At 37.8% G+C, this 57,671-nt stretch carries 56 protein-coding genes and 1 pseudogene (1 of these 57 running past the window's edge); 14 read left to right on the top strand and 43 right to left on the bottom strand.

Features of this window, described 5'->3' with window-relative positions:
- Positions 1-46: 46 nt before the first annotated feature.
- The 5 genes from BK582_RS17945 to BK582_RS17965 form a co-directional block, all read right to left on the bottom strand.
- Positions 47-1,456, bottom strand: a complete 1,410-nt coding sequence (locus tag BK582_RS17945) for an IS110 family RNA-guided transposase (protein WP_078596359.1) — start codon at positions 1,454-1,456, stop codon at positions 47-49.
- Positions 1,457-1,610: 154 nt separating this feature from the next.
- A complete protein-coding gene (locus BK582_RS17950) occupies positions 1,611-2,648 on the bottom strand; it encodes a YheC/YheD family protein (protein ID WP_078596360.1) in 1,038 nt (345 codons plus the stop codon).
- Between the two features lie 78 nt (positions 2,649-2,726).
- Positions 2,727-3,470, bottom strand: a complete 744-nt coding sequence (locus BK582_RS17955) for a YheC/YheD family protein (RefSeq protein WP_078596361.1) — start codon at positions 3,468-3,470, stop codon at positions 2,727-2,729.
- Between the two features lie 19 nt (positions 3,471-3,489).
- Positions 3,490-4,674 carry a YheC/YheD family endospore coat-associated protein gene (locus BK582_RS17960; protein WP_078596362.1) on the bottom strand — a complete coding sequence of 395 codons (1,185 nt, stop codon included), beginning with the start codon at positions 4,672-4,674 and terminating at the stop codon, positions 3,490-3,492.
- Positions 4,675-4,835: 161 nt separating this feature from the next.
- Positions 4,836-6,053: a YheC/YheD family protein gene (locus BK582_RS17965; protein WP_169911116.1), complete on the bottom strand. Its 1,218-nt coding sequence runs from the start codon at positions 6,051-6,053 to the stop codon at positions 4,836-4,838.
- Positions 6,054-6,577: 524 nt separating this feature from the next.
- Between BK582_RS17965 and ectB the strand changes: the two genes are divergently transcribed.
- Together ectB and BK582_RS17975 are read left to right on the top strand one after the other, a co-directional pair.
- On the top strand, positions 6,578-7,843 hold the full coding sequence (gene ectB / locus BK582_RS17970; RefSeq protein ID WP_078598098.1) for a diaminobutyrate--2-oxoglutarate transaminase: 1,266 nt from the start codon (positions 6,578-6,580) through the stop codon (positions 7,841-7,843).
- A gap of 146 nt (positions 7,844-7,989) precedes the next feature.
- Positions 7,990-9,105 (top strand): NAD(P)/FAD-dependent oxidoreductase, encoded by a 1,116-nt coding sequence (locus tag BK582_RS17975; RefSeq protein ID WP_078596364.1) that lies wholly within the window; start codon positions 7,990-7,992, stop codon positions 9,103-9,105.
- A gap of 106 nt (positions 9,106-9,211) precedes the next feature.
- On the opposite strand, the gene BK582_RS17980 is transcribed toward BK582_RS17975, so the two are convergent.
- From BK582_RS17980 to BK582_RS18015, 7 genes are all read right to left on the bottom strand, one after another.
- Positions 9,212-10,216, bottom strand: a complete 1,005-nt coding sequence (locus BK582_RS17980; RefSeq protein WP_169911118.1) for a nucleoside hydrolase — start codon at positions 10,214-10,216, stop codon at positions 9,212-9,214.
- 46 nt (positions 10,217-10,262) lie between these two features.
- Positions 10,263-11,147 (bottom strand): ribokinase, encoded by an 885-nt coding sequence (gene rbsK / locus BK582_RS17985; protein WP_078596366.1) that lies wholly within the window; start codon positions 11,145-11,147, stop codon positions 10,263-10,265.
- The gene (locus tag BK582_RS17990) at positions 11,147-12,136 is read right to left on the bottom strand and encodes a LacI family DNA-binding transcriptional regulator (protein ID WP_078596367.1); all 990 of its coding nucleotides are present in this window, start codon (positions 12,134-12,136) and stop codon (positions 11,147-11,149) included. Before BK582_RS17990 ends, rbsK begins: the two co-directional genes overlap by 1 nt.
- A gap of 85 nt (positions 12,137-12,221) precedes the next feature.
- The gene (locus BK582_RS17995) at positions 12,222-13,166 is read right to left on the bottom strand and encodes a nucleoside hydrolase (protein ID WP_078596368.1); all 945 of its coding nucleotides are present in this window, start codon (positions 13,164-13,166) and stop codon (positions 12,222-12,224) included.
- A 30-nt stretch (positions 13,167-13,196) separates the two neighbouring features.
- Positions 13,197-14,429, bottom strand: coding sequence for a NupC/NupG family nucleoside CNT transporter (locus tag BK582_RS18000; protein WP_078596369.1), 1,233 nt, complete (start codon positions 14,427-14,429; stop codon positions 13,197-13,199).
- A 219-nt stretch (positions 14,430-14,648) separates the two neighbouring features.
- Positions 14,649-15,188 carry a dCTP deaminase gene (dcd, locus tag BK582_RS18010; protein WP_078596371.1) on the bottom strand — a complete coding sequence of 180 codons (540 nt, stop codon included), beginning with the start codon at positions 15,186-15,188 and terminating at the stop codon, positions 14,649-14,651.
- Between the two features lie 19 nt (positions 15,189-15,207).
- Positions 15,208-16,407 (bottom strand): GTP-binding protein, encoded by a 1,200-nt coding sequence (locus tag BK582_RS18015; RefSeq protein ID WP_078596372.1) that lies wholly within the window; start codon positions 16,405-16,407, stop codon positions 15,208-15,210.
- A 191-nt stretch (positions 16,408-16,598) separates the two neighbouring features.
- On the opposite strand from BK582_RS18015, the gene rpsN reads away from it, so the two are divergent.
- Positions 16,599-16,868 carry a 30S ribosomal protein S14 gene (rpsN, locus tag BK582_RS18020; RefSeq protein ID WP_078596373.1) on the top strand — a complete coding sequence of 90 codons (270 nt, stop codon included), beginning with the start codon at positions 16,599-16,601 and terminating at the stop codon, positions 16,866-16,868.
- A gap of 91 nt (positions 16,869-16,959) precedes the next feature.
- Positions 16,960-18,003, top strand: a complete 1,044-nt coding sequence (locus BK582_RS18025; protein WP_169911120.1) for a GTP-binding protein — start codon at positions 16,960-16,962, stop codon at positions 18,001-18,003.
- A gap of 342 nt (positions 18,004-18,345) precedes the next feature.
- Here the strand turns inward: BK582_RS18025 and BK582_RS18030 are convergent, their stop codons facing one another.
- The 6 genes from BK582_RS18030 to nikA all read right to left on the bottom strand — a co-directional run bounded on the left by BK582_RS18030 (position 18,346) and on the right by nikA (position 24,756).
- Entirely contained in the window at positions 18,346-19,695 is a 1,350-nt protein-coding gene (locus BK582_RS18030; RefSeq protein WP_078596375.1) for an MATE family efflux transporter, read from the bottom strand.
- A gap of 58 nt (positions 19,696-19,753) precedes the next feature.
- Positions 19,754-20,524 (bottom strand): ABC transporter ATP-binding protein, encoded by a 771-nt coding sequence (locus tag BK582_RS18035; protein WP_078596376.1) that lies wholly within the window; start codon positions 20,522-20,524, stop codon positions 19,754-19,756.
- A complete protein-coding gene (locus BK582_RS18040) occupies positions 20,521-21,339 on the bottom strand; it encodes an ABC transporter ATP-binding protein (RefSeq protein ID WP_078596377.1) in 819 nt (272 codons plus the stop codon). Before BK582_RS18040 ends, BK582_RS18035 begins: the two co-directional genes overlap by 4 nt.
- Complete coding sequence (gene nikC / locus BK582_RS18045; RefSeq protein ID WP_078596378.1) at positions 21,336-22,184, bottom strand: nickel transporter permease; 849 nt, start codon at positions 22,182-22,184, stop codon at positions 21,336-21,338. The genes BK582_RS18040 and nikC overlap by 4 nt, the downstream gene beginning before the upstream one ends.
- Entirely contained in the window at positions 22,184-23,134 is a 951-nt protein-coding gene (gene nikB, locus BK582_RS18050) for a nickel ABC transporter permease (protein WP_078596379.1), read from the bottom strand. The genes nikC and nikB overlap by 1 nt, the downstream gene beginning before the upstream one ends.
- Positions 23,135-23,211: 77 nt before the next feature.
- The gene (gene nikA / locus BK582_RS18055; RefSeq protein WP_420841233.1) at positions 23,212-24,756 is read right to left on the bottom strand and encodes a nickel ABC transporter substrate-binding protein; all 1,545 of its coding nucleotides are present in this window, start codon (positions 24,754-24,756) and stop codon (positions 23,212-23,214) included.
- Positions 24,757-25,153: 397 nt separating this feature from the next.
- Between nikA and BK582_RS18060 the strand changes: the two genes are divergently transcribed.
- Entirely contained in the window at positions 25,154-26,338 is a 1,185-nt protein-coding gene (locus BK582_RS18060; protein WP_078596381.1) for a DUF4317 domain-containing protein, read from the top strand.
- A 109-nt stretch (positions 26,339-26,447) separates the two neighbouring features.
- On the opposite strand, the gene BK582_RS18065 is transcribed toward BK582_RS18060, so the two are convergent.
- The 6 genes from BK582_RS18065 to BK582_RS18100 form a co-directional block, all read right to left on the bottom strand.
- Positions 26,448-27,128: a hypothetical protein gene (locus BK582_RS18065; RefSeq protein WP_078596382.1), complete on the bottom strand. Its 681-nt coding sequence runs from the start codon at positions 27,126-27,128 to the stop codon at positions 26,448-26,450.
- Positions 27,129-28,041: 913 nt separating this feature from the next.
- On the bottom strand, positions 28,042-28,527 hold the full coding sequence (locus BK582_RS18075; protein ID WP_244895426.1) for a GNAT family N-acetyltransferase: 486 nt from the start codon (positions 28,525-28,527) through the stop codon (positions 28,042-28,044).
- Positions 28,528-28,660: 133 nt separating this feature from the next.
- A complete protein-coding gene (locus BK582_RS18080) occupies positions 28,661-28,960 on the bottom strand; it encodes a MazG-like family protein (protein WP_078596384.1) in 300 nt (99 codons plus the stop codon).
- 39 nt (positions 28,961-28,999) lie between these two features.
- The gene (locus BK582_RS18085; RefSeq protein ID WP_078596385.1) at positions 29,000-29,563 is read right to left on the bottom strand and encodes an LOG family protein; all 564 of its coding nucleotides are present in this window, start codon (positions 29,561-29,563) and stop codon (positions 29,000-29,002) included.
- Positions 29,564-29,794: 231 nt separating this feature from the next.
- Complete coding sequence (locus BK582_RS18090) at positions 29,795-30,265, bottom strand: hypothetical protein (RefSeq protein ID WP_078596386.1); 471 nt, start codon at positions 30,263-30,265, stop codon at positions 29,795-29,797.
- A 715-nt stretch (positions 30,266-30,980) separates the two neighbouring features.
- A complete protein-coding gene (locus BK582_RS18100; RefSeq protein ID WP_078596388.1) occupies positions 30,981-31,895 on the bottom strand; it encodes a tetratricopeptide repeat protein in 915 nt (304 codons plus the stop codon).
- Between the two features lie 300 nt (positions 31,896-32,195).
- Between BK582_RS18100 and BK582_RS18105 the strand changes: the two genes are divergently transcribed.
- Positions 32,196-33,461 (top strand): APC family permease, encoded by a 1,266-nt coding sequence (locus BK582_RS18105; RefSeq protein ID WP_078596389.1) that lies wholly within the window; start codon positions 32,196-32,198, stop codon positions 33,459-33,461.
- A gap of 98 nt (positions 33,462-33,559) precedes the next feature.
- The gene (locus BK582_RS18110) at positions 33,560-34,138 is read left to right on the top strand and encodes a bifunctional transcriptional activator/DNA repair enzyme AdaA (RefSeq protein WP_078596390.1); all 579 of its coding nucleotides are present in this window, start codon (positions 33,560-33,562) and stop codon (positions 34,136-34,138) included.
- Positions 34,139-34,372: 234 nt separating this feature from the next.
- Here the strand turns inward: BK582_RS18110 and BK582_RS18115 are convergent, their stop codons facing one another.
- Together BK582_RS18115 and BK582_RS18120 are read right to left on the bottom strand one after the other, a co-directional pair.
- On the bottom strand, positions 34,373-35,131 hold the full coding sequence (locus BK582_RS18115) for a Nif3-like dinuclear metal center hexameric protein (RefSeq protein WP_078596391.1): 759 nt from the start codon (positions 35,129-35,131) through the stop codon (positions 34,373-34,375).
- Positions 35,132-35,257: 126 nt separating this feature from the next.
- On the bottom strand, positions 35,258-35,818 hold the full coding sequence (locus tag BK582_RS18120; RefSeq protein ID WP_078596392.1) for a class I SAM-dependent methyltransferase: 561 nt from the start codon (positions 35,816-35,818) through the stop codon (positions 35,258-35,260).
- 281 nt (positions 35,819-36,099) lie between these two features.
- Between BK582_RS18120 and BK582_RS18125 the strand changes: the two genes are divergently transcribed.
- Both BK582_RS18125 and BK582_RS18130 read left to right on the top strand, forming a co-directional pair.
- Positions 36,100-36,720 carry a TetR/AcrR family transcriptional regulator gene (locus BK582_RS18125; protein WP_078596393.1) on the top strand — a complete coding sequence of 207 codons (621 nt, stop codon included), beginning with the start codon at positions 36,100-36,102 and terminating at the stop codon, positions 36,718-36,720.
- The gene (locus tag BK582_RS18130; protein WP_169911122.1) at positions 36,710-37,966 is read left to right on the top strand and encodes an MFS transporter; all 1,257 of its coding nucleotides are present in this window, start codon (positions 36,710-36,712) and stop codon (positions 37,964-37,966) included. Before BK582_RS18125 ends, BK582_RS18130 begins: the two co-directional genes overlap by 11 nt.
- A gap of 371 nt (positions 37,967-38,337) precedes the next feature.
- Here BK582_RS18130 and BK582_RS18135 read toward each other — a convergent pair whose 3' ends face one another.
- From BK582_RS18135 to BK582_RS18150, 4 genes are all read right to left on the bottom strand, one after another.
- Entirely contained in the window at positions 38,338-38,967 is a 630-nt protein-coding gene (locus BK582_RS18135) for a Type 1 glutamine amidotransferase-like domain-containing protein (RefSeq protein WP_078596395.1), read from the bottom strand.
- 139 nt (positions 38,968-39,106) lie between these two features.
- A complete protein-coding gene (locus tag BK582_RS18140; RefSeq protein WP_078596396.1) occupies positions 39,107-39,661 on the bottom strand; it encodes a GNAT family N-acetyltransferase in 555 nt (184 codons plus the stop codon).
- Positions 39,662-39,798: 137 nt separating this feature from the next.
- Positions 39,799-40,560: a class I SAM-dependent methyltransferase gene (locus BK582_RS18145; protein WP_078596397.1), complete on the bottom strand. Its 762-nt coding sequence runs from the start codon at positions 40,558-40,560 to the stop codon at positions 39,799-39,801.
- 61 nt (positions 40,561-40,621) lie between these two features.
- Complete coding sequence (locus BK582_RS18150) at positions 40,622-41,404, bottom strand: class I SAM-dependent methyltransferase (RefSeq protein ID WP_078596398.1); 783 nt, start codon at positions 41,402-41,404, stop codon at positions 40,622-40,624.
- Positions 41,405-41,621: 217 nt separating this feature from the next.
- Between BK582_RS18150 and BK582_RS18155 the strand changes: the two are divergent.
- Positions 41,622-42,861: pseudogene (locus BK582_RS18155) on the top strand (IS110 family RNA-guided transposase).
- A 167-nt stretch (positions 42,862-43,028) separates the two neighbouring features.
- Here the strand turns inward: BK582_RS18155 and BK582_RS18160 are convergent.
- The 7 genes from BK582_RS18160 to BK582_RS18190 form a co-directional block, all read right to left on the bottom strand.
- Positions 43,029-44,006, bottom strand: a complete 978-nt coding sequence (locus tag BK582_RS18160) for an HD domain-containing protein (RefSeq protein ID WP_078596399.1) — start codon at positions 44,004-44,006, stop codon at positions 43,029-43,031.
- Between the two features lie 120 nt (positions 44,007-44,126).
- A complete protein-coding gene (locus BK582_RS18165) occupies positions 44,127-45,497 on the bottom strand; it encodes a M1 family metallopeptidase (protein ID WP_078596400.1) in 1,371 nt (456 codons plus the stop codon).
- A 269-nt stretch (positions 45,498-45,766) separates the two neighbouring features.
- On the bottom strand, positions 45,767-46,225 hold the full coding sequence (locus tag BK582_RS18170) for an SAM-dependent methyltransferase (protein WP_078596401.1): 459 nt from the start codon (positions 46,223-46,225) through the stop codon (positions 45,767-45,769).
- Between the two features lie 496 nt (positions 46,226-46,721).
- Positions 46,722-47,153 carry a VOC family protein gene (locus BK582_RS18175; RefSeq protein WP_078596402.1) on the bottom strand — a complete coding sequence of 144 codons (432 nt, stop codon included), beginning with the start codon at positions 47,151-47,153 and terminating at the stop codon, positions 46,722-46,724.
- A 267-nt stretch (positions 47,154-47,420) separates the two neighbouring features.
- Positions 47,421-47,855: a PH domain-containing protein gene (locus tag BK582_RS18180; protein WP_078596403.1), complete on the bottom strand. Its 435-nt coding sequence runs from the start codon at positions 47,853-47,855 to the stop codon at positions 47,421-47,423.
- A 44-nt stretch (positions 47,856-47,899) separates the two neighbouring features.
- On the bottom strand, positions 47,900-48,724 hold the full coding sequence (locus tag BK582_RS18185) for a hypothetical protein (RefSeq protein WP_078596404.1): 825 nt from the start codon (positions 48,722-48,724) through the stop codon (positions 47,900-47,902).
- 127 nt (positions 48,725-48,851) lie between these two features.
- Positions 48,852-49,124, bottom strand: a complete 273-nt coding sequence (locus BK582_RS18190) for an amphi-Trp domain-containing protein (protein ID WP_078596405.1) — start codon at positions 49,122-49,124, stop codon at positions 48,852-48,854.
- 209 nt (positions 49,125-49,333) lie between these two features.
- Here BK582_RS18190 and BK582_RS18195 point away from each other — a divergent pair, with 209 nt between their 5' ends.
- The gene (locus BK582_RS18195) at positions 49,334-49,996 is read left to right on the top strand and encodes a DNA alkylation repair protein (RefSeq protein WP_078596406.1); all 663 of its coding nucleotides are present in this window, start codon (positions 49,334-49,336) and stop codon (positions 49,994-49,996) included.
- Positions 49,997-50,044: 48 nt separating this feature from the next.
- Here the strand turns inward: BK582_RS18195 and BK582_RS18200 are convergent, their stop codons facing one another.
- Positions 50,045-51,784: a DEAD/DEAH box helicase gene (locus BK582_RS18200; RefSeq protein ID WP_078596407.1), complete on the bottom strand. Its 1,740-nt coding sequence runs from the start codon at positions 51,782-51,784 to the stop codon at positions 50,045-50,047.
- Between the two features lie 135 nt (positions 51,785-51,919).
- On the opposite strand from BK582_RS18200, the gene BK582_RS27690 reads away from it, so the two are divergent.
- The gene (locus tag BK582_RS27690; protein WP_218190741.1) at positions 51,920-52,123 is read left to right on the top strand and encodes a hypothetical protein; all 204 of its coding nucleotides are present in this window, start codon (positions 51,920-51,922) and stop codon (positions 52,121-52,123) included.
- A 98-nt stretch (positions 52,124-52,221) separates the two neighbouring features.
- Here BK582_RS27690 and BK582_RS18205 read toward each other — a convergent pair whose 3' ends face one another.
- The 4 genes from BK582_RS18205 to BK582_RS18215 form a co-directional block, all read right to left on the bottom strand.
- The gene (locus tag BK582_RS18205; protein ID WP_078596408.1) at positions 52,222-53,526 is read right to left on the bottom strand and encodes a serine hydrolase; all 1,305 of its coding nucleotides are present in this window, start codon (positions 53,524-53,526) and stop codon (positions 52,222-52,224) included.
- Positions 53,527-53,605: 79 nt separating this feature from the next.
- Positions 53,606-53,776, bottom strand: a complete 171-nt coding sequence (locus tag BK582_RS28240) for a DUF3885 domain-containing protein (RefSeq protein ID WP_338066831.1) — start codon at positions 53,774-53,776, stop codon at positions 53,606-53,608.
- 25 nt (positions 53,777-53,801) lie between these two features.
- The gene (locus tag BK582_RS18210) at positions 53,802-54,242 is read right to left on the bottom strand and encodes a DUF3885 domain-containing protein (protein WP_338066832.1); all 441 of its coding nucleotides are present in this window, start codon (positions 54,240-54,242) and stop codon (positions 53,802-53,804) included.
- Between the two features lie 72 nt (positions 54,243-54,314).
- The gene (locus BK582_RS18215; protein ID WP_078596409.1) at positions 54,315-54,986 is read right to left on the bottom strand and encodes a hypothetical protein; all 672 of its coding nucleotides are present in this window, start codon (positions 54,984-54,986) and stop codon (positions 54,315-54,317) included.
- Between the two features lie 187 nt (positions 54,987-55,173).
- On the opposite strand from BK582_RS18215, the gene BK582_RS18220 reads away from it, so the two are divergent.
- On the top strand, positions 55,174-56,712 hold the full coding sequence (locus tag BK582_RS18220; RefSeq protein WP_139368267.1) for a serine hydrolase domain-containing protein: 1,539 nt from the start codon (positions 55,174-55,176) through the stop codon (positions 56,710-56,712).
- 154 nt (positions 56,713-56,866) lie between these two features.
- The gene (locus BK582_RS18225; protein WP_078596411.1) at positions 56,867-57,325 is read left to right on the top strand and encodes a hypothetical protein; all 459 of its coding nucleotides are present in this window, start codon (positions 56,867-56,869) and stop codon (positions 57,323-57,325) included.
- Between the two features lie 86 nt (positions 57,326-57,411).
- On the opposite strand, the gene BK582_RS18230 is transcribed toward BK582_RS18225, so the two are convergent.
- Positions 57,412-57,671 carry the final stretch of a phosphotransferase family protein gene (locus tag BK582_RS18230; RefSeq protein ID WP_078598103.1) on the bottom strand. The gene runs 535 nt beyond the window's last position, so only the last 260 of its 795 coding nucleotides appear in the window; the start codon falls outside the window, past its right edge — the gene reads right to left on this strand; the stop codon is at positions 57,412-57,414.

Here is a 57,671-nt window from a genome sequence, read left to right on the forward strand (position 1 = left end):
AGGAGGAGACTCATATTTTATTAGTAAGAATCAAATTATCATAATTTTATGCTGCACTAATCAATTGATAAAAATCCTTCATTTTTGTATGGCGTAACTTCTCTTTCATCATCTTTAAATACTCATACGACTCATCTTTTGTTTCATAGACTATACGATTCTTAAGCATGGAAAAAGCAATACGAATGAACTTATTTCCTAAAGCTATATAGGCTTTCCTCTGATGTTTGCCACGATCTCGAAGTTTATTGTAATAGGAACGCAGATCCTTATTGTGTTGAGCTAAAGACTTGCCGATTGTATAAACAATAAACCGAAGGTTCTTATTTCCCTGTTTCGAAATTTTTCCGTGAAACCCTTGCAGACCACCTGATTGGATGACAATAGGGTTGGTTCCTGCTTTCTTTATAATTTGCCCAGCGTGCTCAAAGTTTGATAGGTCGCCAACTTCACTATAAAACTCTGCAGCTGTAATTACTCCGATTCCTGGAATGCTAAGCAGAAGCCTTCCGTCTGTCTCCAATAATACTTTCTCAATCTCTTTTTCTAAAACCTTTATATTTTCATTGAGGTACTCTATGTTCTGTAGAGCCATTTTAAGTAATAATAACTCTGGACGTACGGTTTCTTTTGGCTTACATAGGCTCTCTCTGGCCACATATAAAAGATTCCTAATGGTTGAGTCTCTCAATTTCAAATTGTGCTTAACAGAAAGGGCTCGAATACCCTCTTCATCCATAGAGAGTATGTCTTCCGGATGAGGGAAGTGCTTCATGAAAAACAGGGAGGATTTCCCCCAGAAGTCGCTGAATAACTCCACTTTAGTCGGGGTGTTTCCATTTACTAAAACATGACCTTGGAATTCGCGCCATATCTTATCCATCAGCGTTCGTATCTCTACTTTTACCCTCGATCTCTTACGAACTTCATTCCTGCGAGCTCTTGTCAATGTCAATAATTCCTGGTACTTTCCTTGCGGAAGTTTATTTTCTGTCCCCTTATTTTGAATAATGACTTGCGCTATGGCATCCAGATCAAGGTCATCTGTTTTACTCCAATTTAGTGCTCCGGCCCTTTCTTCATAGGTTGTAGCTGCGTTAATAATGGTAACCACATATTTTAAGGCTTCTAATTCCCTTACTATATCCTCGTAGTAATGGCCAGTTGCTTCAATACCAACGAAAATACGCTTTGCCTCTACTTTGGCCTTGATCTTCTGTAGCTTTTCATGAAGGCTACTTATCCCTTTTTTATTGACTCCGAAAAACATAGGTTCTAATAAGACATCTCCAAAGTAATTACAGACCATTACTTTCTGATAAAACTTCGCTGCATCAATCGAAACGATCAATACCTTCTCCAGGTCAATCCCTCTTAATTCAGCTCGGAATTGACTTCCTTTCTTTCCTCTAATATGATTAGAAGTGGATTTAGGTTTTTTATACTTTCGCCCCATGTGACTTCACTCTTTCTTTGTATAGGATGAGGCTTTCTTGTCAGGTAGCCTTATCTTACTACACATAGTCGCTGGGGTCTTTTTTTATCCTCTTTTAACCTCCATTACATCGAAGATGATTCGACATTTATTATTTCATACACCAGGCACCAAATTAACGGTTCTTGTAATACCACACTGCGTGTTCGAAAAGGATGCGGTATTGTCTGCTGTCGACTGTACTTCTGTACGGGCGGAAGTTCGCTTCAATCAGCCAGACATTTTCATTTTGATCTACGGCTATATCAAGTCCAAGATCGATAATTTCCGGGTATTTCTGTTCTACTGCCTTTGCTGCTTTCACGGCAGCCTTTTTAATTTCCTTCTTTGTCAACTTGCTGATCAGCGGCTTCGTATTAACTTTTACATGGCCTCCCTGATCTTTGTTCGTAACAGTTGGACATTTATCCGCAATTCTGGCGTAGAATCCTGTAACCTTCCAATTCCCTGACTTTGTTTTTTGTGTGAATACGCGAAAATCAAATTTCTTTCTTTTATATGTTTTACTGTTTATCGCCTGCTGGACGATATATTTGTGTGCTGGTGAGAATGTGGAAGTGAAACAGCTTTTTAATTCATTTTTCTTAATTGTTTTAACAGTCTCTTTAGCCTTATTAACATGCGTTAATTTATACCCGCCAGCTGTTTTTTCCAAGACACGAATATTCTTTCCTTTTGCGCTTTGTTTAGGTTTTATATAAAGCTTGCCGTAACGTTCCAGCATATTTACCATTTTCGGATACGTCAAGGTCTCTGTATCAGGCAAATAAGGGGCAATCTCTCTCTGCGTTGTTAAGAAATTATGAATCTTTAATTTTCCCCGCTCAGCATTACTTAGAATGTTGAAAAAAACAATGTTTTTCTTTCTTAATTCTTCTATTTTCCGAATAGAAGCTTTATTTACGAGATACGCATAACCTCGGTATAAATTCACCTTCGGAATAGCAACCTGTTTCGTTTCAAGTTTACCACTTCCCCTGGAGTAAACTGCTGCTTTGACCGTTTGACTGGAAGATTTAAGATCTTTCACTGCGTAAAAGCAGATATCTACTTTATTATTAGCAGCTAACTTTTTATAAAACTGTATTACATTATGCTTTTGGCCGGATTTTGCTTTTCTGGCTATACTGGATGATACAATAATCCCAATCAAATTCTATCCTCCTTTCTTTAAGAGGGCCCTGTGACATACAACAAATCATAATGTCTTATCCATAACCTGGAATAAATGTTATCTCTTTTTCTTCCCCTTGATTTTCATTATTAATTCATACTGGCTCTGATCCTTCAGGCTTTTGAATCCTCCTAAAAGCGGCCAGCGGTTCAGTTCAAAAATATGGAGATTCCCTTCCTGGTCCATTCCTATATCTACTCCAAAAATGCGTTGTTTAGGAAAAGATTTACCGAGAGTTTCTGACGCCTCTATGGCTACCTTTTTTATTTCTTCCACCAATGCAGTTTTTGCCTGTCCGGAAATATTGAGTTTCTCCATGGCTACATCCAGATGCAATGCTACCCCTCGGCGGCTTCTGTTAGTAACCTTGTAACCTTTCCCGCCTCTCCTTGCTATAATCCCCGTAACCTGCCATGGCTTTTTCCTCGTTCTCCGTTGGACGATTATTCGGAAATCAAATCGTCTGTTATCTATTGTAGCCAGCTTTATTTCCTTTTGGATAATGAACTTTTTATCTCCTACGATATTTTTCATATAGGAACAAACAGCATCAACGTTTGGATAGACTAATCTTTTTTTATTGACCCTTATTACATAATTAGTTTTCTTTTTATATATAAAATAGACATCTCTGCCAAGACTGCCGCTGTTTGGTTTAACTACAATGGACTTATATTTATTCAGCATATTTAAGAAAGTTTCCTGGCTCCACGTTTTTGTTTCCGGCAGGTAGGGGGCCAGTTTAATGTTTGATTTCATAACCCGGTACATGTCATATTTATTTCTGCCCTTTAAAAGCATTAGTTTATTTCATCCTTTCTTATTGAATCTTTATCCAGCCCTCTTTAAACCAGTTTCTCATCCGCGTTAACCAGCCCTGGTATACTTCAGCACCTTTTAGCTGTTCAAGTTCGGATTTTGCTGACTCCAGGATATTCAGTAAGGCATGGTTAAAAGCTTCTTCTCCGTATGCTTTGAGCAGGGATACTTTAGCACTTTGTGAGTTACACTCGATAAATTTAATTTTGAAATCCTTTGTTAAACCAAAGTCGATTCCGATTTCTGCAAATTTACCGTATTTTTTTTCCGTCTCTTTGTACACAAGTCGTAAGAATCGGTTTATATCCTGCTTTAACTTGATTCTCTCGGTAAAAGGTATTCCGATCGTTTCAAAGAACTCTTCTGATGGATAAGCAACAGAGTTAATTGTAATTGGCGAGTTTTTCTGGCTCACTCTTGCACTAACTCCTGTAATATCAATTTCTCCGCTTTTGTTTCTTTGCAGTTCTGCCCGTAAATCAATTATTCTGTCTTCAACTTCCAGCAGCTCAATAGCTTCCTGAACCATAAATTCTTTATCCTGATAAAAACTAATTACATAAGAAACCAGATCCTCGGTGTTGTCAAATTCATTTATTCTGACCTTGTTTTTTCTGTGGGAATAGTTTTTTGTCTGATAAATTTCATCTGGAAGCAGGGATACCCGCATCACATTCTTACCTTTTCTTCCTGTTACACCCTTTAAATAGACTTTGCCGTGTCTGTTCAGCATGTTAATCAAATCTTCCGGCTCTCTGTACAGAATGGTTTCCAGCAAGTATTCCTGCAGTGATTCAACTTTATTAAAATAGTTGTAGATCTCCCAGTTTCCAAGCTGGGCAGGATTTAATAACAACGTGCCTTGCCTTCTGCACTGCTTCATGAATTTCTTGAATCTTGATTTATCTCTTTTCGTTGCGCCGCCCCGCCTGTATAAAATATCTGGATATGGAAAAATTTCTTTCTTCCATTCCCCTTCAGCAGGGTCATAATAATATGCTTTAATTAGCTTGGTTTTGGGATCAACCTGCCTCATGTTGAAAAAATACATTTCAAAATTAGTGGAAGAATTTACTTTAGCGAGCTGCTGAAGTCGATACGGGGGTTTCTTTTTCGACATATCTTTCCAGGCTTTATTTGAAATCAAAACACCAAAAAGATGAGCTGATTTTTTCTTTTTGCCCATGGATTTTCTACCTCTTTCCTTTCGTATTTCTAATAATATATTAAGATAGTTTTTTAAATTAACGGCCTGTACCCTAGTTCAGGCTTTTTTCTAAAAAATAGGTCTTTTCATGGCAGCCCGTTGCAAAAAAAAATCATAGGCTCTGAACGTAATCTCTACTACTACGGCTTATTCTCAGCCATCTCTGTCGTCTCTGTCATCTCTTTCCGCTTTGCTTTCTTCACTTTCTTCTCTTTCTTCTCTTCTGTATTAAAACCATCGAGACTCATCGCATAAAGAAACGGTGTGCCCTTCACTTTATGTGACAGACTCCGGTCTTCTACTGGATATACGTTTCTCATATTTAATTCCAGAATCCAGACATTCAGATTTTTATCCACTGTAAAATCAATCGCAATATCCCCGAAATGGCCTGTTTTATCAACTGCTTCACAAGCTTTCGTGAAGATGTCAACGAGCTGTTTTTCCTGGCTTGCAGCTTCTTTTTTACTCAGACCGTAAATTTTCCGGAATGCTTTTCGGGCCTTAAGCCAATATTCCTGCTGCCTTAAATTAGTTATAATACTCCCCTGCCGGCCAACTCGGGCGGTAATACCGGAAGAGATCCATTTGTGCAATTTGTTTTTCTGCATATAAATTCTGAAATCCACATTTCTTGAATCATGTTTCATAGAGACATCCTGCTGTACGATATACTCCCTGCCACTTTTAAGCTTTTCCTCAAGATTCGGGTATTCCTCCAGTTTAGTTACATTCGCTTTATTATTTTTATCATCTGTAATTCGATAACCATAACGGCCTTTCTCCACCCTGATGATCTTTGCACCTTCAGATCCATCGACTGGTTTTATATAAATAGACGGATATTTCTTCAGAACCTTTTTGACTGTGGAAATGTCTTTTACCTTTTTTGTAAATGGAAGATGCATACTTACCCCGTTATCACTGGACAGGAGCTTCCACATTTCCCACTTCGTATAAAAGTAGGAATTAAACAAATTTCCATTGGACTGGCTTATAAGATTTTTATTGATTACGCTCGACAAACGCACTCTTTTAAAAACCGCACCAGGATTGGAAAAAACAGCTTTCTTCCACTTCAATCCATTTTCTTTGCTGTCATGACTGTAATAGAAGCCTTTAATTTGATTTGTTTTCGGATCTACTCCTTCTTCCGAACAAATACAAATCATACCTGTTTCAGGTACATGGTTTTCAATCCGTTTCTGCAGATTTGGAAGCCTGTCAATCAGTCTTTTATTTTCATTAGCTGCCACCCACAAAATCATCGGCCCCAGCTGCAGCGTGTTTTTTACTACGTTGATTTGAAAAGTAACATCCTCCGGAATAAAAACCTCTTTTTTAAGTTTTGCAGACAAGCCAATAGTCCTCCTTGAAAGAGTCCTTTTATATTTCACCTTGAGGGGTTTATTCCAGGATCCGAACTTAAAATTAATCTTCTTTTTTCCGGAAAGATTATATAAGTCCTTAAAACTATGCGGCAGGAAGATTTCCGCCCCGGTTATCGAATACATCCACTTTATTCTCAATTTTCTTGCCTCCCTTTCTCCCCATTTTTAATCACTATATGAAACGACCTGACAAATGGACTGGTTGTTCGATTCAAGTAATCCGCCTTTTTCGCACAAATACTTTCAGAAAAACTGCTGATATATGCCGCTCCCTTTGTATGCGGGAGGTTATTAAAGAAACAGAGCAGTCCCAAATTTCATAGCGGCAATCATATAAAGGCCATCTACCGTGCCGGTTCCTGCATGAGCGCATATTATTAAAAGACTATGCAGAATTAACTAGACTTTCTTGCCAGTGCAGACAGGTACAGAAAACTATGATATTTTTTCTGCTTATAAAGGGAGGATCTATGAAAGGAGACGAGAGTGAAATGAAAGATGATCTCAGTATTTTTGGCGAACTTGAGTCGAATGTACGAAGTTATATAAGAGGTTATCCAGCAGTATTTACGAAAGCGAAAGGCAGTAAAATCTGGGATACAAACGGGAAAGAATATATAGACTTCTTTTCAGGTGCAGGAGCTTTAAATTACGGGCATAATGAGCCTGTGATGAAGGACAAACTGGTAAAATACATGTTAAATGACGGCATCACACATTCACTGGATATGGCGACCGCTGCCAAGGCTGACTTTCTGAAGAAATTCAATGAAGTCATTTTAAAACCGAGGAATATGGATTATAAAGTGATGTTTACAGGACCAACAGGAACTAATTCTGTAGAGAGTGCATTGAAAATAGCCCGTAAAGCGACTGGCAGGACAGATATTATTTGTTTTACAAACGGGTTCCATGGCATGACCCTCGGTTCCCTCTCTGTCACAGGAAATATAGAGAAACGAAAAGGCGCAGGGCTCCCATTGACAAATACAGTCACACTGCCTTTTGACAAGGTGGATAATAATGAAGAAAACATTTTGTCGAGCCTCGATTATCTGGAAACGTATTTAGAAATTGCCAGTGGGAAAGATAATGTCCCGGCAGGTATGATCCTTGAGACAGTTCAGGGAGAAGGCGGACTGAATACTGCGAGTTTTGAATGGCTGAAGCGCATAGAAGAGATCTGCCATACTTGGGGAATTATCCTGATTATTGATGATATCCAGGCAGGTGTCGGCCGGACAGGCACGTATTTTTCCTTCGAACCTGCAGGCATAAAACCGGATATTATCTGCCTTTCTAAGTCCCTTGGAGGATACGGCCTTCCCCTTGCCATCACTTTGCTGAAGCCGGAACTGGATTTATGGAAGCCTGGGGAGCATAATGGAACATTCAGAGGCAATAATCATGCCTTTATTACTGCAGCCGCTTCTCTGCTCTATTGGGAAGATGGTGAGTTTGAGAAAAGCGTTCAGCAAAAAGCCGTACGGGTCAGTGAGTTTCTTAACCAACTCGCCGAGCGCTATCCTGAATTAAAAGGAAAGGTCTGCGGCCGGGGTCTAATGCAGGGAATTTCTTTTCAGGACGATGGCTTTGCCTCCAGGGTAATGGCAGAAGCCTTCAAAAGAGGGCTCATAATAGAAACATCAGGCAGCAGCGGCCAGGTGTTAAAACTTCTTCCCCCACTTACTATCGAAGAAGAAGTGCTTGAAAAAGGATTAAATATCGTCGAAGAAAGCATCAAAGGAGTAAAGTAAAGACAGAGGGATTCAAAAGTTCGACAAGTGCCAGGCACTTGTCGAATAATCTTGTTCCGTGAAACAAGATTATTCGGGTAGTGACAGGCACCAGCTAAAAATGTAAAATAGCTGTGGAGATTGAAATATGAAACGTGGAGTTGGATATGATGCATGTAATAATAATTGGCGGAGGTATATTAGGAGCTTCTACAGCCTATCACCTCGCAAAGTCAGGCCATCAAGTCACTGTAGTTGACCGGAGTGATGCTGGCCAGGCAACAGACGCGGCAGCGGGAATTATCTGTCCATGGCTTTCACAAAGAAGAAATAAAGCTTGGTACAGACTTGTTAAAAATGGAGCAAAGTATTACCCGGAATTAATCAAAATGCTTGAAGATGACGGCGAAACGGATACAGGATATACGATGGCAGGTGCTTTAGCATTACATAGAGATGAAGAAATACTCGAGGACAAGGAAAAGAGAGCTTATAAAAAACGGGAGGATGCCCCTGAGATTGGCACGATTACAAAATTGACTCCAGAAGAAACAAAAGCAATGTTCCCCCCTGTCTCCGATGAATTTGGTGCAATCCATGTTACCGGGGGAGCGAGGGTAAACGGCCGGGAACTGCGCAATGCCCTTACAAGCGCGGCGAAAAAGAACGGGGCTGTATTTGTCACTGGCAGCGCAGAGCTGGTTGGGGAAGGAAATAAGATTACAGGAGTAAAAACAAACGGTGAAGTGATTTCAGGTGATAAAGTGATTGTTGCTGCCGGTGCCTGGGCGGGAGAACTATTCGAGCCACTAGGCATAAAGTTTCTCGTTACGCCGCAAAAAGCACAGCTGGTTCATCTGGAAATCGAGGAGAAAAATACGAATCATTGGCCGGTAGTTATGCCCCCGAAAAACCATTATCTAATTCCTTTTGAAAATGGACGGATTATTGCCGGCGCCACACATGAAGATGATGCTGGTTTCGATACGAGGATTACCGCCGGCGGCCTGTATGAGGTGTTTGATAAAGCGTTGGGAAATGCACCGGGCCTTACAGACAGTACCCTGGTGGAAACACGTTCAGGACTGCGCCCTTATACACCTGGCCACCTGCCGGTAATTGGTAAAGTGCCCGGCCTTGAAGGTGTATTTACTGCAAACGGTCTGGGAGCCTCAGGCCTCACCGCCGGTCCCTATTTAGGAGCAGAACTTGCAAAACTTGCCACAGGAGAAGAAATAGAGATTAACCTCTCTGATTATGATATAGGCGGAGCGGTGGAATAAAGATAATTCGACAAGTGCCTGGCACCTGTCGAAACAGCCACCCGCACCTTTGAACAGCAAAAGCCTTCCAGAATATCTGGAAGGCTCCCTATTTTCATTACAATTACTATTTTAAAATATACTTCTTGTACATACTGTATGCTTCCGGGAAGCATAGTTTAAAGAATGCTTTCTTGAAAGCGATATTGTCAATGCCCATATACACGTTGGCATTTTTTGGTCCTTCTTCCTCATAAATGTCTGTTGGAGGAAACTGAACCACTGTCTGCCCCTTGCATATCCCTTCGCAAACCATCGATAAATTAACTCTCTTGAAGACGTCGTCCTCGCTGCTTAAGTCAGGATCAATTGCGAGCATGACTGCGACTAAATCGTGGACTACAACGCCGGTCATCCTCATGTATTTCCAGTAGTTTTCCATGTAATGATTGGACATTTCACTTAACAGACTGCCTATTTCCCCGCACTCCACGCGTAAAAAGAACAAATCCTCCAAACTGAAACGGGTTTTGTGTGTAACGTCCAAGCCCACCATATTGATTTCAACGTCTTCCCCGATCTCATATGTCACTTTCGCAGCTTCCGGATCTGCCCAATAGTTGAATTCCGCTACTGGCGTGCGGTTACCGAATCGTACTCCCCCGCCCATCGACCAGATCTTTTTCACTTTCTTCATTGTTTCTCTGTCTTTTTGAATCGCTAACGCAATATTCGTTAAAGGTCCTAAAGTGATGATTTCGACTTCTCCCGGGTTCTCCCTCACCGTTTCTAAAATAAAGTCTACGGCATGGACATCCGATTTTTTGGAAAGGTCCGGAGTAAGCTGGACAGTACCCAGCCCGCTTTCTCCATGTATCATTTTTGCTAACGCAAAGTTTTCATCTTTACCGAGCTTATTTAATGCCGCCGGTGCTCCTGGATAAACAAGACAATCTGCATCCATCATATTTACGATTCCCAGGGCATTCGTTACACAAGGTTCCAGTCCTACATTCCCTGCAACTACCGTGATCCCCTGCACGTCAAATCCCTCGTATGTTAATGCCGCAACAATGGCATATGTGTCATCAATTCCCGGATCTGTATCAATAATAATTTTTCTTTTATCCATGTTGTCACCCCACATAAAAAAGTTAATGGGACAGTGTACCTGTCTCCTAGTCCCGTTGCAGAAAAGCGTCCACTTCTTCCCGTGTCGGCATGCCTTCCTGTGCGCCAAATTGCTGAATCGATAGTGCTGATGCTGCATTGGCAAACTTGATTGCTGTCTCCAGATCTTTTTTCTCAGAGAGCGCCACACTCAAAGCTCCGTTGAACGTATCCCCTGCACCAGTCGTATCCACAGGGGTAACGGTATAAGCAGGGATTATCGATCGTTTGTTGTTAAAACTATAGGAAACCCCTTTGTCACCTTGAGTAATAATTAATTTTTCATTAAATTCAGGGCTCATCGTATCAAAATCAAATAACTGTGCCGCTTCTCCTTCGTTCGGTGTTATATAAGCGGCTTTCTCCCAGTAGCCAGACGGGATTTCTCTCGCTGGCGCAGGATTGACGATGACAGGCACATTATTTTCAGCACATATATCGAGGCAATATAAAATTGTCTCCAATGGAATTTCAAATTGAAGGAGGACGAGGTCACTCTTCAGAATTTCATCTTTAAATTGCTGCACGTACTCCGGAGTTACTGTATCATTAGCTCCTGACACTATAATGATCCGGTTGTCCTGATCAGAAAGAATAATATTCGCAATACCTGTATTTTTATCAGGAACAGTATTAATCATGCTTGTTGCAATATTCTCCTTCGCTAATGCCTTTAGCATATCCGCACCGTTAAGGTCTTCCCCTACGCTGCCGATCATCTGGACATTCGCTCCAAGGCGGGCAGCTGCCACCGCCTGGTTTGCACCTTTTCCGCCAGGCTTAGTATGGAAGGTCTCTCCCAGGGTTGTTTCGCCCTGACTCGGCAGCCGGCTGGTGACTGTGATCAAATCTGTATTTATGCTTCCAATGACTGTGATTACAGGAGTTGTCATTATACTCCCTCCTCCGGATTCTTCGTTGTATTTCCTTTTATTAATTTCGTTGGAAATTCATTAAAGAGTTGTTCTAACTCTATTTTTTCTATTTGCTGATAAAGCAAGTCTACAGCTAAGGCACCCATATCATAGATCGGTTGTTCGATGGTTGTTAAAGATGGAATGAACATTTTGCCGATCTCAATTCCATCAAAGCCCACAACCTGTACCTGGTCCGGGATAGCCAGGCCAAGGTTATGAGCCGCCCTCATTACCCCAATGGCAATGACATCATTACCTGCAAAAATACCATCTATGTGTGGATGCTTTTTAAAAAGCTCATACGTGATCTCTTCCGCTGCTTTTACATCAAAATTCGATTCGATAACAAGGTGGTCTATATTCGCCTCATGAACAGCCTCTAAAAAGCCTTTTTCCCGTTCATCGGTTGTAGTCAGCCCCATCGGTCCCCGTAAATGGGCGACAGAACGGCAGCCAGCTTCGATTAAATGCTCAGTGGCGGTCCTGGCTCCAGCTTTATTCTCTGAAATAACAGTAGGAATATCATTTTTTATTGTGCGGTCCAATGCAACAACTGGTAAGTTAAATTCTGTATAACTCCCTGCTTCTAACTTGCTCGTTGACACAATAATTCCATCGATCCCTTTTTGCTGTAGCGATCTTATATATTCCGATTCTTTTTCCGAGCTCCCGTCTGTATTGCAAAGAATAACCGTATAGCCGTAAGAATGGGCTTTATCTTCCACCGCCCGTGCGAGAGCTGGGAAAAACGGATTTGTAATATCCGGTACAATGAGGCCGATAAAGCTGGACGTTTTCTTGTATAATGTCCGGGCAACAAGGTTGGGGCGGTATTTCAGCTGTTCTATCGCTTCCCCAACCTTTTTTTTCGTCTCCTCGCTTACCTGTCCGGTATTATTTAACACCCTTGACACTGTTGCGACTGACACGTTTGCAAATTTAGCAACATCTCTTATTGTTACCATTTAGTACCACCTTGAAATCATTATTTTGTAATTACTAAAAATGAAGGATCACAGTATCCCGGGAAAACTTAGCTGCTGATGAATTTTATCTGGAATAAGTATGCAATGCTCTTGTGAATAAATCCCAGAATTTATTGCTATCCAATTGAGAAGCAAAGTGCACATTAGGCTGTTTTCCAGTTACACCTAGCAAATCAACTGTCGTCATCCCGTATGTGAGTTCCCCTTTTGTTTCAATCCCAACATGCACATGTTCCATCCTGAATATGGAAGGATCGATTAAATAAGCCACTGTGCATGCGTCGTGAATCGGACCGCCTTCAAAGCCAAATACATCTTTATATGTCTTCGAGAAAAACTTTAATAGTTCTACAACAAAGTGAGCAACATCATTTTCGATTTTTTCCAGGTCTTCAACAATAGTATCAGTTGCGATCGCCTGGTGTGTTACATCCAATCCGAACATGGCAATCGGTACACCGCTTTCAAAAACGACTTTCGCAGCTTCCGCATCCACGTAAATATTGAATTCTGCTGCAGGGGTCCAGTTGCCGAATGTGCCCCCGCCCATCAGCACAATTTCTTTGATTTTTGGAATAATTTTTGGTTCCCTGATCATTGCCAATGCAATATTTGTAAGCGGGCCTGTAGGAACCAACGTAATGTTCCCGTCTGATTCCATTACTTTTTCAATGATTAAATCAACCGCATGCTTGTCGATAACCTTTTTTTCCGGCTTTTCCGGAAGCTTCGGGCCATCTAAACCTGTTTCCCCATGGATTTCTTCCGCAATTTCCCGTTCTTTTATTAAAGGTCTGTCTGCTCCTTGTGCCACCGGAACATCATCTAATCCGATTATGTCGCAAACTTTCAGAGCATTCAACGTATTTTTTTCAACTTCTACATTTCCCGCTACCGTAGTAATCGCTTCGATTTTTAAATTACTCACTTTTGAAGCTGCCAAAATAATAGATATTGCATCGTCATGTCCTGGGTCACAATCTAAGATTACACGTTTTAAATTATTCATCATACACCCTCCTGAAGTTCAAATTATATTTTATAGGAAAAACATCCCCGCGATTGCTGCATTTAATAAGGAAGCTAACGTACCTGCAATCATAGCTCTCATACCAAGTTTTGAAACATCCTTTCTGCGGTTAGGAGCGAGTGTGCTTAATGCTCCGATCTGGATAGCGATTGATCCAAAGTTGGCAAATCCGGCAAGAGCGAAGCTGAGGATCATAGCTGTTTTAGGTGAAACTGTATCCATTACTTCTCCTAATCCGGCAAAGGCAACGAATTCGTTAATAACAATTTTCTGCCCAATAAACTGGCCGGCAAGTGCTGCCTCTTCCCACGGAACACCAATAAGAAATGCGATAGGAGCAAGCAGAACACCTAATATGCGTTCCATTGTCAGTTCAATTCCAACAAAATCTCCAACGATTCCAAAGAGACCGTTAATTAAAGCGATTAATGCAACAAAAGCAAGGAGTGTTCCGGCAATTTCAAGCACCATCTTCACACCTGTGGAAGCACCGCGAGCAGCTGCATCAATGACATTAGAAGCCTTTTCCTGATCGTCGTCTTCCTGAATCTTAATATCTTTGTCGCTGCTACTTCCTACTTGTTCTCTGATCTCTTCCGGAAGCGGAAGTATAATTTTTGCGATTAACAGACTTGACGGAGCTGCCATAAAGCTTGCAGCTAATAAATATTCAAGTGGAATGCCCATAAGTGAATATCCTACGAGAATCGAACCAGAAACAGATCCAAATCCACCTACCATGATGGCAAAAAGCTCTGACTGATGCATTTTTTTAATAAATGGTTTTACGACTAATGGCGCTTCTGTATGGCCAAGAAAAATATTCGCAGCTGCAGATAAAGATTCCACTTTTGTTGTTTTAAGCAGTTTTGACAGCGCACCACCAATAATAGTGACGACCCACTGCATAATACCAAGGTAATAGAGAATCGAAACCAAAGATGAAAAGAAGATAATAACTGTTAATATTTCGAAGGCGAAAATCACTCCATCGCCCAGTAAAGGACCAAACAGGAAAGCAATCCCCTCGTTTGCGTAATTAATGATTCCCTGGACAACCCCTGATAACCATTCCAGAGCAGCTCGTCCAGTTGCTGACTTCAAAGTAAGAAAAGCAAAAAATATCTGGATGGTAAGAGCTACTAAAATAGTCCTCATGTGTATTTGCTTTCGATCAAGACTCATTAAATAAGCAATCCCCAATACAGAGACAATTCCTGCTATTCCCCAAAGTATATTCATACCCCGCACCCCTTAATAAGTAAATGTTTATGTTAGTGTAACCGGTTACAGTAACCGGTTACATAAATCATAATACTTTTTTCAAATATCGTCAAAGCTTTTTTATAAAGAAATTTTTTCGTATTGAATTGGATAAATAAGAACAAAATGGGTTGTCCTGTTACAGGACAACCCATTTGATGTGTTAATTTATTTTCAGCTAGCCCGATATACAGCAATTTATTTCCCCACTTCTGCGTCCTCGTATACCCTGCTGTTTGTGGCCCCTGTCTGGTGCAGATACTTTCCGCTATATGGCTCCGCTTCTGTATCAACTTCAGCAAATACCAGCTGGCATATTCTTCTCCCTACAGTTAATTCAATAGGCAGACTGTTAGCATTATATAATTCCAATGTAATCTGTCCTTTAAATCCCGGGTCTACCCATCCTGCATTTTGTATAAATAATCCTAACCGCCCGATTGAACTTCTGCCTTCCACAAACGCAGTCAGGTTGTTTGGAAGCTCTACCGTTTCCTTAGTGGTTGCAAGCAAAAAGGAATGTGGTGGAATTGTGATCCTTTCTTCTGTTATGAACTCCCGGTAGTTTGCTTGGTTCTCCAGAGATAAAGAGACGTTTCTATGTTCATCAATAACAAGAAAATGTGTCCCTAAGCGTAAATCGATGGAAGCGGGCTGAATTTGTTCTTTGGAAATAGGTTTTATTTTAATTTCATCTCTGCTAATTTTATCTACTATCGTTTTTCCGGACAGTATCATTGTCAGCACCCCTTTTTTCTTATGCTCTTTGTAAATTCCACTTAAATGGATCAGGGAGCGTTTTCCAATCTGAGTCGTACTCAGCTGGCGTCAACAGGCAATTATCCAATTCCCTCGTTATTTCAGCACGGTCCAAATACACGCCAATAAATACCAGTTTTGTATGACGGTCACCAAATTCAACATCCCAATCATCCAATAACTGAGGATTCTCTGTTAAAATCTGCTCCTGTTGTGCTTCAGGGAGGGAGGCTACCCAATAAGTTATCGGCTCGATACTAACAGACGGCCCTGCCTGTGACATTAACAGGGCTAGATTGTTTCTTGATGCACACCAGGCAATCCCCTTAGCCCTCACTACTTCGTCCGGCATAGAATATATCCAGTTATTAAAACGCTCAGAATGGAACGGAAGCCGCCTCATATATACGAAGGAAGAAATTCCATACTCCTCTGTTTCAGGCATATGCTGCTGGTGGCCTTGCGACAGTTCACGTATCCACCCTGCTGAAGAACTAGCCTCCTCGAAATTAAACAGGTTAGTATTCAATACTTCTTCAGGAGAAACATTTCCATTTACAGTACGGATGATTTTCGCCTTAGGCTGCAGGGTCCTGATAACTTTTTCCAGCTTCTCCAGCTCTGTTTCTGAAACGAGATCACATTTATTTAATAGAAGCACATCGCAAAACTCAATTTGATCTATAAGCAGATCAGCGATTTCCCTCGTGTCTTCTTCTCCAACCGCCTCTTTCCGGTCAAGCAGGCTTTCCCCTGACCTGAAATCCTGCCAGAAACGGTTAGCATCAACGACAGTTACCATCGTGTCAAGTGTGCAAAACTGCGTCAAGTCAATTCCCAGCTCCTCGTCTATGTAGGAAAAAGTTTGAGCCACTGGGGTCGGTTCACTGATTCCTGTTGATTCTATAACGATATAATCTATGTTACCTGCCCTCGCCAGCTTTTCCACTTCAATTAACAAATCTTCACGCAAAGTGCAGCAAATGCATCCATTGGACATTTCCACAAGCTTTTCATCTGTTCTTGAAAGTTCTCCACCTTGCTTAACGAGCTCGGCATCAATGTTTATTTCACTCATGTCATTGACAATCACTGCTACTTTGAGGCCATCGCGGTTCTTCAATATATGATTTAAAATGGTTGTCTTCCCTGCTCCTAAATAACCGCTTAAAACAGTGACTGGTATTTTTAATGTCATCTTTATTACCCCTCCTTTACATTCACAAATCGTAATAATTACGATTTATTTATTATACTATCCCCCCCCTTCCTTACTTGTCAAAAATTATTGCACCCTTTTTCACTTTACATGCTTAAATTTTTCCTTTATGATAAGTTTATGTTTGTAAAACGTAATCATTACGATTTAAATAGCAGGAGGTTATTATAATGGCAAAAAAATCAATGGTAGCAAAGGAAAGAAAACGTCAGAAATTAGTAGCTCAATATGCTGAATTGAGAAGAGAATTAAAAGAAAAGGGAGATTATGAGGCACTCAGGAAGCTCCCGAGAGATTCCAACCCTGCTCGTCTCACAAGAAGATGTGAGATGACAGGAAGACCAAGGGGCGTCCTTCGCAAGTTTAAGCTTTCCAGAATCGCTTTCAGAGAACTGGCTCATAAAGGCCAGATTCCAGGAGTAAAGAAATCCAGCTGGTAAAAAGAAAAGCCAAACCAACTTCAAGGAAAAGAAGCCTGGAAATTCAGGCTTCTCCCTTTGTATGGATACTGAATAAATGGGGGTGATAACAATGGCAAAAGAAGAGATAATTCCTGTAACTTTGGTGACTGGCCTGTCAGACAGTTTAAAGTCATCTTTAATAAAGAAAATAAAGGTACAAAAACAAAGTAAAGTAATTCTCTTCCAGGACAACAACAATTTTTCATTTGAAGAATTTCCAGAAGAATTATTGCAGGAAAAAAAGCTGACTGAAGCTGTGCATGATCTAGTGACATATAACAAAAACGAGCTTTTATGTGTATTAAAAGACCAGCAAAACAAAAAGGCGGAGTTATTAATAGTTGATCTGGATAATGTACACGCCCCCGATATGCTATCTTCCTTCATGGAAGAGGATTCTTTCCTTGATACCCTTCATATTCATGTCATTGATGCAGTTAGCTTCTGGTTTCACTATTCTTCTATAGAAAGTGTTGAAAACCTCTCATCAATGGGAAATGAATCACAAGAATTTACATTAGGAGAGCTTTTGATTTTCCCCTTAGAAATGGCTGACACTATTATCTTAGGTAACGCCGACCAGGTTAGTAAGGAACGGCTGGCGGAACTAAACTGGTTTCTGGGAAAACTGAACCCTTTGGCTGAATTCGTTACAATGGCAGATTTCAAAAGAGGAGTGGTTCCTGGCGAAAAGGATATTGGACGGAAACGTACACCTTACGAGCTTTACACATATCAATTACAACATTTCGAGCAGAAAAAACCGTTTGTTCTTGTCGGAGAGTATGGTATCGATACGTATATTTACCGCAGCTCTTTTCCTGTTTCAATGGAAAGACTTGAAAAGTTCTTTCAGGAATTGCCTGAAGGAACTTTGCGTACAAAGGCTGTTTGTTATATACCACAGGAAGAGCAAACACACTTCATTTCACAAATCGGCCCTTCTGTGGAAATCATTACTGAGGAAAAAAATTATAATGAACCGACCGCCGCTGATAATTTATCCGAGTTTCTCTTTATAGGAGATCACTTAGACCCCCTTACTATCAAAAAAGGATTGGATAGTTGTTTATTAAATGATACCATTCTGACAGAAACTAAACTGTCCAAGTAATGCTTTACGTGCGCAGACGAAGTGACACAGGGGGTATAGGAAATGTCCCCCGTGTCTAACTGCTCCTCTGTATAAAAATAAGTTTGTTCCCTTCATATGGGTTACTAGCTTCATATGTTCCTTCTGGCAGCGGCTGACTGGTTTTAGTTGGGAAAATTAAAATGCCGGGAGAAGACATAGTAATCTAACGGAACAATTTTAATTCAAAAAAATATCTCAATCATATGACTGAGATATTTTTTATAAGAAGCCATAGACACTTCCTAAGACTAAATACCATAGGGACGGTTCTTCTGGTTTTTTATTATAATAAGAACCAGAGGAACCGTCCTCCGGCTCCCCCTAAAACCCGAATTTAGAACGTGTAAGTTTTGGCACAAATAGCGACAGGAATACGGACCTGGCAAGACTGAATAAAACGAATGCTATCCATATCCCGTGATTCCCATACAAGGGCTCAAGCAGCCAGATAGCGAGCAAAAATAAAATTAGAGCTAATGCCATTGAATTTCTAATAGACTTCGCTTCAGTCGCACCAGAAAATATCCCTTCTAATTGCAGCCCCCAATAACCAACTACAGGGAAAACCACCATCCATATTAAGTAGCCGCTTGTAAATACTCTTACATCCTCAATTGTGGTGAACAGAGCGACGATTTGATCACCAAGCACAAATATGATAAATGATAATATAATTGCGGTTATCATTCCCCATTGTGCAGATAAGGAGAATGCACGGTGATAAAGGGCCTGTTGCTTCCCCCCTATTGCTCTGCCTGTAATAATGCTTGAAGCATTTGCTAATCCGCCGAATAAATAAGCCATAATATAGTGTATTTGCAATAAAATTGCATTTGCTGCTAAAGTTACTTCCCCCATACTTGCACCTTTGGAAGTAAAAATGATAGTCATTGCCAGCAGGCATATTGTTCTTAAAAATAAATCGCTGTTTACTTTAATCATCTTTAATATTGCCTCTGACTCCATGACCATTGCAGGCTTTATTTTTGCTATCTTTCTTTTATTTTTCCAAAGAATAAACATTAATCCGAATAGTACTACACCGACTTCAGAGATAACTGTGGCATAAGCAACCCCTGCAACTCCCCAGCCAAATCCAAGGACGAATAAGATATTTAAAATTATATTTAACAGGTTCATTGAAACCTGGGCAATTAATGATAAGCGGACCTTTCCCATACCGATCAGCCAGCCAATAACGACATAACTTAAAAGAAGAAATGGTGCTCCCCATATCCTGATGGAAAAGTAAGTAGCCGCGAATGTTGATACGGCATCACTTCCGCCGAATAAGACTAAGCTGATCTTCAGAACAGGCTGTTGCAAAATAATAAACAGCATTCCGAACAAAACAGCAAGGATCATGGGACGTAAAAACGATAAAATGATTTCCTTTTCATTTTTAGCCCCTTCCGCCTGTGCGGTAAAGCCGCTCGTACTTACACGGAGGAAACCAAGGAGCCAGTACATCGTATTAAAAATAACAGCTCCAATCGCCACGCCCCCAATAGCAGCAGGGTCAGGGAGCCTGCCTACAACTGCGGTATCAACAGCACCTAATATGGGAGTGGAGATACCTGCAATGATGAGTGGAACCGCCAATGCCAGATAATTGCGGTGGGTTAAGTATGTTTCATTGTTTGACAGTACAGAAGCAGCTTCCCCTTTCATACCATTCTCCTTTATGTAACATTTTTTCCTCACCACACCTTATGACAACTAAATGTGCTTACTGGATGGAAGCAGCTTCAATTAAAGCCTTTGTATAAGGGTGGCGGCTTTTATGGTAAAGTTCATTTATTCCAAATTGGTCTTGAATAGTGCCATTTTTTAGTACGATAATTTGTTCACATAAAAATGTTACAGCCCTTATATCATGGGATATGAAAAGAATCGTCATATCCATTTTTTTCTGAAAATCCTTTAACAGATTTAAAATTTGCACCTGGACCGTAACATCTAAGCTTGCAGTTGGTTCGTCACAAATAAGAAGTGATGGTTCAATACTCAGTGCTCTCGCAATACTGACCCGCTGCTTCTGTCCTCCACTCAATTCTTCCGGATAACGCCCGGCCAGTTCCTTATCTAAACCAACCATTATTAAAAGCTGTTCTGCTGTTTCTTTTCGCGAAAGGTTTTGCCCTTCCAGAAAAGCAGGGCTGCATTCCTTAAAATTATCAAGAGGTTCCAGAACACTCTCCCATACAGGCAGTTTCGGATTCAGGCTGCTGGATGAATCCTGGAATATCATTTGCACATTCTTTCGGTATTCCCGAAGCCGGGAGCGTTTTGTTGGAACGACAGGGGCCCCATTATAGGTAATTGTGCCTTCCTTATAGTTTTCTAATCCTACCAGTACTTTACCTAATGTACTTTTGCCGCTGCCGCTTTCACCAACGATTCCGATACATTCACCTTTTTTAGCACTGAAAGAAATAGTATTCAATGCAACCAGGTTTTTAGAGTAATTCTTGGATAATCCTTCTACTACCAGACTCATAGATCATTCACTCTCTCATTAATTATAAAATTCTCCCCAGGTAGTGACAGGAGACACGCACATAGTTTTTTAGTATATGGATGTTGATGTTGGCAGCGAATCTGCTCTGGAAGTCCTTCTTCCACGATCTCTCCTTGCTGCATTACATATATTCGATCGGTCCTTTTGTAAGCCAAGGCTAAATCATGGGTAATCATCAGAATCGCACATCCTGTCTCTTTACGGACTTCTTCGAGGTAATTTAAAACCTTTTCTCCATTCATCACATCCAGCGCTGTTGTCATTTCATCGCAGATGACTAAAGCTGGCTTTAATGCCAGCACCATTGCAATAGAGGCACGCTGAACCTGGCCGCCGCTTAACTGGAATGGATAGCTGCAATAGACACGTTCCGAATCAAGCCCCATTTTTCCGAGAACTTCTAATGCCTGATTTCTTGCTTCTTTCTTCCCAATCGGATAGTGGGTGCGAATCGTTTCTGTGATTTGTTTTCCTATTTTTATATAAGGGGTAAAACTCGCCCTGTAATCCTGGAAAATGATACCTATCTCCTTACCAAGAAATTTCCGGTGATCTTTTGGAGAAAGAGCTGACAGGTCAGAGTTTTTATATACGATACGGCCGGAGTTCTTCATATTTACCGGAAGAAGGCCCATAACTGCCCTTGCTGTTAGGCTTTTTCCGCTGCCACTTTCCCCAATAAGGCCTGCAATTTCCCCCTTCTTTATCTCTAGTGAAACGTTGTTAACTAAAGGATAACTGCCATTTCTTGTTTCTATCTTTAATTTTTCAATTGAGATGATCGGGTTACTCACAGTTCCTGCCTCCCCTTCCTAATATCGAAATGACTTTTCAGCCCATCGCCAAGTAAATTACAGCATAAAACAGTAACCATAATAGCCAAGCCTGGATAAACCATTAAAGATGGCTTCACTTGAAAATATCCCTGGCCATCATTAAGCATCGCTCCCCATTCAGGAATAGGCGGCTGGGCTCCCAGACCTATATAAGAGAGTGCGGATATAAGCAATATGACTTTTCCCACATCAATTGCAGCCATGACAATAATGTCCGGCATCACATGAGGTAATAAGTGCAGTCGTATCGTTTTTATAGGACTTGAAAACGAAGTCTTTGAAACCAATACATACTCCTTCTCTTTTTCCGAAAGAACTAACCCGCGAACAACACGGGCATAAACAATCCACCTTACAAGCACGATAGCAATAACTATATTAGTTAAACTGGGACCTAGTATACCAGCGATCGCAATGGCTAATATAAAGTCAGGAAATGTTAAAATACCATCGATGATTCTCATAAAAAAAGCATCCATCCGTCCGCCAATATAGCCGGAAATCAGACCAATGGGTACGCCAATGCATACAGCCATGAAAATAGCCAGCATCCCCAGCCCAATCGTCAGCTTCGCACCGAAGACGATTCTTGAAAAGATATCCCGCCCTAATTGATCCGTTCCCAGCCAGTGAAGAGTTGAGGCTTCCTGCAGCCTGTTACCCATGTCAATTTTAAATGGATCATAAGGAACAAGAGCTCCTCCAAGAAACATAACTCCTGCTAAAAACACAGCCAGAATTATTCCGCCAAGCATATTAGGGTTTCGCACCAGTGCCGTGCTTTTCGTTAGTACTGTATCCATCACACACTCTCCTTTTCCTGGTTGATTTGAGGGTTGATAATCAAATAAAGCAAATCAACAGCAAGGTTGGATAAGACTACGAGAAAACCCACAATAATGATGTAACCTTGAATAACCGGATAATCCCGCTGCATTACTGAAGTCACAATGAGTTCACCCATACCCGGCCAGGAAAATAGAATTTCAATAACAGTCACACCCCCGAGAAGACTGCCGATACTCAATCCGAACATAGTAACCAATGGAATAAGACTGCCTCGCAGTGCATGAAAAACAAGAATTCTTTCTTTACGTATGCCTCTCGCTCTTGCTGCTTCAATAAAAGTACTTTGCATTGTTGCTATCAAACGCTCACGTAATAATCTTATATAAATAGGAGCCATTGCTATTCCAAGGGTGATGGAGGGTAAAATATAATGAGCGAGCGTTCCCTTTCCCATCACAGGTAAGAGATTGAGTTTTAATGAGAAAAAATAAATCAACAGCAACCCAAGCCAAAAACTCGGAATGGAAGCTCCCAGTATAGCGGTCCATCTTGACAAATAATCCGGCCAGCGTCCTTTATACAAAGCGCCTATGATACCCAGGGGAACTGATATGAGCAGAAGAGCGACTAAACCGCCTAATGACAGCGCAGCTGTTGCCGGCAGCCTGTTTAAGATCATGTCCAATACTGGTCTGTTGGAGATGAGAGATTCTCCTAGATCCAACTGGGCCACACCCCAAATCCATTTTCCGTACTGCACGAAGATTGGTTCGTCGAATCCATATTCCTGCCTTAATTTTTCCTCATCCGCCGTTGTTACAACTACGTCATCTACCTTTAGAATCGCTCTGATTGGATCACCAGGAGTCACTTTCATTAATAAAAAGGTTACAAAAGAGAGAATTAATATCATTATGAGTAACTGGAATATTCTGGTGCTGATAATAGAAACTATTCTTTGCATGCTCTTTACCTGCCTAACACTATGAAATTAAAATCAGGAAAAAGTGAAAGCATCATTTGGATGCTTTCACTTTTGCATTATTCTACATCCATTTCATTTGTAATGAAGTAGTATTCTTCCGATCCCGGACTCCAGTTCTTAACACGATCGTTTACACCTACGATAATATGAGGGTGTAAGATATACGATTGTGGAGCTTCCTCTCGAATGATTGACACACCCATATTTTTTAAAGCGATTCGTTCTTCCTCGTTGGCAGTTACATTGAGTTCTGCTGTAATTTCGTTGATCTCAGGAATGTTTATCTGTCCGGGGTTTAATGAGCCCTCAGGCATATACGCCACATTAAAGAAGTAACCGCCATCACCACGGGGAGCGGTTAATACAGAATAAGTTGCTAAATCCCACTCATCCTGCTGCTCCCATAAATAACTGTCGATCTCCTCAACCGTTATGATATTTATATCAATACCTATATTTGCCGCTTCTCCCTGGATATATTGCGCCATTAATGGCAGTTCAGGTCTTCCCTGGTATGTCGCAAGAGTCAGCTCTAGAATCTCTCCGTCCTTTTCCAACATTCCGTTTTCATTTGTTTCATATCCTGCTTCCTTTAATAAAGCTGCTGCTCGTTCCGGATCATAGCTTTCCGGCTCCATGTCTCCCGCAAAATTAAAATCAGGATGAAACGGCCCATTGGCAGCTGTACCATGTCCATTCATGATTTCCGTTACAGATATCTCCCGGTTCACTAGCATATCCAATGCTTTACGGACATTCACATCCTGTAATGCCGGTTTTTTGTTGTTATAAAGAAGGAAATGAACACGTAAGCTTGAGATGGACTCCACAAGCAGATTTTCATCTTGTTCAATCGGATCCAACGCTTCAGGGGGCAAATGATAAACAATATCAGCCTCTCCTGTTTGAAGAGCGAGAGCCCTGACATTTCCATCAGAGTTAAAATTAATGGTTACTTCATCTAAGTTCACAGCTCCATCCCAATATTCATTGTATTTTTTGAGCTTTATTTCAGATTCTGATGTGAAATCAGCTACTTGAAAAGGCCCTGTGCCTAATGGTTGTTCGCTAATATCATCTGCACTTACATTAACTATAGATGTGTTTGTATGTACCAATTCAGAAATGAGTGCCGGATTTTCTTCTGTAGTAATGAATGAAATTTCCTGTCCATTTGCTTCCATTGATTCAATTTTCAAGCTCGAAGCAACGGCATTATTAACCTCTAATGCACGTTCAAAAGAAGCTTTTACCGCTTCCCCATCGACTGCTGTTCCATCATGGAACGTTACTCCATCTCTGATAGTAAATATCCAGGTTCTTTCATCAATTTGTTCCCAGGATTCTGCTAACCAAGGCTGGATTTGCAAGTTTTCATCAATTCTAACTAACGTCTCAGCAATCCCTGCCCGAACACCCATCGCATCCTGATGGGGATCAATCGTTTTAGACGGAAAACTATACAACAAAGTTAAAGATTTCTCTTCTGTTCCATTGGGTTCTGCTGTACCAGCTGTATTCTCAGATTCCCCGCTGTTATTACAACCGGTTAAAAATATTAATAATACAGCAAGTACCATAAATACATGTTTTTTAATCAATTTACCCATCCTCCTAAATCGTAATTGTTCTTATTTATACTTGATTAATATATACTCTTAATCTGAAGGTGTCAATACAAATAATAATGATTACGGTTTTCAATCAGGATCCTGGACGTGTGAAGGAAAGATAACGCCTCCCCACTCTGCCATCTATAATAGAAGGGAGAATATATGATGCTGGGAATAAACCCGTACATTCCTGCGGTTATAAAATATATTCCACTTCCTTTAGAATGCTGAAGTGCAGTGGAAACCTATAAATGCAGTATGGAATTGGAATATTAATATGTTAAACTAATAGAATGCTTAATAGAGGTGAAGAGTGAATCAACCTCTCCCTTTTCTATTTAAAATAGTAAATGCTCAATATACAGCTATCAGGAGTGGGAAAAACATGAACAAAAAAAACATTGCACATTTTCGCAGACAGTTTAAACCGGATAACGAGGCTTTGAAAATCCATGACATGTTATCTGTTTATGTGATGAAAGAATCCAGCGAGATTTTTCATTATCAGACACAGCCTTTTGGAATGCTCGAGCAGGAGCAGCAGGAATTATTTATGAATGGTTTTAAGAAAAGCCTTGGAGGCCAGCTCGACGAAAAGTTGTTCGAACTGAAATTTCAGCGGGACGTTCAGGACAGCAGCCAGCTTATTTTACACCAGGCGTTGCTGAGCACCGATACAGAAGAATGGACTAACAACATGCTGCGCATTACCGAAAAAATCCTGAAAACGAAAGAATACGAGAAAGACATTGTAATCACATTTATCCGGGGAGAGTATTTCAAATCCGTAAAAAGCCAGAATGAGGAATCTGAAGAAAATGAACGGAGCCCCGTTTATACTCATCCATTTATTTTGTGTTCAATAAATGTTACCCAGGATCCAAAAAAGGAATTGCTTTTTGACTATACTCAAAGAGAATTCAAATACAATATTGTCGTAGATCCGATCATAAACTTAAACGCGCCAATCAGCGGCTTCCTGTTTCCATGTTTCACGAATAATGCTGCCGATGTGAACCACGTTCTCTATGCAGCCGGAAAAGCAAATGAACCAGACTACCAGTTCATTGAGGAAGTATTAAATGGAGAAGAAACCATTACTGCCGCAGAAGATAAAATTATTTTTGAGGAAGTCGTCAGAAATGTTACAGGAGACAAAGTAAACACGGAGACTCTTTCCAGGGTCTATGAAGAAATCCATCACATCGTCGAGGAGAATAAAGAAGCGGAAGAAGCTCCACGCTTAGATTATAAAGACGTGGAACGAGTTTTATCGTCGAGCGGGGTCAAAGATATCAACACCGAAAAAGTGGAAGCTGCTTTTCAGACCGTGGTGAACGACAACAGATATGAAATTAAAGCAAAAAACATTGTTCCGAAGTATGCATCCAAATCCATTAAGATCGAAACGAAGGTCGCCAATATCTCCATCAGCCCACAGGATTTAAGTTATGTGAAACAGATTAACTTCTACGGGAAAAAATACTTAATGATAGAAGTAGATGAAGACACAGTGGTTGACGGATTCACAATGATCCCAGAAGCACTGGACGGAAGTACCGGAGAATAAAGTAAATGCGCCAGGTGCCTGGCATTGAAAAAGGACGAAGAATATCCTCTTCGTCCTTTTTTAATATAATCGTTTGTTAAACGCACCCATTCGCTAAATAAGGGAAACGTTAGTTATATAATATTTCCTCAATGTTATCAATTTCATATTTGTTTAAGAATTTAGTAGTTTGTTCATCCAAATCGACTATTAAATTTACCCAAAATTTTTTGGAAACACTATCTTCGCCACAAAAACTAAAAAATTCATTACCATCTAGCCTAGCCAGATTTTCATTTATTGTAACCCCCGATGTATTTTTCTCAGCTGCTTTTATCCAATCGAAATGTAATTCCCGCAAATACCCAATAGTTTCATTTAACTCGGAATCAAGGACAATTAGTGTATCATCTAACTCTTCTAATTTGTATTCTTCTCCGTTCGTTAAAGCGAATAAAAACGAAAAAATTTCTAGTGAATTATTGTGAGCTTCATTATTAAAATTAGAAATGTTAAGACGGTTTAAATCAACAGCCAGCATAACATATTCTTTAGTTATCGTTCCTATATCTATATTGAAATGTAGGAGGAGGTTTGCCTGCCGCTTTGTTATTTCGCCAGAATCAAGGATCTCATCAAATATATTGTAAGTCGAAACAATACCTCTTACAACCTTATGAATATCGTTGTTTAGCTTTTGAGAAATATGTTCTTCATACATTTTCTTATCTTGATATTGATCATTAAGAATAAATAAAAAGATAACAATTAATGTTACGTATAATATTGGCTTATAATGTTTCTTTATCAATTTTTCCCCTCCCATACGTACTATGTTTTAATTCCTTTATTCGACACCCCCCTTTAGTTTAACATCATTTTCCAGTTCTTAGGTACAAAAAAAGAGCTGCAACATTGCAACTCCCCGGATCTTCAACAATTTCTCTCCGTTAGCACGATATCCTAATCAATAACCTCGTCCAAATGAGGCGCGATGTAAATATTATAAATAAGTTCCTATCATCCTCGTTATGTGAACTAGACAGAAGAAAAGCGAACCACTGACCAGCCATGCTGTTTATTGTTATATTTTTTGTTTCCTTTTAGCAATGAATGGCCCTAATATAAGACCTATCGAAATCGGAAGAGACGATATAAAGGCAAAAGTGAAGTTATTTATATTTATGAGAGTGTCAAAATACCATAATGGAGGGTATATAATAGCCGCTGAAATAAAAAATAGTAAGAAGGTCATCTTACCACGGCCATCCTCATGAAAATTATTGTTCATATTCCCCTCCCATACCTTATTTACTGATACCTCCAAGTGTTATTCTTGTAGGTACGCAAGAAATATTGAAAACCATAGCTCAGTAGTTTAGCCGGCTCATCCCCCAGTTAACAATGATATTTCTATTCCTTCAGGCTACAGCTGTACCAAATCCGCCGCCAACTGCAAAGCCAAAGGTCATTACTAAAAAGCTTGATCCATAAACAAATGCGTTCCTAACTGCGGTTCTGCTCAGTCATATTTTGGCTCCCCACCATCTCCATCCAACTTTTGACACCTCGTTAGTTGTAGATTGAATGCTAAACTCATTACTGTCCTCCAATAACCTTTACCAGTTTCATCTTAACCCCCTTTTAATATGAGAATCCTCCCAATACTTCAATAAGAGAAGCGGCAGCTTCTTGTACTATTGCACCGTTACTCCAGTAGAAAATTATAATTTCTTTTCAAAAAGGGTTATGAATAAGTGTTCATTCACCATGACTTCTTTAATATTTTGAAATCCATTCTTTATATAAAAACTAACTGCTGGTGCATTTTTAGTACCTGTTGATACTTTTATCGTACCAACCTTGAATTTACTTTCAATGAAATTTAATAGCAACTGTGCAATTCCTTTTCTAAAATGGTTTGGATGTACGACTAACCTATGAATATCTAATTCATTGTCAATTACTTTTATAGAAATTGCTCCGCATAAATGTTCATTTTCATAATAACCAATGAAAGTTTCTTCGCAATGTTGCAAAGTATAAACTGTATCTTTTAAAGGAGGTATTTCATATGAACCAATTATTTCTGCTTCTACCTTATATGACGGTATTTGAACATTTAAAACATCCTCAGCGTGTTTTCTATTACTAATTTCAATTATCTTTATCAAGAAACCCTCACATCCAATTATTATCTTCTTCTTCAAAACCGCTCGTTTGTTCAAAAGCCCTTATTGAAGGGACCCCCCGCCGTTAACTACACAAAGGCAGCGATTTTTTGTTCAGCTATCGCTCTCCGTTAGTGTAGGTGTAGTTTTTAACCTTGATATCATTAACTTATCATTTGTAACTAATTTTACTTTCCCACTTATTCAACTTTTTGCTAACTAACTTTCCGAACTCTTCATCATCTTCAGATAACTTATAATATATAGCTAAGGCGACCAAAACAACATCGATACATTCTTCTTTTACATCATCGATTCCTAACTGTTTATAGTCACTTCCACTTGCTTTAAGATAAGATAATACAGCTTGAGCAGTTTCACCAACTTCCTCGGTTAACTTTAATGCCATTTGTTCTAACGTTTTTGGCTCACTTTCACTAAGTAACTTTATTTCTTTTAGCAATTGCTCCATGATTTCTCCCTCTTTTAAATTAAAATTAGTGATATTTTATTACCATTTATGTATATAAGCACCCTCATATTTTTTGAGCTTATTAACTAACTCTTTTGAATCTCTATCAATAACTATTAAATCTTTATACTCTGCTTTAACAAACCCTTGTTCAATCATATGGTCAAAAAGCGATATTATAGGTGAGTAGTAATCATTAATATTGAGTAATGCACACGGTTTATTATGGTATCCCAGTTGAGCCCATGTAAATACTTCAAACCATTCTTCTAAAGTTCCGGAACCACCAGGTAATGCAATAAATCCGTCAGCATATTCTGCCATAAGTGCCTTTCTTTCATGCATAGTGCTAACGACATGTAATTCAGATAGTTGTTGGTGAGCTATCTCAACGTTTTTTAACTTCTCTGGGATTACACCTATTACTTTACCACCTGCATTCATTACAGCATCTGCAACTGCCCCCATACAACCGACTGTCGCTCCTCCATATACAAGGTCCATCCCATTATCTACTAATACTTTCCCCAGTTTTTCAGCTTCTTCTATATAGGTTGGGTCAATTCCTTTACTAGAACCACAGTAAACTGCAATTGTTTTCACAAATATTTCATCCTCTCAAAAGTAAGGTCGAACTTTCCAATACAACTCATTATATATTACCATGATTTTCTAGCAAAAAAGGAAAAATTAACTACACTAAAATTAAAAAAGAATGTACAAATATTTATTGTGGAAAACTCCCCGTTTGTTGAAAAAGAGCAGCGAGAGCTGATTGAGCTATCACTTGCCATTTATTTCAAGAAGGGAATGTCTACATGAAATTTACTCTCCCTATTTAAACTTTCGCTTTAAAATATAATCGATAATAAAGAAGATAACAGCGAAGATGGAAAAAAAGAAATTGGCAGTATTGAATAAGATTTCACCAAATGTATGTTGTGCGAAGGTAGTGGAATCGAAAATGACACCATACGGCAGGACAAATGCGAATCCAAATAAAAAATGAAGCACAAGGGAAAAAACATTCGAGTATTTTTTCACATGGAAACTAATCTTTTCCGAAATTACAGATGAAAAAATGCCGTAAATAAAAATAACAGGCACTGCATAAATAGAATAAACTAAAATGCCTAATGCCCAGCCTCCATCCGTGGATGGTACAGGCTCAATGATATTTAATATTATAACTGCTATTATCGAAGTATACATAGCAGCCATCATTTTTCTCTTAAACATTCCAACGCCGCCAATAACAATTACTATGAATACTACAACTATTAAAGCCGAAATAATAAAAGCCACACGGTGCTCCTCCTCTTTATTTGCATTAAAAGAAGTTGGTTATTCAATTCTTCTCCCCCGTTAGCACCATAACAGCCCTGGCAGCTGCTTGAAGTACTGGACTAGTTTGTTCATTAAAATGAGCAGCAACAGCCTTTTTTACTAACGCCACCAGTTAACTGGCATATTTAATAACAACATTAAGAATAAGATTGGTCCAGTCATTAATAACCCTGCCCAAATAAGAATTGTACTTTCAATTCTCTCTTTAAGTTTCAGGTAAGCTAATAAAATAATTACGCTTAACGGGTGTATGATGAACACAATAGCCAAAAAAGTTAGCATTATATCAGCAGTAGTAGAGGAGTATCTCGTTACAACTAAATACATACTGAAAAATAATACGAATGTATATACAGAAAGAAAATTCCAATATGATTTTGGTAAGTATTTCATCATTTATGCCCCCATACTTTTTAGAGGATTGGACATTTTAGTTTTTTACGACTCCCCGTTAGCACCATAACAATGGCACTTACTTGTTGATCTCTCCCCCTATATTTTAACATCATTTACCAATCACTGGGTACAAAAAAAGAGCTGCAACATTGCAACTCCTGATTTCACTATCGCACCCGTTACTTTAAGTACATTTATTCACAACCATTATTTTGTAATAAGAAATGCGACCTCTTATGATAAAAAAACAACCATCCTGTTTGACAGTCCCAGTCTTTTATTTTTGATATTCAGAATTATTATGTAATTCACAACCAAACAGATAGCAAGCACTAGTACTATAAGGTTCAAAATCTAATTTAGGAACATAGCCAGAACTAAGAAGCTCTATCATTTTTTTATAATAGTTATACTCTTCGATATATTTTTTAATTACCTCCTTCTTATCGTTTTCCGTCCAGTTTTCATCTATTTCTTCTTTCTTAGTGTCTTCTATTTCTCCTTTTTTCTCTTCAATAGCTTCTTGAATAACTTCGTCTATACGTTGGACATTATTAGTTTTATATAGAGCATAAACAAATCTACCAATCCAATTAGGAGTTTTCCAGTATTCTTTGTACCCCTTTTCAAACCATTGAATAGCTTCTTTATAGCAATTTAATTCAACATATAAATCAGCTACTTCGATTTCTCCTACAAAATCATCAGCTTTTTCGTTAAACGCATCCAACTTTATTTTAGCCTCTTTTGTTCGCCCTAGATCAATTAAACATTTTACATGGCTATACATTCTATGATCCGAATCTGCTGCAGTTTTTATGAAGTACTCCGAAGCCTTATCCAGCTCTCCAAGTTTATAATAAACTACAGCTAAATTTTGAAGTGCTTCATTGGATGCTTGAATCGAAACAGACTTTCTTAATGCTTCTTTAGCTTCTTTCCACTTTTCTTGCTTAATGTAAATATCCCCAAGAATGTTATACGGAAAGTATGAGGAAGGATTCATCGTAACAGCTTCTTTTATTAATTCAAGGGCATTATCTTCATCCTCTTCCTCATTAAGGTACATCCAAGCTAGATTATTTAACGATTGTACATCTCTAGATTCATAGACTGCTTTATGAAAAAGTTCCATTGCTTTCTCATACTCATTTTGTTCAAACAGTTCAATCGCTTTTTGATTGGTGTTCAAGTAAGTACCTCCAAAGTAAGTTAATAATTAAGAAATATTTTAACGCTAGTACAACAATTCTCTCCTTTATTTTAACATCATTTTCCAATCCGCAGGTACAAAAAAAGAGCTGCACATTTGCAACTCGTGATTTTACTATCGCTCCCCTTTAGTTGAATAGCTATCCCAATGACTCTCAAGAAACTATATGCCAATAAAAATTATTATTACTGAATTAACAATAGAAAATTAGAACGCAAGAAAAGAGAAGAAATTAACCCCCTTGAAGTGTTAATGTTTTAACTGAAAGGGGGGATATTTGTGGGAAAACGCTCTATTGGTTTATATGAAGGTATAGCATTGTATATTGCTGCAATACTTGGATCGGGTGTTCTATTTATTTCATCGGTTACAGCTTCCATTGCAGGCCCTGCATCCATATTGTCTTGGATAATTGTAATTCTTGCTAACCTTCCACTCGCCTACACATTTGCTTGTCTAGCACGTGAATACCTAGATGCTGGTGGTGCTGCAACTTTTGTAAGGAGATCATTTGGATTTCATTCCGGAAATATTGTGGGTTGGTTTTACTTTGTCACTGCTGCAGTTGGGCAGACTATTGTATCTTTAACAGGGGCATTTTACATTAGCCAGGCTTTTGGATTTTCTGACTTGGCAAGAACCTTGATTGCGTTCACCATTTTAATTATTGCAGGTATTGCCAATTATAATGGAATTAAAATCAGTGGTAAAGTTGCACTAATCATAAGTGGCTGTTTACTATTACTGCTTACACTTACTATTATAATTTCAATACCGAGTATCAATTTGGAGAATTTTACACCCTTCGTCTCTAAAGGGTGGTACTCAGTTGGAACAGCAATAACAGCAATATTTTGGGCATTTTTTGGTTGGGAAGCTATTTGTAATCTTTCTAATCACTTTAAAAATCCCGATAAAAACATTGTTAATAGTACCATTATCAGCGTAATAATTATAGGGATATTATTTTTAGCACTAAGTTTTGTAACAATTGGAACCAGGACATACGGAAGTATAGAGAGTGATCTTTCACCAATTGGTGCTATAATGGGAGAAACACTAGGAGTAGGTGCACAAATTGTGACCGCTATGTTGGCATTTTTCATATGTATTGGAACTTCTAATGCATTTGTAGCAAGCCTGACGCAACTGGGATACTCCTTGAGTAGAGATGGGGCGTTTCCAAAAAAATTATCACATATGCATCCAACTAAACAAATCCCAAGACGTATGGTTGTTTTTGTAATTGGTTTCGCAGGTATCGGAGTTATTATTACAGAATACTTTACAATGACATTTAATGATATTTTATTTATTCCGACTTCGTTAGGAGTGTTAGTATATATTTTTTCTATGGCTGCTGGTGTTAAACTGTTTAAAAATAAAACTTTACCCTGGTGGTCCTCTTTATTATCACTAATCTTTTGTATCCTTGTATTACCGTTTTTTCAATTATACATCTTTGTCCCTGTAATCATTACCGCTTTATATGTTAGCTATATGACATTTCAAAAAAGGTTTCTACCTTTGAAGAAAGCAGGCTAGTCAATGAAAATTTGAATTGACATAATGGTTTATTGGAGAGATGTAATGCCTACCTGCTATTAGCTAAGAGAAACTTTATCAATTGGAGAGTTTAATCCATGAAATCAAATAATCTATTTTCACTCAAGGTAAAGTGGAAGGCTATAGTTAAATGCGACAAAAGATATGATGGTAAGTTTTTTTATGCCGTAAAGACAACGGGTATTTTTTGTCGACCATCTTGTAAATCCAAAACCCCTAACTATGAAAATATATGTTTTTTTAAAAATGCTATGGAAGCTATACAACAAGGATTTCGACCATGTAAAAGATGTCGACCTGAGCTTTTTATTGACATATATGACCCTCAACAAGAAATAGTGGAGAAAGCTAAATCTTTTTTAGAAAAGAACTATGAAGAAAGAATCACCTTAAACAATCTTGCTGTCAAAATTGGCGTAAGCCCTTATCATTTAAGTCGAATCTTCAAAGAAAAATTAGGCAGCACGCCACACAAATACCTTGAAAATATAAGAATTCATAAAGCCAAGAGCTTGTTATTGAACACAGATCATAACATCATGGAAATATGCTTCCAGATAGGGTACAAGAATCTTTCTAGTTTCTACAAACACTTTAAAAAAGTATGTGTCTGCTCACCTCACCAATTTAGAATTAACAATAAGAAGATAAATTAAGAATACCTTGCAGATATTATGAAGGAACAACTACTGGGCTAAAAAAAGTTATAAAATAAAATAAGAGAGAAATAAATTTACTCTCCTAACAAATCATACTGGAGAGTTTTATATTGTTTTAAAGCACCCCGTTAGCTTAAGTACATTGATTCACAAATTGGAATAATAATCGCCGTAAAGAGTAAAGGCAGCCGCTCTACCTATCTATTACCTGTTAGTAAAGCAGAATTGCTGTTATGTATTAGCTTCATAGTGCTCTTCATTAAGTCTCACTACTTCAAGTTCTTTTATCTTCTCACACAATTTCAAGGCTAAATTTTGAATTCCAAAGAGTTCTATGAAAGTATGACTCCCAATAATAAGATTTATCCTTTTAAACTGAGCATATTGGATAGTATACAAATTACATTCACCTGTAATGTATACATCACAATTATTTTCAACAGCTTCCTTAAGGCAAGCTGTTGGGGCACCATTACCACAAACTAAGCCCACTCGCTTAATCTTTTTGTTATTAAATCGCCAAGATTTAACTGGTTCTTCAAGCAGGTTTTCAACATTGTTTACTAATTCATTAAGTTCAATTTCTTTATCATATTCTGCGATTCTACCAAAATATAACCCTTCCCATCCGTGGGTTCTTTTAATAATTTCTACATTCAATTTATTTAATAAGCTATCATTTGTTCCAAAGTTGCAGTCATCAAGTGGCAAGTGATTATAGTAGTGACTTATACTATATTCAGCTAGTTTTTCCATGCATGCCTGTTTTAATCCGTATATTTCATCCCATGCGGGGTGGTGCGTCACCATCATATCAACTCCATGAATTCTTGCTTCCTCTATAGTTTCAAGTGTCAGGTTAACACAGTATCCTAATTTATTAACTTTTTTCTCTACATGGTATGTAATTCCAGATTCACTAGCATAGATATCTTCATTTGTTACTTCAAAAAAACCATTAATTCTTTTAACAATTTGTGAAACGTCCATATACTTACCTCCTCAATTATAATTCCTTGTTAAATTAAACTCCCCAATACTTCGATAAGAGCAGCGATAGAATCTTGTGCTATCGCTTACCCGACACTTTAAGTACACTTATTCACAAATGAGGTTTTATAGTTTTAGAGCATCAATAATCAGAGAAGGAAAAACAAGGTTTTCACCTTGATTTCTGGGGTCATATTTCTTAGAACGAAAAATTACACCGTCAACTCCATCCCATTGATTTTGATAGAACTTTCCTTCTTCATCAAAATACTCAAGCAATTTAACTTCATATCCAGCAGTTTCAAACATTTTCGTCAACGTTTTATAATTGTGAACGATTTTGTGACTAGCTGCTGAGTGTTCTTTTGGACCAGGGCCTCCCACTTGTACTATACTTTGATAAGTTTCATCTCGAAAATATCCATCAGGTACTGCACACCGAATATATCCAGAATGTTTTAGGTACTTATAACACATGCTGGCAGCCATAACACCTTCTTCGTATGTAAGATGTTCCCAGACGTGTTCAGCCAAAATTGCTTTAATAGAACTTTTATTGAACTTGCTTTGCCACATATTTTCTTCTAGTAAGTTTAATTCATCTTCCTGTGTATGTATCCACCCTGGATTGTTGACATATTCCCCTGCTCCGATGACCACTCTAAAGTCTTCTCCAACTTTATTCAATTTTAGCTCATCCTTTCAATACTAGTTATCCTATGTAAAACAGTTATGTTTACATTTTTCTTGTTGCACTATTCCCCTCATTAGTTTAACACCATTTTCCATTTCGCATAACTTTAAAAAAACGAGCTGCATAAATACAGCCCACCATTTCACTAGTGCTTTAGTCTAGTATAATACCTCACAATCTCAGCAGAAATCGTGTTGACAACAGTTTTTAAATCATGCTAACATTTATATAAACGACCGGTCGTTTTTTAAAATCGCGGAAAGGTGTGATATAAATGTCGCCAAGGATCTCTCCAAAGAAAAAACAATTAAATAAATTACATATTGCTGAAAAGGCTTTGGAAACCTTCAAACAACACGGTTATCATAAAACCTCGATGAGTTTGATTGCTAAGGAATTAGGCTGGAGTAAAGGCGGTCTCTATGCATATTTCGATAGTAAAGAAAGTCTTTTCATTCATATTCTCCAGCATTTACTGGATGAAAAATCATATTTATTAACTAAGGAATTCCAAACCAATAAAGCATATGATCAACTAATAGAACAGTGGAATCGTATTTTTGACTCGTGGAAATCACTAGATGCAAAGAGTTTGAAATTAACTTTTGAGTTTTGGTTAGAAGCCTCAGAGAATGACGATTATAAAGAGAAATTACTAAATAAATATAAATCAAGCGAAAAATACTTCACAGAAATTATTGAATTCGGTATAAAAAATGGAGAGTTCAATATAAATTTAAATCCTGCTTTAATTTCACAGCTTTTTTGGTCATTAATTGATGGACAAGTGCAATTCTGGGTAGCTAGGAACCACCAGCCTACGGAGAAAGAGTTAGACGAGTTATTTACTCAGTTAACTATTTTATTAACTGGAGTTCGGGCTGGTGAGAGGTAACATTAGTCTACTTAAAAATTTAAGCAAAGGTAAGTTCCGTAATTTTTGGCTGACGCAGGTCTTTGTACTAATAGCCATACAATTTTATTTTATATCTCTATCCTGGATGACTTTAGATTTAACAGGTTCCACCGTATTGCTGGGGACCCTGCTAACGATCACCGCTGTTCCCCGCTTAATTATCATGCCGATAGGCGGGGCTTTAGCAGATATAATAAGTCCCAGTAAATTATTAATGATTAATATCCTTCTGTTATTTTTTTCATCTTTATTTTTTACTTTTACTATGTATTTTGGTTATTTAGAAATCTGGATGTTAGTAGTATTTTCCATAATATTTGGCATCAGTACAGCACTTTTCCTCCCAACTTCTTTTTCTATCATACCAAAATTAGTGAACGAATCACGATTACAGTCGGCCAATTCATTAGCTCAATTAGGATTACAGCTGTCCACTTCTATTGGTCCCGCTTTAGCAGGAGTAATTATTTCTCTTTTTGGTTTGCCTTCTATTTACTTGACAATAACTATATTTTTTATTATTTCATTATTATTCTCTTTAGCGATCGGCCATATCGAAACAGATAACCAAGACCGTAATAACCTTTCCTTTAAAGGCGTATTCGTTGATATTGTTGATGGGATAAAGATTGTTCGAGGTATCCCTCTATTAATTGCTTTAATTTTTATTTCTGCCCTATTAAACATAAGTGTGATCGGTCCTCAACAAATCGGTCTTCCTTATATTGCTCAGACATCCCTGGAAGGAGGTGCCCACAACCTTGGCTTTATTATGTCTGCCTTGGGTGCAGGTACGCTGGTCGGAGCATTATTAATTGGTTTACTAAACAATATTAAATCTCCTATTATTATTGCGTTCTCTGTTGCAGTGGTGTTAGGTGGAATATGGTCACTTGTTGGTGTTTACCAGAACAAACTTGCTGTAATATCAACCATTTTATTCTTTAGCGGGGTCTGTATAGGTGTTTTGAATGTATTAATTTTGACCCTCATACAACGGAAGACACCAAAAAATGCTATTGGAAGAGTGATGAGTCTTCAATTGCTTGGCTCAACAGGCATTCAGCCAGTCTCCTTTTTAATTGTAGGGTGGTTATTAGATATCATTTCAGTAACTACATTATTTATTTTAAGTGGATTAATAATATCTATCACATCGCTAGTAAGTTTGATAAGTAAAAACATCAGACAACCAGACATTAATGCCAAAAGCAGGGCTCTCTGAGTATACGATATGGTTTAAATTTATCACCCAAGGCTTAGAGCGAATACTGTCCTACCTCTTCGCTCTAAGTCAGGCCGTTGAAGGGCGACTTGCGGCTTTAACCTAAAATGATGTTGTAAGCGTCAAGTTAAACCTTGGACAATATACCTTTTTGGTTAAGACCTTTATGGAAATATTCACCTAAGTATTCATCAGGGCCCTTTACTTTTAAAAAAGTAATCACATTAGTTTTGTAAATTTAAAATGTACTTAAACTACACTTCCATAATTTTAATATTACTCCCTAATGCCCTGGTACAAAAAGAGAGCTGCAACATTGCAACTCCTGATCTCGCTATCGCTACACGTTAGTGGAGGAGCGTTAAGGTAGATCATTCAATAATAATTACTTCTCCGTCCTTTAATACCCTAAAAGGTATTTTATTATTAACCATATATTCTATTGCTTTATCAATATCCTCAGACTCTGGATGTTCTGATTTATAATGTGGAGCAATTGCATATTCCAAAATATGCAGTCCATCCCAAAAAGTTTGATGATACCTTTCTCCATAAGGCTTTTGATCTGGGTCATCAACTAAATGAATACCTTTTAGTGTTGGTCCAAGGATACAAACTCCAGCACTGTACCCTCCATATAAGATGTTCTTTTTATCCTTATAATATTTTTTAATGATTTTATCGAAACCACTTAACCTCATTGCCTGTGCAAGAACGAATGTATTGCCTCCCCTTACCCAGATAACATCATACTTATTAAGTTTTTCTTGTAGCCCTTCTGTGTTACGGAAATACTTTTTCAGATCAAGAATATCCACTGTAAAACCGATTTTTTTAAGATCCGATACATCCATTGCGTCACTTTTATTCTTTCTTTCTAAATCAGTTGCAAAATCTAATGCGTTATTGATATAAGCAACTTTTTTATTGCCGTTTTTCGTGATGTCTATTAATTTTTGTTCTTCATTACCAATTTTATAAGATGACAGATAAAATTTCATTATATTCTCCTATTCCCCCTTAAATGAATCCTTTTGTTAAATAAAGATTATACTCGTCTCTTTCACAATCCTCCCCGTTTTTGGAACAGGAGCAGACACTGCTTCTTCCGCTATCGCTTCCATTAGTTGAGTAGTCAATTTACATAAATTCCTTATACCAATTTAAAAACTTTTCTTTTTCTATAACATTTAAAAAACACTTTGATTTTACTTGAGCCTCTAACTTCTTATGTTCTTGTGGAAAATCATTTTCTGCAAATAAGGTAATATAAGGTAACTTTTCTTGTGCCTTTTGAGAACGAATATTGGTTGCTTTTGCCCCAGCGAAAACATAGTTTAAATTCATTTCATAAAAAGCAGTATATAGTATTTCTGCCTTTGCTAATTGATTATAGCCCTTACCCCAAAAATGATGACCTATCCAAGTACCTATATGACATGTTTTCTTTACTTTATCAATATCCTTAAGGGTAATAACCCCGATAAGTGTATCGTCTTCATTTAATATACACCTTGAATAATCATTTCCTAATTTTTCCTGTTCAAGAACAAATTCAATAAAGGCTAAAGTTCCTTCCAAAGTTGTATTTTCCTCATTAAGTCCTAAAGAATCCTTTACCTGTGGGGTTGAAGATAATAATGACATATCCTTAGCATATTTTATCTGGTGTGGTACTAATTTAACTTCTCTCATCCCAAATACCCCCTTATTCTTATTAAATGCTACATCTCTTTAGCACCATACAGCCCTTGCAGCTTCTTGAAGTATTGATCTCCGTTAATTTGAGTGTATCAGTTCACATTAGCTCATCATAAACGAATTAAATGTACTTATTTCTCACAAACAATAGAGAACATTCGGTGAGGTATTTCCAACATTGATCCTGAAAAGTTACTCTTTAAAAGACTTTCTAAATCATTGTCGAATAACAATACCTCTTCCATTGATAAACTCCCACCTATTTCAGTTGAAGTTCTCATTCGACCTCTCCATTCATCGTGGGTAAATATAGTTGTTATATCGAATGTAAAAGTTTCTATATTCGAAAAACCAACTTTGTAAACCTCTTCAATCCATTGTGGATAAAAACCAAAATTATTTAGTTGATTACACTTAGAATTATAATTAGAAACAAGTTTCTTAGTTTCAGATACTATATTATCTCCCATATTAAGCTGGTCAAATTGGGCAATAACAAATTTCCCACCTTCTTTTAAGACTCGTAAGGCTTCGCTACTTGCTTGTTCCGTAGGTAATACCTTCCAACAATGAACTGCTGTAATGAAATCAAAAGTTTCATCATTAAAAGGTAATTTCGTAACATCACCAAGAACATAATCAATTTTTAATCTTGTACTATTCTTGTTTTCTGCTTCATCTAAAAGCTCTGGTGAATTATCTAGTCCAGTTACATAGCACCCTTTGTTTGCTAAATCTGTCGCTACCAAACCATTAGAGGTGGCAATATCTAAAACCTTTTGATTTGGTAGAGCTATCCCGTATTCTTCCTGTAATTTATTATAAAACTTCTTTGGATATCCACCACGATACTTGCTAAAATCTTTAGCTACATTACCAAATAAATTCCTCATTGAAACTCTTCCTTTATCCGTTATTTTATTGGACAGATAATTCTTAGATGAAGAAGCATTTTTATTTCTTCTCAGCGATTACATACACATAATCACCTAAATGGCTACTATATTTGTTTAAAACATCTTCTATTTTTTTACTTTCAATGTCCAATTTCAACTTATTACAACCTTCTTCAATTTCTTCCTTTGAAGCTATATTTGCAAAAGTAGAAATTCCAGAGCGTACTTTTTCATCTAAATACATTTTCGGGTCATACTTACCACTATAAAGGAAAAAATCTTTTAAATTAGGTTGTATTAAGAAAGTTTCATGGCCAACAATATTAAACCCAACTGTTTGTAATGTATCGCTGACTTCTGCTACATTTGGCATTTGATTTGCTGAGATTTCAATGGCTTTTGGAAAATATTCTTTAAGCCAGTAATTATTCATTTGTTCAGGAGATGAAGTAAAGATTACAAATCTACCTTTTTCAATAACCCTGTATACTTCTTGAAAAGGGACTAATAGTTCATCGAAATGATGAATGGCTAACGTACAGGTTGCTCCTTTATAGGTGTTACTCTCATAAGGTAGTTGGTTAACATTAGCTACTTCCCAATCTATTGATTTTGACTTTCCTTTTGCTTTCGAAATCATTTCTTTAGAAACATCACTGCCAGTCATATGTAAACCTGAACTTTCTAAAGCAACAGTATAATTACCCGTACCACAAGCAATATCTAGTATTTTACTTCCGTCAGGTACTTGTAAATGATTCCGCAAACGCCTTGCAATTTCAGGGTCGGCTTTTCGAGTAGTATCGTAAGCTAAACCAATATTATCGTATAAAGATGCCATCGCAGAAACCCTCCTTTTTTAAACTTCACTTTATAAGTTTTCCATTTCCTATTCAACAAAACTTACCTCCATTTTAACATTATTTCCCAATACCCTGGTACAAAAAAGAGCTGCAACTTTGCAACTCACAATTTTACTAACGCTCCCGTTCCAAGCTGTGACACTGCAAGATAGTCTAGGGGTAACCAGCAATTTATTTTAAGGAGGAGATTATATAATGGATACAGTCGTAGGTCTGGATATCTCAAAAGGAGAAAGTCAGGTCCAGGCATTCTTGGAAAAGAAAAAACCATACCGTAAAAGTTTTAGTGTATCTCATACTATAGAGGGTCTTGATTCTCTCGTTCAATTTCTAGAGGAAATTAAAGAGTTAACAGGGCAAAAACCACCTGTTGTTTTAGAGTCAACTGGCCATTATCATACGCCTGTAGTTCAGTATTTAGAGGAACGGCATTACCTATTAATTATTGTTAATCCGTTGATTTCTTATAAAGCAAAGAGTTCAAGTTTAAGAAAGGTAAAAACGGATGCCATTGATGCTTATCACCTCTGTGAGCTTTATTACAAGGAGGATTTGGAGCCATATAAAAAACGTGGCATACAGCTTTTGAATCTCCGAAACTTAACTAGACAACATGAGAATATTACAGGGCTTTATGTTCAAACCAAGCTGCAATTTCAGGCCGTGTTAGATCAGGTATTCCCCGAATATAGAGGTGTTTTTGGTGACTTATATTCAGTTGTTTCTCTGCTTACTCTATTAGCCTTTCCATCGTCAGAAGATATTCTTCAAGCTAAGGAAGCTGATTTAGCAGACAAAATTAATGAACTATGTAAGAGTCGCTCTGATAAGTGGGCAAAGGGGAAAGCACAAGAACTTAAAAATACGGCAGCTCGTAACCCCTTTAAGAAGACGATGTACCAAGTCATATTCTAAGCCTAGGTTTATATATTGATATGATTCTTCAATATAAAGAGCATCTAACTAAGTTGGACGCTGAGATAGACGCTCTCGCAAAGAATATTGAAGAATATAAGATTATCAAATCTATCCCTGGTATAGGAGAAATCGCTGCAGCGATTAATACTGAAATTGGGGAGATAGATCGATTTAATCACCCAAAGAAGTTAGTAGCGTTCGCTGGATTGATCCAAGCGTCTTTGAGTCTGGTAAATTCACGGCTACTAAGAATCGAATTACCAAGAGAGGCTCCAGCCGCCTTCGACATGCCTTATATATGGCTGTTCGTTGTTCCATACGTGATAAACGTAAAAAAAAGAAAACCGATGATTTCATACAGCCTAGAAACAAGCGTATGAGAGAGTTCTATGATAAAAAGCGTGAAGAAGGAAAACCATATAGAGTAGCTGTCATAGCGTGTGTTAATAAGCTCTTGCATTGGATTTTTGCTTTACTAAAAATAAAAAGCAACACAGCTTTCCAAGATGTGGCCTAATAACAATGTTTAGCTAAATAACTCAAAACCTTCCAGCGTGTTGATAATGGAAGGTTATTTGGCATGTTCAATTTTAGTATAACATGGCTGTTTTATCTTTTTTAGAGAAAAGATATTGACAAACTATTAGCTGGTTTAGCCTAAGTACATTTCTTCACAAACATTAACTATTCAGAAGTAATTACAACTTCTAAATCAAATGATAAATCATCCAAATTGTGCATAATACCTCTTGCTTCATTACTACATTCTGTAAGTGGTTCCCCCTCACATAAGGGAACTTTACTGTATACCTTCCTTATGCTAATCGGGTAACCTTCGCCTGTTTTGATATTATTAATTTTAATTTTATCTGATTCAAAGAGTAAAATATTTATTAGTTCCTTGGCTTTACAAGAAGGAGATGTTTTTAACATTGACACAACATCTAAGTCTGTTAATCGAGCAAATTCATTTTTGTTGATTTTATCATCTACACTCCAATGGAGTATGATTGATTCGGCTAATAATCTGTCTACGGCAACCATTTGTGGTGATAAGAAAAGTTTATGGTCTGACAAAATTAATTTTAATAAATAATGTCCTGTTTCAATATCGGTATCTATTCCTTTAGAAGTACATCTAATTTTATGTAATAAATGTTTAGGGAGAATTTCTATATTACCCGCCATATATGTGTCTCTAAAAAAACTATCAAGATGGTCAATACCTAATATATCTTTTTTACCTGTAATAACGGAAGGCTCATTTAAAATCCCTATAATTTTATACGGATTAATATTAAATTGTTGCAATATGGAAGATACTTCATCTTCTAAGATATATTGTTCTGTTAATTGATGATGGTTAAATTTTAAAGTGTTTTCTACTGCATGGGAGAATGGTAGATGTCCAATATCATGTAGCAATGCCGCTACCCGTAACTCAATATCTTCTGGAAAAAAGAAGGAAGTTAGTTTCCACACACCTACTGTATGTTCAAATCTACTATGCACAACTGATGAAACTAATGAACCAGCACCGAAATGTGCTAAATGTTTCAACCTTCTTAGTGGTTTACTCTGAATCAATTGTTTTTCCAAGTTATTAGGAGTGATATATGGATAAAGTGGTTCTGAAAATTGTCCTGCTTCGTTTTGCTTCAATGTATTTCCTCCTTTAATAACAAATAAATAAACAGGAGCAGCAACATTTATAACTGTTCCTGTAATTTTAAGTAAAGCTCTCCGTTAGTGAAAGAAAAAATCATTATTATAATGTTTTATTCAGTTGATATTCAACCATTGTTCAAACAATGAATCATCTTCTATTTGGAGGTAGTATTTTAAGAAGCGGACAAATTCCTCAGTATTAACTTCTTGAAATTTATAGTGCTGATAATATTCGCTTAAAAAGTTTTCTAAGGTTTGAATTCCTCCGTGTTCCTCAAAGATATCCCAAAGATTAATCATTGATTGATTATAAATATAAGTACTATGATTACTCGGATACTTATGTAATGGCATATTTGAAGGCATTGGTTCTAACCTTTCATAAAATCTTACAAATTCCATCTCTTCCTCCTGATAAAAAAACAAACTGGTAACAAGCTCTGTTATCCCTTCATCTAACCAAGCATCAAAGTATGGGTCATTACTGATAATCCCATAAAACCACTGGTGTGCTATTTCATGAACAACAATTCTTGAAATAGATTCTTTGTTAGTGAAATTCCCATAAACTGAACCGGCTGTTACTACACCAGGGTATTCCATACCAATACCTTCAAGAATGATATCTAGTTGTTCATGGGGGTATGGACCTATGGTGTTTTGAAAATAAGTGAAAGCTGAAGCTGCATCTTCCAGTATCTCTTCTAGGAATTCTATATCTTCATTGCTTCCAAAAACCCGCAAGTTAACATTTTCAACGTTCTTTTCAACAACTTGAGTTTCGTATAATAGAGCAATAAAAACCTCCTTTACGTTGTTGATGCGAATACTATTTTTATTTTTGCTAGGATTTTCATCTTTATCACTTGATGTTACTACTGTATATTCATCTGGGAAGTTGTATTTTATTATAAAATCACTAAATGTAGTATGATAGGATTCTCCAACAAAAGAGAATGGTTGCTTATTCCACCCGTCGTGGTATGTAGGGACCATCGGATACCATTGTGCAAGGTGGTAATTATCCTGGTGTTTTGTAAATCTAAAACCTTCATCTGGAAGTGTAAAAGTGTAACTCATCTGAAAATCAACTGTTTCATTCGGAGTAATTTTCTTCTTGAGTGGAACCTTTAACATATCTTCCTCAATTGTGTAATCAGTTTTCTCCTCTTGAACGGTTAGAGATTGAATCTTAAGGAAAGGAGGATTATCTTGTTCTGGTAAGCTATCTTCCGTAAACATATTCGGAATAAAATAAAACACCAACTCTTCCCATTCCTTACCTGAATTATTAGTAATTTCAATTCTTACATCAGCTTTAAATGTCTCTTCTTTATGCATATAAAGCTCTATTTCATAGTTACTCTTCTGACCTGGCTGGATAGGTTCCGGGGTAAAACTTTCTCCAATTGAATGATTATTTAACCAATAAATTGGAATTGTAACCAACAAGAATAGCAATAAATAAGGTCTGTATTTCCACATACTTACCTCCAAAAAATTTATACAGTAATCTTTCTAGAGGGTATAGGGTAATTCCTTTATTTTACATCATTAACTTATTAATCAATGGATGTAACAAAAATTTATAAAATCTTCTTAATTAATGAATTCCCCCCTTTACTTTAACATCATTTTTCAGTTCGCAGATGCAAAAAAAGAGCTGCAACATTGCAACTCGTGATTTCACTATCGCTATCCTTTAGTTTAATCAGAAGTAGGAATGAACTTATTTAACAAAGTATTAATACATGTTAACTCCAGTAATTTTTCATAATGTCATTTGTCCATTTAGGTTGAACAATTGACTCCTTTGGAAAAAATTCTTTCATCACTGGTTTTATGTCCAAGATTGGTGTCTCATTAATGCAATCGAGACCTCCCACAGTTAGTTCTTTTCCTTCTCGTTTAATTAGCTCTACTGTTGTAAGACCTAATTGATTAGGTCTATTTTTTCCACGTTGAGCAAAGATGCCAACTTTAGGAAGAGTTTTATCATTTCTTGGATATCTTGCACCTGTAACTATTTTGCTTTTGTCTACTAAATGGAAGTAATAGATTATCTCTAAATGGGAAAAAGACTCAATTTCACTTAGAGCTTCCTCTGGAAGGGCACGATCCAAGATTATCTTGGTTACTACTTCCCCCCAGTAATCATCTTCAATTTCATGTCTTTCATTATATGCAACACCAATTGGATTTATTGTAATCATCTTATTTCTCCTTTTCCCTTTCTTTTTATTAGTCTTTATGGATTGCTTCCCGTTAGTTAAAACTCCCACAAATCCCTTACATATATTAAAAAGAATTCTCACTCAGATAGATGGGAGTTTGTTATCAAAAATAATGTTTATTAATTTTACATCCCGGACACCTTTCGGATGTATTTTCCTGATTTTTCGTCTAGTATTGTTATCAATTCATTTTCTTAATATGAGCTATGTAATAGAGCTAAAAACCTGTCAAAAGCTACTTCTACTTTTTCGGGACTTTCCATCACATAAATCCCTTCTTCAAAAGAATAAATTACTTTCATAAAAAACTCCTCTACTTTTAATGATTGCTATATTGTATTTAGGCAATGTATTACTTCCCCTTTGACCAAGCCAGAGCTTGCGGCTTATTAAATTAAAGCTCTCTGTTAGTTGAAGTAGAAAGTCTCAAACACTGGTCTATGGCATTCTTTAAAAGGAAACTTTCAACTCTCTATCAAAATGAAATCATAGCTCCTCGTTCATCGAATACTGAGTCTGGGTTCCAAGCAATCTCCCAAAGGTTGTTTTCGGGGTCCGAGAAATAAGCTGTTCTTCCTCCCCAGAAGGCATCACTGGGTTCTCTTAAAATATTCCCACCTACTTTTCTAATAGCATCAATTGTTGTATCAACTTCTTCAGGTTTATCTACGTTGATGGCAAAAGTTACGCCACGAAAGGAATCTACGCTTTCAGTAATTTCAACTCCTGCATCCTTAGCCAATTCCCCAATAGGAAATATCGAAAGAATAACGCCCGCCGTTTTAAAGGCAGCGTAATTATTAGAACTTATCTCTGTTTCTTCCCATCCTAAACTTTTATAAAACGAACGTAATCTTGGTAAATTGAATGCACCAATAGTAATCAAGCTAATTCTTTGCAATACCATCAATATTACCTCCATATTTTTTATTAAGTAGTAATTTCCACAGACTGTTTAAGAATCCTTCTTTCACAATCCTCCCCATTAGTTTAAGTGCACTCATTCACATATTGAGAATATTTACTATCAATCTTTTCACACATACTACCAATAATCTTGTAACATCACACAGGAATTAGCACACCAAATAGCACAATTGGTCAGTTAATTGATGTATGATTTTTTTCCTTGCTTCCCAAAACCAAGCCCGTTATTTAACTGTCTCTCCCTCTTTTAATCATTTAATATCCTCTTTATCTTTTCATCCAGCTCAATTTCCGGATTCTTCTTCAATATTAATAGAATAAATTCCCGTTCTTTTTCGGGCGATACTAACACGAAGTCAGCAAACCTGCCGTATTCTATTTCTATTCGGTCAAGTGACAAAGCCGGAGCGGACATAGGATTTTTTGTTTTACTGAGTTTTTTTATTTCTTGAATTGCTACCGAATTTTTTACAGGGCCGTATTTAAGAATAATTTCTTTATCTTCGACTATGTATCCAGTAGCAAACCAAAACCAGCATATGAATAATGAAATCGGCAATGCTATTGCGAGACCGGCTATTTCCCCAAGAATAAATGCAGGTACATTCGTAGCAAAAATCGCCCCCCAAACCACAACAGCAAGCCATAGATCCTTTTTTGACGAAAAATACATAAACTTCATCCTTTAGTAATTAAAGTAGTTGCAGGACACTGTCCCCTTTGCCACTAACGGAAATGCAGCTGTATTATAACTGGAGCGAGTATAAATTTAGGGACTTCTCTTTCCGGCAAAACCTGGAAGTTAAAGTCTACTATATCCCCATTTGTTCCTGAAAAAGTTTCCATCGCTTCCATCGGTATGCCCTGATACTTCAATTCTATCACTTTATCACCGTTGTTATTAATAACCTTAAAATTCTGAGCTGAGAAACCTCCATCATTTTTCCCGATGATATTTCCCTTCTCATCATGTATAACGGCATACTGTTTAACAGGGTTAAAGATGTTCATTTTATAGGATGCTATTAACACCTTATCAGCATTAAATATTTCAAAATACTGAGTAAAGCCCCGGCTTTTTTCAAGGTAAAAAAGTGTTTTCTCTCCATTTTCGACGATGAATGATTTTTTTAAGAAGGGCCTTAACCCAATTAAATGAAGTAAAAACGTAATAAACTTCCTCCACCCTTCCACGTCTTCTCTGATCCGGGCCACTGAATTGCCATTGAGTGAGAAATATTCATATTCCCTTAGCCAGTGAACATAAGGGATGAGCATTAAGCGGGAAGCCTGGAAAAAATCCTCTTCGTTACTGCTTAAATTATTTTTCCTGAACTTAGTTTTTGACCATTTTCTTTGAGCGATACCAAATATGAAAAATGCGGTGCCGCCAATGAAGCACATAATCATTGAAAATAGCAGGTCCAAAGCCGTCTCGGAATCATTCGCTGTTAAATAGAAATAAAGCAATATTAACGCAAGGCTCAACTGGATAACACCTATAATAATGTATGCTTTAGCCGATTTTTTATAATATTTGTTAATGTTCAATAGCTATCACTCCGAAAAATTTAAAGATACAGAAATAACCTGTACCAGGATTTAAAATTAAATATTCCCTTACAGAAAAAAACGATTCTGTTTACTTCCAAAAGGAAGCAAAGAACCGTCATATAGTTTACTCAATTTTCATGGACTTGGCTGCTTTGTCTCCAGTGTACCACTCGAATTCAATTTCAAAGGAATGCTTGTCTCCTTTAATTGCATATTTGTATTCTGCTTCTACTTTTGCAGAAGGAGCAACTTCGATCTGTTCTTCACCTTGCACGAAGGTGAATTTCTGTTCTTCTCTTAACTTCTTAGCGATAGTTTCCAGTGTAGCCGCAAAATCCTCTACACGCTGGACCTCCTCATGATTGATCAATATTTCAGTTAACGGCTTTTCCTTCATGTGATCACTTCCCTTTTGTAATTTGTATACATTTATAATAACTTTTTCCGGTTCATTTGTTAAGCGCAGGTAGGACAGAGGGACATGTCCACTGTCCTTCTAAAACGAACTGGTATTTTATGTTAAACTGTTTATATGAAATACATAAAACTTTTCGGGAATTGCCCTTAATGTTAGCTACAAAACAATTACTACAGGAGTGATAATTGATGCAAGTTCAGGACTTTTCAACCCAGTTTAAAGTAATGGAGAACAAGGAAAAAGCAGCCGGAATGTCTGCCTATATGAAAAATCATTTTGAGTTCCTGGGAATTCAGACACCGGAAAGAAGGAAAATCACGGCCAGGCTATTCAAAGAATGGGAAGCAGGTAAGAACCCGATTGACTGGAAGCTGGTTTTTGCCCTCTGGGAACAGAGTGAAAGGGAATACCAATATGTTGCAATTGATTATTTAGTAAAATCAAAACGATACTTATCTGCTGGCGATTTAACACAGATTAAGGAGCTAATAACTTCAAAGTCATGGTGGGATACCGTCGATTCACTCGCTAGTGCTGTGGTTGGTTATATCGTAAAGACATTTCCTGAGCAAGCTGAGGTAATGGACGAATGGATTGAAGATGACAACATGTGGGTAAAAAGGACAGCCATCCTCCACCAACTTTCCTACAAGGAAAATACTGATGAAGAACGGCTGTTTAATTACTGTGAAAAACACGCGAGTGATAAGGAGTTTTTTATCGCTAAAGCTATTGGCTGGGCATTAAGACAATATGGAAAAACAAATCCGGAATCCGTAATAAAATTTGTTGAAGATACTCCGCTTCAAAATCTTAGTAAACGTGAAGCACTTAAACATTTGCAGAAGTAAGTCTTTCGTATCTTCCTGATAGCTATAAATAAATGTAAAACGACATATTTAACTTAATACAGCCGTTTCAGCACTTCCTTTTTCCCAGAAGTTATGAAACCGCTGGTAAGCGAGTGGCTTGCCTAATCTAAGCAGGTTATCGGCGAAATCGATAATTGTACAATGTTCTGTCCCTCCGAACCTTGGTCCACGAAGACCGCGCCCAACGATCTGTTCATACAGTAGGACACTCGTTGTTGGGCGGCAGATCATTATGTACTCTGTTTTCGGAGCGTCAAAACCTGTGGTGAGAACGCCGTAATTTAACAAAAATTCAATCTCCCCTTTTTTAAATGCATCCAAATACATACGCCTTGTTGCTTTAGGGGTGTTTGCTGATATGCTGGCAGCCTTCCTCCCTGCTGCATTTAACACAGTTGATAAAAATTCCGCATGCTTTACTGTACAGGCGTACACTAATGTTTGTTTCCCCCGGGAAATTTCAAGGAGCCTTTCAATAATCCGGCGGTTTCTTACCTCATCATTAGCGAGTGTCTCCAGAAATTCAGGTGTAAGGTCGTTTTGCATTGGCTCCACGTCATCCTCTTTTACCACATAATCCCGGCCAGTTTCATAAATATGATGGACAGGTTTGGCCAGATAGCCTTTTTCCCGGAAGTATTGCAGCGGGTTTGCTTTATAGGAACTGGTTTCTGGCAGTTCCGGTTCAATTAAATACGCCTGAAACCTGTTTACCAGTGACGTAGTTTCCCCATCGCTTCTCCCGGGCGTGGCAGTCAGGCCACATATAGGGAATAAATCGGGTCCGCACAGCTCTTCCGCTTTTTCAAGCAGAGTGCTGTATACAGGCGCTAACGCATGATGAGCTTCATCTATAATCATTGCTCCACAATTTTTTATAATCTCCTCTATTACTTTATCTCCCTTTTGCAGCCGGGTGTAGAGCTGCTGGATGCTGGCCACAACGGCTCCGCCAATCAATTGTTCTTCCCCAATGGATTTCCCGGCAAAATAACGGTAGACCCTTAAGGATTCAGGAAACTCTTTTTCCTGCCACATATCACTGATGCAGGAGATCGCCTGCTCACACAGTTCTTCACTTTGAGCGATCCAGAGCATGTATTTCCCTTCGGAGAATGGCCCCTGCATCCATTCTATAAAGCTTTCCACTGCAAGGCGGGTTTTCCCTCCGCCGGTAGGAAGCGTGACAACACATCTCGTCTTTTCCGCTTCCTGGTTTAAAACCTGGAGCATCTTCTCTTTCAGTTTCTGTTGAAACGGAGCAAGCGGCGGAACTTTTTTCCTCGCTTCAATATCCATCACCGGATCTGTTGAGCTCGTCTTAGGTATGGAAATGCCGGAGAAGATTACCGGAAAACCAAGGGCTGCTGTAAAGTCTCTTGGCCACGTCCCTCCCACTACCCACTTTTTCTGTACAAGGGGGCGGATCATATAGGCAGAAGATGTAATATTCCTCTTCGAATCTGGATTACGTGCATACAGGTCCATCAGCTTGTCTTCAGGGAGCTGACGGATAAGATGCTCTCTTAACGCACGAACTTCCTTACTGCTGCCAGAAAATAAGTACGCCCCTTTTTCTATAATCAGCACTCTCGCAAGCTCTCTTGTGTTGATCCCCTTCTCTCCAAGATCCGCCATTATAGTATTCAGCTTCCTGTAATTTTCTTTTCCGAAAAGCCCTTTAATAATAGAATCAGGGACTTTGTAATAATCAATAAGCAGCTCGAGTGCTTTGTTAATATCACTCTCAGCTGGAAATGCATTCATTCAAGGATCCCCCTCTGCTTTCTCTCTAGATGTATATTTTAAAAGAAATACGAAGAAAAACAAATTATATTTTCTTAGGGAAGATTTGGTTATTGAACCTAGGCGGACTAATTCACATCCGCAGGTGCCAGGCATTTGAAGAAGTTAGTTTTTGGATCGGAGGTATTCGATATATCGGCGAAAAAGTTGTTTTATCGGCGATCTCGGAGGTTTTATCGGCGAAAAATTCATTTTATCGGCGAAACTGCATCACTTATCGGCGATCCGCCGATAAATACCTCTTTAGCTGGAGATCCCCCCCTCTCTTTGAGCGACAAGACTATGCTGGAAGCTTCATAATATAAGAAACTAACACTTGGAAAATTATCAATCAACCAAAAAAACTCTACTGCGATGACGAAGTAAAGTTTTTTTAGGCTTCCCCTCCCAGCCTGGCTCTAATTTTCATTTAAAACCTTCCTCAAATAGGAATTCATATTCCGGCCCATTTTCATCTGCTCAATCGTTGAAAACCCTTCCGTAAAAATGATAAGCTCTATTTTTTTCCCATCAGGCTTTTCCACATAAAGAGCCTGGTTTAAAACGACGGCTGTGGAACCACCCTTCGCCCCAAAATGTTTGTACATTTCCCGGTTGGATGCATGCAGCTCCATTGGCCATTCCATCAGGTCCCGGAGAATCTCCTCTCCCCCAGGGACGGTTGCCGTATCATCAGAGATTGCGCTCATCACTTTTGCGTAATCATCCACTGAAGCATTGGGCAGACGGTCAGACCATATGTTCTGTAACTCCATAGGCACAGAAACGGTCCCATCGAAAAAATCAGGTTCTCCCTCTTTCAGCTCGTTGTGGATTTCCCAGGCTAATTCCCTGTATTCTTCCAGGTTCATGTCCAGCAGCATCGCTTCTAATTCCCGGTTGCTTAAACTTCCATTATGATTGTAGTCCAGATATTCAGGGATCAATAAGGCGGAAACAAGAGGATAGACCGGATCATGCTGTTCAAGCTCCAACGTTTTAAGCACATTATTAATTGATTCAGCTCCTAATTTTTCTAACAGATAATCTGTGTTCGCATTGGAACTGAACATAATCATTCCCTTTGCCACTTCATGTAAGGGAACCCGATTATTGGATATTTGGCCGGAAGCTCTCATTTCCTCAATCCACGCTGGATGTGCGCCGCCATCAGTATTGGCAAGGTAAAACTTTTCCAGCTCATTCAACGGAATAAGTTCATCACGGTCAACGTCACCCTCGGCCGCCTGGTTGGCATATTCGATAGCAAGGATTGTTTTCACTGTACTGGCGAGTGGCCGTTTCACATCCCCTTCCTGGCTGATGATCGTTTCTCCGTCAACACTCAAATGCATAGATGCCAGATCAGGATTATTGTTTATGTAGTTCTCAACATACTCCGGATCGTCATGATATAAGTAGTAGGCTCCCCCGGCGATCAGAATAAAGAAAATACCAGCGACAACCATCCCTGATTTTGTATAAGTAGACCGGTCAGCAAGAAAACTCACAATTACTACGAAAATGATTGCAGGCAATGGCGTAATATTAAGTACTTCAATGGCAAAAATCGCAAGAAGAACGGAACTGGTTACAGCAATAAACTGACCTGTTTTCCACATCGTTCTTTTTTCAGGTGAAAATAACGGCAAAGCAGTCAGGACAATAAACCCTGCAAAAACAACCCATAAATAAAGATACATATGTAAAACCCTTTCTATCATTCGACAAGTGCCAGGCACTTGTTGAATTTTCTATATCAAATTCCTTTTTATCCTAACATATTTTTCCTGTGGCTTGATATTAAATCTCTCCTTTATTTTCCTTAATTAATATATTTATAGTTTCCGTTTCTTCCGCAATAACTTCACAGCCTCTGTCATCATAAATAAAGAGAATAATATTTTTAGTAGCATTTACGAAAAAGACATCGGGCGGATATGACCCGTTTTTCCCTCCCAATTTAGGATTCAAGGAGTAGTCTTTATTGCAAATTGCTTTAATTAGTAAAGGGTAATTTAAAATTTAAATCTCGTTTTTTGCATTTCAGATGAAACTGCGATATGTAGTACTCTTCTTGTTTTTCTTCATCGTCAAAAACAGAGGGTAAAGTTTCGTGTTCTAAATTGAATCTTAAATCTTTATTTTTTAGAAAACGGTAATAAACCTTTGTTGGGCTTATCCTTTTTTTATCACTATTACGGTGGTAAACATTAGTTACGAGAAAGATTTCATCTTGTTCAGAAAAAAGGGAATTAAAAATGCACAATGCCTGGCTGTATACTCTTTCAAACATTTCATGATTAAGCCTGTCATCCTCATTAAACTGATATAACCCTTGCCCTAATTCAAAATGGATGCCGATTTTCCATTGGTTATAGAGGCTTGGTTTCAGGCTTAATCCTGGAAAAACTTTATTTAAGTATTCACTTAAATTCATAATAAAGGCCCTCATTTTCTGTTTTTATAAGCCAGCTCCTTGCGCTGCAGCTACCTCTTACTGGTAAAAAGGTTACTTGTTAAAGTTGCCTGTTTCAATAAGAATTCCTTCCTTATTGAGCCTTTTATGGCTATAAGGAATATATCTTAATTCATTAAACTTCTCGTTCCAAATTATATTAATGAAACGAGCTGGTTTTTTAAGCAGAAAATCAGAAGATACATTCTCGTAACGATAACATTCATTAGGATAAGGTTCACCACATTCAAATAAGCCAAGCACATCTTCTTCCATTCCAATGGCCCCAATTTTAAACTCAAAGATCTCATACAGCTCTTCAAAAAAACGTGTGAATTCAGGAAATTCTTCTTTCTTAATACCAACCTGGTCCCATTCAGATTCATCAAATTGCTCACCAAAAAACCAAAAATTAATCATAAGCGCATTGGAAGAAACCTTTTCTATCTGTAATGTTGCTTTTCGTTTCCTTGATATATAAACATATAATCTTAATCTTAATGAGTGTAACTGATGTGAGAGCGGATCTCCTTCATCCAATGCGTACCCACTTTCAAAAAACTCAATTATATCGTCAACATTTTTGTCTGCGATTTCAATTTTATTTGTTACCTTTGATATTCCATTTATAATTTCTCGTATTGCTTTACTTTTATTTTCTTTCAGTTCCAAAATGAAACTAACTTCAAGGAAAGGACCGCCTTGCAACCACTGGGACCACTCCATCTTTCATTCCTCCTATATCTCCTAATTGAAACCTTTACCTGAATAACCCGTATAAGGCAATATATGGTACTTCGATTTTTCAAATAATAAAGGGGCGATTTATTTATGAGATTTGCTTTCTGATCTTGTATCCTATAATTCTCTTAATTCTGAAGGAAATACACTGCCATCCAGAAAGGAGTTCCCTATGAATAAGTATATTACTATTATTGTTGCCACATCAGTTTTTTTATTATCTTCCTGTAAAAGTGCCGAAACTATAGGAGATAATAAACAAGAAGAAAATGGGTTATATAGCACACAGGAACATTATTTTCCCACGAGTGAATGGCGTATGTCTGCACCTGAGGTTCAAGGCATGAATTCTGAAAAACTTATTGATGCCTTTGAAGAGATTGATCAATGGCATGAAGGAGTAAACAGCGTGCTTATCACCCGGAATGGTTATATTGTTGCCGAAAAATATTATGATGATTACGATAAAGAAATCAGCCAGTGGGTATATTCTGCCACAAAAGGTGTAACTTCAGCTTTAACTGGAATAGCGATCGACCAAGGTTTCATAAAGTTAGACGATAGAGTAGCAGATATATTTTCACATAAAGAAATACAGCATTTAGATGACAAAAAATCAGCCATTACAATTGAGGATTTATTGAATATGAGGTCCGGTATCGCTTATGACGATCTGCAGGATTTTCAAGACATTTTTAATTCCTCAGATCCTTTGCAGTCCATCTTAGACTTACCGATGAAAGAACATCCTGATACATCCTATAATTACAGTTCAGCTGATTCACATCTCCTTTCAGGTATTATTCAGGAAACAGCCGGTATGTCCACAACGGAATTTGCCAATACATATTTGTTTGACCCCTTACAAATTGATGCGGATTTTGTTGAATTTAATGATTTAGCTAGCGGAGGAAACAGGCTTGTAATCTCACCAAGGGATATGGCTAAAATCGGCTGGTTATATTTAAACGAAGGTCAATGGGAAGGCGAACAGATTATACCAGAAGATTGGGTAGCAGCATCCACTACCTCCTCAATCGATGAGTACTTCACAAATAATGTGCGCTTCGGGTACCAATGGTATATTAACGAAGTAAAGAATCAATCCATTTATTATACACATGGTGGCCACGGCCAGTATATTATCTCTGTTCCTGATTTAAATATGAACGTCATATTTACTTCAAACCATAGTGCCCCGAGGTTTGATAACTTGGTGCCTGACGTTTTGGAGAAAATCATACAAGCAGCTGTTTCAGAGGAACCACTGGAAGACAACCAGGAAGGTCATCAACAATTACTTGATGTTCTGAAAAAAGAAGAAGTTGAGCCAATACCAGCCGAACTGCCTGAAAAAGTTGGGAAAATAAATGACATACCATTTAAATTCAGCAGTAATGATTTCGGTTGGTCTGAAGTTACTCTGTCTTTTTATGATAAAAACGTCGCTGGTATGAATATTAAATTTGACGACGTAACAGAAGAATATACTATCGGAATTGATACGATACCACGCATAAACAAAATCAATAACTACGTCATTTCTAATGTTGGTTACTGGAAAGATGACTATACTTTTATTCAGGAAGAGAAATATTTAAATTATTTAGCTGAATATACCTTCATATTCACATTTGACGAAAATTACGAACAAGTCAGCGTAACAGAAATTTCTGATGGAAACGAAAGAACAATAGAAGGCAGAAAATGAAAATATTCGACAAGTGCTGGCACTTGTCGAATTTTATTTGTACAGGTAAGATTTGTTATATTTGGTTAAATTATTTTTTACCTCAAAATTAGCATTGATATGAGAATTTTGTACACCTTAAAAGAAGGATATTCCAAATTGAGGTGACTTACTAATGAAATCAAAGAGGCACTTGCTGTTTAACCTGGCCATCATTATCATTCCATGGCTTTCCATTATATTTTTAGGTAAACGAAATATTAAGCGGTATTTTTTATCAAGCAGCATCATTGCTGCATACGAAATTTTAAGTCATATACATGGTCAGAAAAAGAGGTTCTGGAAATTTTATGAGAAGCCAAGGTTTTTCATTAGAGATGAACTTCCTTTTGACATCGGTCCGTACATTCCCATGTCTATGTGGATGCTGAAAATTTCCTATGGCAACTTTAAAAAGTTCATTTTCCTGAATGCTCTCTATAACGCCCTCTTCGCGTTTATCGGTATGCCTATATTTAAAAAGATGAAGATCATTCGTCTGCATCGATTAAGTCATTTTCAGTTTTTCCTTTATATCCACTACAAAGCGTATTTGTTGTATGGCGTGCAATATTTGATCGAAAAGTATAAATAGAGGGACAGAGGGACAGATCCACTGTCCCTGTTGTTGCAATAAATTGTAACGGGACAACGTACCCGACTCCTGCAAAATATAATAAATTAAAAGAACTCATATAAACCATTGGCAAAATAATGATAATCTTTATCATCAATTATCTTGCCTCCATAGCCTTCAAAAAATATTTGTTTATCTATTTCATCTTCAAAGGCATTTTGTTTAGGACGAATAGCTAATGATACATCACATCTAGGGTCTCCATAAGCTCCATTACTCCAATCGATTACCCCAGTTATAACTCCATTTGATACCATAACATTATCAATCGTAAAATCTCCATGAATAAGGGTTTGCTTATATT

It is taken from the genome of Evansella clarkii, from assembly GCF_002019695.1.
GTDB classification, from domain to species: domain Bacteria; phylum Bacillota; class Bacilli; order Bacillales; family Salisediminibacteriaceae; genus Evansella; species Evansella clarkii.

What these genes read in the sequence shown, in the direction of transcription:
- BK582_RS17945 (WP_078596359.1), bottom strand. Translation starts at nt 1,456, where the DNA reads ATGGGGCGAAAGTATAAAAAACCTAAATCCACTTCTAATCATATTAGA.
- BK582_RS17955 (WP_078596361.1), bottom strand. Translation starts at nt 3,470, where the DNA reads ATGCTTTTAAAGGGCAGAAATAAATATGACATGTACCGGGTTATGAAA.
- BK582_RS17960 (WP_078596362.1), bottom strand. Translation starts at nt 4,674, where the DNA reads ATGGGCAAAAAGAAAAAATCAGCTCATCTTTTTGGTGTTTTGATTTCA.
- ectB (WP_078598098.1), top strand. Translation starts at nt 6,578, where the DNA reads ATGAAAGATGATCTCAGTATTTTTGGCGAACTTGAGTCGAATGTACGA.
- BK582_RS17975 (WP_078596364.1), top strand. Translation starts at nt 7,990, where the DNA reads ATGATGCATGTAATAATAATTGGCGGAGGTATATTAGGAGCTTCTACA.
- BK582_RS17980 (WP_169911118.1), bottom strand. Translation starts at nt 10,216, where the DNA reads ATGGATAAAAGAAAAATTATTATTGATACAGATCCGGGAATTGATGAC.
- rbsK (WP_078596366.1), bottom strand. Translation starts at nt 11,147, where the DNA reads ATGACAACTCCTGTAATCACAGTCATTGGAAGCATAAATACAGATTTG.
- BK582_RS17990 (WP_078596367.1), bottom strand. Translation starts at nt 12,136, where the DNA reads ATGGTAACAATAAGAGATGTTGCTAAATTTGCAAACGTGTCAGTCGCA.
- BK582_RS17995 (WP_078596368.1), bottom strand. Translation starts at nt 13,166, where the DNA reads ATGAATAATTTAAAACGTGTAATCTTAGATTGTGACCCAGGACATGAC.
- BK582_RS18000 (WP_078596369.1), bottom strand. Translation starts at nt 14,429, where the DNA reads ATGAATATACTTTGGGGAATAGCAGGAATTGTCTCTGTATTGGGGATT.
- dcd (WP_078596371.1), bottom strand. Translation starts at nt 15,188, where the DNA reads ATGATACTGTCCGGAAAAACGATAGTAGATAAAATTAGCAGAGATGAA.
- BK582_RS18015 (WP_078596372.1), bottom strand. Translation starts at nt 16,407, where the DNA reads ATGACATTAAAAATACCAGTCACTGTTTTAAGCGGTTATTTAGGAGCA.
- rpsN (WP_078596373.1), top strand. Translation starts at nt 16,599, where the DNA reads ATGGCAAAAAAATCAATGGTAGCAAAGGAAAGAAAACGTCAGAAATTA.
- BK582_RS18025 (WP_169911120.1), top strand. Translation starts at nt 16,960, where the DNA reads ATGGCAAAAGAAGAGATAATTCCTGTAACTTTGGTGACTGGCCTGTCA.
- BK582_RS18030 (WP_078596375.1), bottom strand. Translation starts at nt 19,695, where the DNA reads ATGAAAGGGGAAGCTGCTTCTGTACTGTCAAACAATGAAACATACTTA.
- BK582_RS18035 (WP_078596376.1), bottom strand. Translation starts at nt 20,524, where the DNA reads ATGAGTCTGGTAGTAGAAGGATTATCCAAGAATTACTCTAAAAACCTG.
- nikC (WP_078596378.1), bottom strand. Translation starts at nt 22,184, where the DNA reads ATGGATACAGTACTAACGAAAAGCACGGCACTGGTGCGAAACCCTAAT.
- nikB (WP_078596379.1), bottom strand. Translation starts at nt 23,134, where the DNA reads ATGCAAAGAATAGTTTCTATTATCAGCACCAGAATATTCCAGTTACTC.
- BK582_RS18060 (WP_078596381.1), top strand. Translation starts at nt 25,154, where the DNA reads ATGAACAAAAAAAACATTGCACATTTTCGCAGACAGTTTAAACCGGAT.
- BK582_RS18080 (WP_078596384.1), bottom strand. Translation starts at nt 28,960, where the DNA reads ATGGAGCAATTGCTAAAAGAAATAAAGTTACTTAGTGAAAGTGAGCCA.
- BK582_RS18110 (WP_078596390.1), top strand. Translation starts at nt 33,560, where the DNA reads ATGAAATCAAATAATCTATTTTCACTCAAGGTAAAGTGGAAGGCTATA.
- BK582_RS18115 (WP_078596391.1), bottom strand. Translation starts at nt 35,131, where the DNA reads ATGGACGTTTCACAAATTGTTAAAAGAATTAATGGTTTTTTTGAAGTA.
- BK582_RS18125 (WP_078596393.1), top strand. Translation starts at nt 36,100, where the DNA reads ATGTCGCCAAGGATCTCTCCAAAGAAAAAACAATTAAATAAATTACAT.
- BK582_RS18135 (WP_078596395.1), bottom strand. Translation starts at nt 38,967, where the DNA reads ATGAAATTTTATCTGTCATCTTATAAAATTGGTAATGAAGAACAAAAA.
- BK582_RS18140 (WP_078596396.1), bottom strand. Translation starts at nt 39,661, where the DNA reads ATGAGAGAAGTTAAATTAGTACCACACCAGATAAAATATGCTAAGGAT.
- BK582_RS18145 (WP_078596397.1), bottom strand. Translation starts at nt 40,560, where the DNA reads ATGAGGAATTTATTTGGTAATGTAGCTAAAGATTTTAGCAAGTATCGT.
- BK582_RS18150 (WP_078596398.1), bottom strand. Translation starts at nt 41,404, where the DNA reads ATGGCATCTTTATACGATAATATTGGTTTAGCTTACGATACTACTCGA.
- BK582_RS18165 (WP_078596400.1), bottom strand. Translation starts at nt 45,497, where the DNA reads ATGTGGAAATACAGACCTTATTTATTGCTATTCTTGTTGGTTACAATT.
- BK582_RS18170 (WP_078596401.1), bottom strand. Translation starts at nt 46,225, where the DNA reads ATGATTACAATAAATCCAATTGGTGTTGCATATAATGAAAGACATGAA.
- BK582_RS18175 (WP_078596402.1), bottom strand. Translation starts at nt 47,153, where the DNA reads ATGGTATTGCAAAGAATTAGCTTGATTACTATTGGTGCATTCAATTTA.
- BK582_RS18180 (WP_078596403.1), bottom strand. Translation starts at nt 47,855, where the DNA reads ATGAAGTTTATGTATTTTTCGTCAAAAAAGGATCTATGGCTTGCTGTT.
- BK582_RS18190 (WP_078596405.1), bottom strand. Translation starts at nt 49,124, where the DNA reads ATGAAGGAAAAGCCGTTAACTGAAATATTGATCAATCATGAGGAGGTC.
- BK582_RS18195 (WP_078596406.1), top strand. Translation starts at nt 49,334, where the DNA reads ATGCAAGTTCAGGACTTTTCAACCCAGTTTAAAGTAATGGAGAACAAG.
- BK582_RS18200 (WP_078596407.1), bottom strand. Translation starts at nt 51,784, where the DNA reads ATGAATGCATTTCCAGCTGAGAGTGATATTAACAAAGCACTCGAGCTG.
- BK582_RS18205 (WP_078596408.1), bottom strand. Translation starts at nt 53,526, where the DNA reads ATGATAGAAAGGGTTTTACATATGTATCTTTATTTATGGGTTGTTTTT.
- BK582_RS18210 (WP_338066832.1), bottom strand. Translation starts at nt 54,242, where the DNA reads ATGAATTTAAGTGAATACTTAAATAAAGTTTTTCCAGGATTAAGCCTG.
- BK582_RS18215 (WP_078596409.1), bottom strand. Translation starts at nt 54,986, where the DNA reads ATGGAGTGGTCCCAGTGGTTGCAAGGCGGTCCTTTCCTTGAAGTTAGT.
- BK582_RS18220 (WP_139368267.1), top strand. Translation starts at nt 55,174, where the DNA reads ATGAATAAGTATATTACTATTATTGTTGCCACATCAGTTTTTTTATTA.
- BK582_RS18225 (WP_078596411.1), top strand. Translation starts at nt 56,867, where the DNA reads ATGAAATCAAAGAGGCACTTGCTGTTTAACCTGGCCATCATTATCATT.